Genomic DNA, 48195 nt, shown 5'->3' with positions numbered 1-48195 from the left:
CCATAATGGTATATTTAACGGGCGTTTCTTCTATTATTAAAACCGCCCAAGTTTAACAATTTGTTTTTAGTCTTTTTTTGTTTAATATTATAACTTCATTTTCACAAATCCGTCAGCATCCACATATAAGTCTCCAACTTCTAAGTTCGAGAGCGGTATAATACCGGGAATCTTTGGAATCCCTTTTAAATTTGCTTGCAGGGAAATAGCATACGGAATTTGAGGATTACCGGTTCGTAGCATGCCAACTCCGAAACTTGCCATATAGGATTGGTTTCCCAAAAGATAACCTAAAATGCGAAAACTGCCGTCAGAGATGGAAATTCCGCTGCTTTCCCCCGTAGAATTAATTTCAGCTCTATTGGCTATAATTTTACCTTGCAGGAAATCAAGTAATAAATTCGGTGTAAAATCAGCCGTACCAAATCCCCGGTAATCAGACGTTGGATTACCATCCGCATCAACACCCTGCTGGGAAAACATGAATTCATCCTTGAACACCGCCGAACCCATCAAAGCAAATTTAGCAAGCAATACCTGTGTGGCAAGCAATGCATACTCCTGGTAAGGCGTCCAAAGCCCACTATTCGGATTGTTCTGTATCCATGTTTTTGGATCAGTCGGTGTGTTGCCGGGAACACGGCTGCTCCACATATATACTACATTGTCAAGCAGAAAGAACTCGCCATTCTTATAGATATTACCCGTGCTCCAAGCGTCCGGTCTGGGAAACGGTATAGGATTGGCAACCACAATGTTCACCTGCTTGCCGTCAATTTCCTTGCTCCGGGCTGCATCCCCGTAAGCGTGGATACTGATGCGGTTAGCTGTCGGATACTTATCCGATGGTATCGTGTAGCTATACGAACTCACCACTCCGGACGAATTGTAGGTATATAGCGTCGTGACACTGCTACCTACCACGCTCTCCACTTTCAGTGTGAGATAAGCCGTCAGTGACGTTTTTCCGCTACCCTCGCCCGACCAGAACCGGATGTCCAGCGGAGCCGCCTGGATGTTATTGGCATCCAGGGACACCGTCTCCGGATTCACGCCAATCCAAAGGCGCTCACTCTCACTTGTCAAGTAAATTGTTCCTGTCAGTACCATACCATACAATTTACGCAGTTCCGCTGATAGAGCCTGATATACCCATCTTAGCGCGTACCATATCCTCATAAGTCACCTTCGCGTTAGTTCCCGTGAATGTAGCGGCGCTCTTACCGGTAAGGATAAACGCGGCGCCGGCATTATCCTTGAAAGAGAATGTCCAGCTTGTAATGAGTGACGGCACTTCCTCACCTGTGCTCCGCTTGGCGGCAACAGGCGTAATAGTCGCTGTCTCTCCCTTCCTGACCGTATTGCCGGTTATCCCGGTTATCTTCAGGATAAGATAATAGGGATCGGAAAAGTCGGTCACTTCGTCATAGCCGGAAGCCACCAGGGAACCGTTCAGTTTCACATCACAGCGCAGCTTCAGTACATTGTCCACATCGTTCGTAGTGACCGCCTGTGTACGCGCAGTACCCATGTTGGTATCACCGGCGCCGAGCATCTTCACCCATTGGAATGTAAATCCCGTGTAGTCGGTGATTTCGACGCCATCCTTGAAGATGCGCGCCGTCTCGGTCAGGGATTCACCTGCGGCAAGAAGCTGCGAACCCTTGTTGTTGGATACCAGCACGTCATACTGGTTACCGGTACTCTCCTGGATAACGACTTCCTTTGACAAGCCCTTGAACGCAATGGAAGAGCCGGCAATCTCAACCGTTCCGGAAACAGTGATCCGGTCATTGTCATATCCGGAGATTGGTACAAGGTTCTTCATCACACGCAACGCCGATACCTGGTAAGTGGTACCGCCGATAGTCGTGCTATAAGCGTCTATCTTCTTGAAAAAGCCGACCATGCCGGCATTCGTAGACAGCCCGTTGCTGCCGAATGTCAGCAACAAGTCATTGTACCGGTACTCAATGGTGTTAGGGATAAGGATATCACCGTCGGAGATATCACGCAGGATAACCGCAACCGTGGGCCGGCTGTTCTCAGCCAACGCTTCAAAGTCAGGGATAAAGACGGCTGTGCCCTTGTTGTACCGCTGCACAAGCGGAGTACCTTCCACGCGTAACATCCCGTTGATGGTGGTACCATCCATTAAGGCTATGAGGGTAAACCCTCCTTCTATTTTCATGGTTCGCCTCCTTCCTCCATGACGGGACTTTCAGTAGAAGCCGGTTCTTCCGTAGCAATGTCTTCGCCCGGAGAGTCACCATTGTTGCCACTTCTACCGGTTCCCGGTTCTTCACCCTGCGTCCCGTCCGCCAACCCGTCTTCGGGAGGATTGTACAGACCGCTTTCCTTTTGTTCTTTGATCAGGGCTTTCAACTTGTCGTCAGAGAGTATCTCAGGCGTAAAATTGGAAAGCACCCTCAAGGCGCTGGGCGGCAGGATTACGCGACCGTCCGGGATGCGCTCCGCATACCGGTAGTCATAACCCTGACCGTCCAGCTCTTCCGGTTTAACTAACAGATAATTCATAAGTCTATTTACTCATATTTAGAAATTATTACTAATTTGCCATCACTCATGGACAATACCTTGTTTTCGGCGTTGGTTACCAATGCGGTAACCGCGTACATCCTTATTGACGCGTACACCGAGATTGGATACAGGGGATCGAACGAATAGTTCGAGGGGATAAACTCCACAGTCCTGCCGCGTCCGACGTTTACGGCGTCACTGCCCGGCTTGGCGGACTTCGCGTGCCAGTCGATGATAAACAAATCGTCCTTATTGGTACCGATAAGCTGCTTGTTGTACGACAGGATACATTCGTAGCCTACGGGCGTATTCATCCGGGATGTGAGTTTCACTCCCTTTGTCTGCCGGATATCGGCGCGCAGCGTGCCGGGCATCTCCACCTTGATGGAGGTGGTTGCCTGCATCTCGTCTGAGGTAGGGGAAGACGGGCGTGCGCCGGTGTAATATGCGCCGCGGACACGTACGGAGATGTTACGGAAGAACCGGGCATCCAGCGTAAGGGTTCTCCCCCAGGTACCGTTCGCATTCTTGCCGGAGACACATATTTCCAGTTCATCATCCGTGAAGTCACGCCATGCGGTGCCGTCAAGAACCTGCCACCAGTAGGCGGCGTTGGTGTCCGCTACCTTATCCTCCCCGGAATACACCTGGGCGGTGATATCAAACAGCCACTCGCCCTTACTGTTCGGTGTTACCTCAAGCGGGTTGATTGTCCACCCCTTCGGACGGTTAATCTTCAGGGAATAGTTGTTTGAGTCGAAGAGGGTTGTCCGGAACGGGATGCTGCGTTCAAACTTCTCCTGCGTATTCTTGCGCTTGTCCGTGATGGAGAAGATACAGTATATCTCCACCGGGGAATTGTAGTCAATATTCTTTCTCACGGTTAGCGAGTACGCGGGCTTGCCGGTAGCGGATATGGCGTAGTCGTCATTGTTGACTATGCGGTTACTGCCGTTTGCTTTCGGGGCGCCTTCGTACCATTCTGCACCGGTGATTGCCTGGCTGCCGTTCATCAAACCTTCCGGATCCATGACGGAGATATAAGGCATGAGTACGCAGGGAATGAGCGAGCGGTCAGGTTCGTACTCATTCGTATCCTTGTTGTAGTTCTGCACAGGGTTGCCGGATAACACTTGTATCTCGGCAAGGAACGAATATGGGTCAATATGTACCTGTGTAACTTGGGGTTGGGTTTGTATAGGCATAATCTTTAAATTTTAAATCCAACATAATTTTCTACTTTCTCCATTTCTCCGCCTACCGGGATGAACACCCGGCAGATGAATTTCACCGTGCGTACCGATAACCCCCACTCGCTGCCCATATCACCGGGTACCAGGTGGATGACATGTTTCTGTCCATCCACGTAGGTAGGTTTCCAACTATTATCGGCAGGGACATTGCCGGTATCACGCAACCACTCTATCTCTATGCCTGTGGAAGCCATTAATACATTGGTGATATCACGGTTGCCATAAGTCACCACAGCTGCTATATCGGTATTCACATTGCTCTTGAAAAACTGCCATCCGGAGGTGGAAGTAAAGTCAAGATGGTAGTTCTTGTCGCCTTCAAGCAATACCCATCCGGCAGAGTTCCATTCCGGTTCTTCAGTAGTCTTATCAATCAGGCAGCCCCATTTGCAGCCAAAGTGGTAGACGGTGTGCTGCTCCAACAGCGTATAAGTGGCACCTGCTTCGGTTAACCGTTCATGGGCGACATTGCGGTAGGGTGACACTCCCTGAGCTATTTCTAAAGACCATTCACCGCGGTCAACCTTGGATGGTACCACGTCTCCGTTATGGTCAATTTGATAGAAGTTCTCCGCGACGATATTCTTTGCGTATATACCGGTATCGCTGTCTGACAATGGCAGGCTCTCAAGGGCTTTCAGTTTCGGGAACCTGCCGATAGTCAGGGCATAGTTGTAATCCTCCAGGATGGGCTTGTAGACGTTTTGCAGAAACATGATCCGCCCCTCACGGGACGAGAGCAGCCAGCTTTGCGCACGTTCGTTCGGAAGTTCACCGGCATCAGGCATCACGGCATTGCCCTTGCGGGTGATGTTATACCCTTCCACCGGTGGGTAGTTCTTGCCTCCCGGTACTTCGGTGTCCGGATAGAGGACTACCGTCAGGGTATTGTCATTTACATTCTTGGATACACAACGGAACCAGGATGAATAATAATCGGTGCCGCCGGTAAGCAATGTATTGATGATGGATAACATCACATCATTTACATCAAGGTTCGTCCAGTCGGTGTCCGTGCGTTTCTCTATCCATAGTTTATAAGTGGAGTCATCCAGTTGCTCCACCTTTTCGATGGTGCCACAATCCGAAAAACTGAAGTCTCCGGACATGGCTTGGATTTCGTTGATGATTAGGCGTAAAACGATTAGCGAGTCCCGGATCTCTATCCGGGACGCCTGTATCCTCCCCAATATATCCGCGATTATGCCCTTGCCCGCGATTAGTGAGTCTATGGCTTCGCCAACCTGTAAACCGCCTAACAATTCCAAGAGGAAATTGGTACTGTCAGGGGTGTCTTTCCGAATGTACTTATCCCCCTCTATATCCCCTGCTACATCCGCATAACCGGCTTTAATTTTCTTTCCGCCAACTAACAAGTATTCTGCCACATAACTAAGCAAATTCAGCAAGTCCATATTTTCATGCTGATGACCAACCCCGCCACCGGAACCGACAAGTGAAGAAAGCCTTTGCCCTACAAAATCAGCAAATGCTTCCGCCGTCGTAATACCCCATTTCTCAGAATACGGATTTTGAACCGGAAAGAGTACCCCCTCAGATAACGGAAGCCGTGGTACTTCAGCTAACCGAGGGGGTAACGTAAAAGACCCGGCATCAGGTATTGTAATATTGAGCATGTCCGCCGGAACATCCTTACGTGGAAGATTTAACAACGGCCGGGCATCCGCAAATTTATAAGTAAAAGAATAGTTGGAAGGCAATGTACGAAGATTACCAGTTACATCACTCCCTACCACAACAATAGCACGCAAATAACTACCGGTGTAAATGTATTTTCTCTGTGACGGAAAGAAATCAAGCAACCAGCGGCTTTCTTCGCGATTCAAGTGACCGGTATTCTTTTGGTACTTGCGTTCCGTATCGATACGATATTCGATACTCGTTTCGTCAATCTCAACGATGTTATGTACATGTTCAGCCTTAAGCTGTAGCTTGCCGTAAGCCCGAAACGTATCAAGCCCGCCAAGGGAATTCTCGAATAAAACCCAGTCCTCTTCAATGGACTTGGCGATATCGGCATAATACCGTTGAATGTATGTAAGACGTTGACCGGAGGCATTTTCCACCCACACATCATAATATGCCGGCTTCCTGTCATTAAGCAATCCTACAGCGATACTATACTGTAAAGGTATGGTATATGCTTTACCGGCAGTCAATTCAGCCAAGGTTAATTCTGTTTGAGATACAGCGGTTCCGGAATCATCCGTGAAGTACGCACGAAGCTTCACGCAACCGGCGACTACAGCATAATAGGTCAAGAACTCCGGAGAGTAATAAGTAACCGCCTTAGTCGATGGCTGCCAGGTTAGAAAATTCTGGGTAAGGAAATTTGCGGCAGAGTCCGCCAACCGGTCAACGCCCGCGCGTATAACGCGAAACGTAACTTCCGTACCATCCACCACAGCCGTAAAATCAGCGGCGAGCATCGTTTGCTCATAAACCGATATTGCTTCCTGCAGGTGATATGATAAACGTCCATGAACGATGTCACGGATATCAATCTCAACCTGATTGTTTTCGTCAGGATCATAAAGGTGCGATATGATTTCTTCCGTTCCTTGTTTGAGGACAAAAGAAACCTGCTGAGTAGAACTTATCAGGAATTTCCTGATATTCATACTCAGCGAAAGTGTATCCGGTTGTTGAAGTATAGCCATATCTTAAATGTTATGTCACAAAATTATGGAGTTGAAGTTTGAGACGAAAGGACAAATCAAGTGCTCTGTTTCTTTTGACAGGTAAGCCAGTACCGGTGTTTGTAATAAGCGAAACCTCCCGAAAATCCTGCTTCCTGAATACAGGTGATTCGCTCATAATAGATTTTCCCGGAAGCGGCCAACTCTGCCGATGGACGCTGTGACGGATAAATCGGATCGAAGGTCAGGTCTTTATATGGGGATGAACTATATTCGGATACTGTGATAGCGGTATTTTCCGAATGGGCAATCCATTCGTAATCCTGTGACGTAACAATATCACTGAAGACAGGAGCCTTATTTACCGGTTCATAAAGCTTCATCGTTAACAGTTCGGATTCTAAAGGTTCGTTTTCACCGCCAATCTGATAGTTCAGGCTATTGATCAGTAGCCTTTGATTGCCAAGTAGTACGGGTAAATGAGACGGTATGGATAACTTCAAATTACTGGGAAGCAATAACGATACTCTAACATTATGCAACGAATTGCGCAGAAGATCATCATAAGAACGATAGAACTTCTCAAACAGACCTTCCGGCCCGTTGAAGCAGAGACTGTAATCCCATAACCGGATATCAGGAAGAGCGGTCAATATACTTTCAGGTGCACCATAATTCGTTATGGTTCCGCGAGGGTAGCCAGCCAATGTATAGGCAAAAGCAAGCATCGGTTTTAATTCTTCATTGGAAGATGTATCACTGATCTCCGTCGTATCCGGTGTTGTTGCCCCGGCTTCAATGATGGCGGAGTTCAGATAACGGGGTTCGCCCACGAACAAAAAATGCAAGGCGGAATATGAACCACTCCATGTAGAATAACCACGAAACTCAGGCTGCAAATCCGGAACCGATATCTCTTTTTCCGGTAGATCTCCACCGGCATAGTAACGCATTGATGATGCCGATACTTTGCCTTCCACAGGTATGCACCTTGGCCCAACAAGCCATCCGAAATTTAGATACCAAAAACCTCTCCGGAAGAAATACCCATATTTTTGATTGTACTCTACAGACGGGTATTTGGCGACAAGGTCAGCAAGTGAGTTTGCAGACTCAGTATCCTCATTATCAGAAAGAATTTCTTCCGATGACAACGAAAGCTGCTGGTAACTCTCAGGGTAAGAAATGAGAGGATGAGAGGTCAGATAAGGGGATAAATCGCATGATGCCTCTTGTACCGGTATATCCTTAAAAAACTCTATCTGTACGGTTCTTGTTATCTCATTTGGAATGAATTCACAGAAGAAGCGTTTCCTGAACACATCAAGAAGAGTGTTACACATACAATCCGGTATCAGGTTAACCATACGTATTGTACCGTTTACAAGCGCATCGGCACAGGTGTTGATAAACACCATATTGGTAAAAGGCAATGTTTGCGTAAAGAAGTTGTCAAGCAAGGTATAACCGAAATATTGAAAAATGCGTTTTAACAGATAATTGGCTTTGATAAACGGAGACATGTAAAAACCTGCCGTGATTTTCACTGTCTTATCATCCACGGTTTCTTCCCGCTCCACAGCATTATAAAAATCAAGCGTGCTTCCAAGACCGCTTGCCGAATCTATAAAGCTGCCTTCATAAGTAGTTCCGAAGCGGTTGATTTGTTTGTAGGCAGGTTTCCCGTTATCAAAGGTATCTCCCGTATCGATAAGCACTGGGAAGATGGCAAACTCCGGATGACTCCCATTGACTAACGAGCGGCAAAAGTTAATTCCTTCAGCTACCGATGTCACACCCGGTATCGTTTCATCACCAAAAATTTCCTGTAAACTGACATCGGCTATTTTGGCGAAGAATGAACCCTCATTCATATAGAATGCCGTGGATATCTTTTCGTGGCGTTGTGCTTCAAGAATGGCCTGCCGTGCCGGCATGAAGTAATCTCCATCCTGGATAGTACAATCTATATCTGCAGAAACCTTGCTGCGGTTCTCTATCATGTCAGGGTAACCGGTTAGCTGACGGTTCAAATCGGTGTCCGGAAGTTCGGTAGGTAATGACTGTTCGCCCCATTCATTTAAGAAAGGGTTTGTGCGTTCTATTTCCAGTTGAGTACCGGGCTTAAGTTGATATGCTTTCCCGGAAGCTGTATTCACTATTTTCATACGATTAATGTTTAGAACCTATTTGGCGTGAACGGTTACGTAATACCTGTTTTTTCTCCAAATCGGAGAGTACGACGAAAGACCTGGCACCTTGCTCATCCAGGCGTATGATAGCGTTGGCCAACCGTTCCAGGAGTTCCGGCGATAACCCACCATTTGTATTGCTGTTACTCTCTTGACTTGGTGCCTTGTCAATGGGATAGCTACCCTCCGCATGTTGCGGTACCGGTTTTGTACTTCCCTGGCGGCTCTCATTGATGGCTTGCAGAACAAGCGGGTAATTGACATGCCGCTGAAGCCGTCGAAGATCCTCGGCATTGACAATGAGTTCCGCACCGTTTTCGGATATCAATGCCGGACTACGCACTATGCCGGTAGGAGAAGTACCGATATAGGGTACTCCGCTGTAATACTTGTTATCATCGACGCCGATGACGTCGTAACGACCTTCGGCGTGCTGCGGAACTGCGACACGTTTGTGTGAGGTGCCACCTAATGAAGAACCTCCATCGAGTGTTTGACTTTTCACTTTTTGGCGTTCGGCATTGGCAGATGCTAACTGGATGGCGCCGGTGGCGGCCATGACGCCTGCCATAATTGGTCCTGCAATCGGGCCAAGTTGAGCAAGACATTGCATAATAGCCATAGCTGTGTTAGCTATAATCTGAGAAGCCTTGATGGCAAATTGAACATCGGCATATTTTTTTTCTATATCTAACTTCTTTTGTGCTTTTTCCCTTTCCAATTGTTCGATCTTCTCAGAATTCCCGGCGGCAGCTTCTATTTCAGCATTATACTTAGCTTCGATGTTATCTATTTCTATTTGCTGAAAAGTATTAAATGCATTGGAGAGACCGTTTGTAACAGAGTTTACTAGTTTCCCAATAGTCTGTGCTAACTTTTCTTTAAATTCCTCTTCGGTGTAGTCGGAGAAGTTATTCATCAGTTCTTTCAGTTCCTCAATTGCCGTATAGGCTTTGAAAACTTCTTGCTGAAAGGGATCAACAAGAGTCTTAGCTACTTCTCCTCTTCTTATTTCCTCAATATTTTTTCTATACTCCTTTTCTGCATTCTCTATAGCGGCATCATATAACATCTTAATCTCTAAAGTATCTTTTCCTGTAATCTCGGCATATTTAATACTTGCTTGGTAGATAGCTTCCAACTGCACAAGTTTTGCTTCGTAAGCGGCGGTTTCTTTATCAATGGGAGAGGTAGATGCGTGAGAAGCCATGTCTCGGAGAATACCTAAGTTTTTCATATAGGTTTCTTCAGCAGCCAAACGATCTTTAGTAGATTGCAAAGTCGCTTTCGTGATACGCTCATGGGATTGTTCCACCAAGTCAGCAATGGTTTCTTCACCCTGTTTCACCAGTTCTTTGGCTTTATCATAATACTCTTTTTCAATCTTAAGTACTTTCTCGCTATGATTGCTGGTAGTAGCTGCTATGAATATGTCATATTGCTGCTTGGTAAGTTTCTTTTCAAGTAGCTGTATTTCATAGGCTTTCTTTTGTTGGTCGAAGAATTGTTGTTCGTCAGCTAATTCCTTGTCACGTGCTTTTGATAACGAATCGGCGGTAGCTTTACGTTCTTGTAACTGAATATCCGCCAACTGATTTTCTGCGTTAACAGCTTCCGAACTTCCCTTGCCGGCAATATCAATGATACGGTTAAGATGCTCTTTTTTAAGTTCCAGCATCCTATCATCATATTGCTGTTGGGTTTTCAAAGTTTCATCATTGCCGGCGGCATATAACTTCTTGATGTCAGCCTGTTGTTGCGTATAGAGAGCCTTTTCTCTATTAAGAGCTATTTTGATTCTTTGTTCTGCTTCCTCTCTTTCTTTCTGTTCTTTTGCAAGTCTGGCTGTTTTTTCCTCTTCGGTCTCACCACCGGTAGTATTATTAGTTTTTTTGGCAGTAATGACTATCTCGGGAATCTCGTTCTCTGGTGTTTGCTGCATCCAATGGCTATATTTCTTTTCCACGCGGTCGATTTCCTTTTTCATCTTATACACATTTTTAATGTATTTCTCCATGTTGGAGGAAACAATATCATTACCCAAAGATTTTCCACCGAAATATTTTGCCTTGATAGTATCATAAGCTTGGCCGAATGCCTTTTCCCATTTCATGCCGGCTTTGTTGTATTCTTCTGTAGTCCTTTTGATATCGTTGATGGCCATGTTCGCTAATTTACCACTGCCTAACCTTTTTTCTAATTCCGAACGAATACCTTCAATGGCTTCTATTTGCGTTTTGGCAAATCCATCTTTACCAAACCAACCTTCCTCTCCTTCCATGAAAGTTCGTATTTCTTCATTTTTATATTTTAAAGCAATCTGTTCAACAAGAGAACGATTAATGCGTTTATAGGCGTCATTGATTTCATCCAGATTGCTTTTTTCTGTTAGCAGATTGGGTAGGTATGTACCATATTTCTCATTGATTTCTTGGATAATATCGCGACGGTCCTGACTGCCTTCAGTTGTTTTATTTAATGCGGAAAACAAACTGTCAAGCGAATGCTGTTCGGTGAGTATTTCGCCATTCATGCGTTTCATTGCATCTGTTACGGAATTAGTACGATTGAAAAGCAAATAAAGACCTACACCTAATGTTGCAATTGCTGAGACTAAAATACCGATCGGACTCATTTTTGTAATGATACCAAATAGGCGCATAGCGGCAGTGGCTCTATTTATATTACCGGTCAAAGCAAATTTTGCAGCGGAAAGCAACAAAATAGAAGCTTGTAAAGTCTTGTTCCATGTCACTTCCAATTTAGTAAGGGCGAGATTGACTAAGTTTACTTTTCTCAAAGTAACATTATGGACAGTAGCTATTTTAACGGCCGTATAGTAACTGACAATAGCTGTAGTTAGGGTGATGATAGTTCCTATATTTCGGGTGATGAAATCTACCAGGTCAACAATCTTACGTCCCCAGTTTACAACTCCGTTAATAGATGATACGATTGCAGGATTTAGCTTATCCATCAGGGCAATCCCCATTTCATTCATTTTATTTTTTGCCTGGTCAAGTTTGGCGGCTGCCGTAGTTGACTTGATGGCGGCTTGTTCAACGGCAACAGTGGTACCAGTGACAGCTTCGGTATAATACTGTACCTTCTCTGCTTCGTTGATCAAGACACTGGCGACATTATAACCCTCTTCACCGAACATCTTTTTCACTTGAGCGGCAGATAGCTGTTGTTGTTGCAGGTTGTTAAGAGCAGCTTCTAACCCTACAATTTTGGGATTGGTTTCGTCAGCCCCTGTTTGTAAGGTCAGAAAGAATTTTTTCAATCCGGTACCGGCAATTTCGTCTTTAATACCTTTTTCGGCCAAAGTCTCAATACTACCCACAAGCTGTTCAATAGGGATATTGGCGGAAGAAGCGGCAACACCGGATTTCTTTACTGCAGCAGTCACAGCTTCTACGGCGGCAGAACCGAATTTAGAACCGGCAGCCATAATATTGGCGTACCTTGCTGCCTGATCGGCGCCATCCCCGTACTGATTGAGGGATAAGGTTACGGCGTCGACAGCATCCTTTAGTGTCATGCCGGAGGCGGAAGCCAGAATAAGAGTTTGCTTCGTTACTTCCGCTAACGCTTCTTTGTCATTCAGCAGTTCAGGTTTAGCAGAACCTACTAATTTATAAGCATCCAAGATCTCGGTTGCGGACTGTCGAATCCTGATACCGGCTTCGTCCATGGAAGTGGATAATCTCTTAGCTTCCTGTTCCAACCAGTTGATGCTGTCATCATCCAACCCGGTCAAAGCCTTTACGTCAGCTTTCGCTTCTTCGCGCTGATTACGTTTTTCCCGGAGTTGGTTTAGTTTGAGGGTTACACCGGTGATGGCGGCAACACCGGCGGTAACAACAGCGGCATACTTATTGAATAGCCCTACGGCTTTGCCCAAGGTTGTTCCCTGGCATCCGACCTCCACACGCATTGCCTGTTGGGCGCGTGTTACGGCTTCGGTAACCCGCCGGTTTTGATCCAGGGCAGCGTTATATTGCTCTGTATCCGGTGTTGCATCGCGTAGCTGCTTGCGTACCAAAGCTTGTACGGCTATCAATTTATTATAAGAAGAACCGGACAGGTTGTTAAGAACAGTCTCGGTCTCTTGCACTTTGGTTTTGTAATTCTGAAGTGTCTTATATTTAGTTTCTAACTCTTTTTTAAGTTTCCGGCTTTTGGTTTCGTAGTTTGCTTCACTGGTACTGAGTGCAGAGAGTTTTGTTTCCAGCTTCTGGATAGCGGCTTCGACAGTGGCGACTCCTTGCGCTGCAGGCGTGCCGTCAATGTAGATTTTAATGCTGCGGTTTAAATCATTTGCCATAATTCAGGTTTTAGTTATCAATGTAGATTTTAGTTGCATCAATCAGCATAGTATCGAAATATTTTAATACGATATCGGATAATTCAGGGAGACGTTTTTTTATTATCGGATCGAACCACTCGAAGGTTTCACGGGGTGATTCTCCTTGTTTGCCTAAAGAATTAGGATTAGTGTGTCTGACTATCGCTGTCATCACGTCTGTTCCGTTAATTCGTTTGATTTGGTACCATTTAGAACCGGTATAACCTCCTTGCCCTTTACCGGCGCCTTTATGTATATAGATACCTTGGCGAAGAAATGAAAAGCCTAAGCGTTCAACCATACCGTATTTGTCGGTATATGTATTGGGCCTTAAACTGATGGCTACCTTCCGGCTTCTTGATGCGATTTCACGGCGTAGTTGTGCCGCTACCGAATGTTGCCATGCGATAATGGCATTGTTGTATTCAGTCATGCGGTCGGCATCTTGAACCATGGTATAGCGTTCAGTCTCTGACATGCTCTCAAGCCGGATTAGCCTCGGAACATATTCATCCGAGAGCTTATCTTGCTTGCGCTTAGCGGCGTTATACCTCCTTGCGGCGCTACGTGCATCCCTGGAGTTTTTGTAGTATCCCATAGCTGCTATTGATTCCAAAAAGTTTCATCAATGAAAAAGTCTTCACCTTCCTGGATGGAGAAGGTAATCATACATCCGTAGAAGTTGTCACCAATAGGTCCGATACCGTTGATTTGGGTACTTCGGTTGATGATTGACAAAAGTTTCGGGTCATGAAACAGCTTGTTCCGGATTTGCTTGCAGACAATGCGGCATTCTTTAAACGCGGCGGTGATGGTTTGAGGTCGGTCGGATATCGTGTTCCTGGCCACGATGAAAGTAAATTGAAGGGTGTCATTTAAGCTGTCGGCGCCGTTATCCTGAGAGTCGGATTCGTATCCGTCCACAGCAACTAAGATCATACCGGTTACACTGGATAACTTGTCATCCAGGTTAAACAGGTCTTCCAGTCCGAACGCTTCGAAAAAACGGGGTTTTGCTTCTGTGTGGCTGATTGGCTTTAGTTGGATGGCAAGCTGCTTGCCATATTCGAAATGATTGTATATGCCCATAACGATACAATATTTTGGTTATGGACACAAAAATAGCCCGCAGGGAGCGGGCTATAAAGGACAAGTATTTAGAGGTATTACTATGGCATTAACATAATCAGGAAGAAGAATATGACTACAACAGTCCATATCATCTTCCAAAAAAACGATTTGGTTGTTTTAATCACACAAATACCGATAGTGACAATCCCGGATAAAGCTAATATAGTCATCATCATTCTTCCTCCTTATTTTCTTCGGGCAGCAAGATACGAATTAATTCGGATAATCTTGCAGCCGCCAATTGTTTTTCTTCCATGGGAGTGATGGGATCCAGCAGGGAGTTAACAAGCTGGAGTGCTTCATGTCTGTTCATACTGTTTTGATTTTAAAGTGATTAAATGCGTAACGGATGGAAACGAGGTGCCAGATGGACTGCATTTCTGCAAGCCGGGCGCGCCTGGTGCGGCGGCTCATGATTGACCTCCTGTCTCTTTTTCCGGTAACAAGCGTAGCAAACAATCTTTCATTTTCCGAAGCTTATATATAAGTTTAAGCATGTTATCTCCATCCATGTTATTGGCATAACCTAACGCTTCAGAAGATTCAAAAAGGTAGTCGATTGTAGTATCCAAGGTTTGGGCATCAATTTTGGCGCCATCTTCCTGATAGTCTTTTAAGGCGTCTAAAACTTGGTTGTCTATTACTACGTTATTGATGTTAATCGTGTCCATTCTTGCCCCCTTTCTTGACTTTATAGGCGCAATATATGGCTACTAAGAAGCACGGCGGGAAGATAAAGCCGGCACAGATGGAGAAGATTTCCGCTACATACCAGCGGTCGGTATCGGTTTTCACTTCGCAGTCGGTCATACTGCGATAATAACGCTCTTGGAGCAGGTTTATGTCCTGCGTGGAACGGGACGAGGGCACGAAAGAGTTGGTGCCGGTGGGTTGTTTTTTCATTTTGGATAATCTGTTTAGCGTTTAGGCAGAAAAAAAACGGCTGCCATTTCCCGTGTCGCTAAACAGATTATCCTTAACTCCGGGGAGCAAAAATAAATAGGGAAAGGCAACCGCCTATATCATAACGTAGGGCATAAAAAAAGCCCAAAAGATTGAGCAATGACCGATGCTCGTTCCGGGATTATTAAATAATAATCTGTTTAGCAATGCAAAGATGGTGATTATATTTGAACTGACAAAAAGAAAGCGGATTTTTTTGCTCCGCTTTGAACTTAATAATGTTGATATGATCAATTTTGAATAGTAGTCAATATCCCATCTTCAAAATACAGATAGCTATCATTAGGATAGATCCATTGTTCATGAACATTCGACGAAGTAGTCGTTGTATTAACCTTTTCGGGTTTTCCCCATGATAAGATACATTCTTCTGTTGTCATTCCAATTTTTACTTTCTCGGATTTTATTTCAGCCCAGTGATTAATGATAGGGTATGAGTTGTTGATGCAGTGGTTAGACAACTTCATTATAAGGTCGTTGATACCTTTAGTAAATTCTTGTTTTACAAGAGTATTCTTTGTTTGAAGTGATTTCTCATTTGGGAAGATTTTTTCAAATGTTTCTTCTTTAGTATTACTGAGAAGTAATCCTGATTGTTTAACATACTTTATTTCATCCACTTTATATACTATACTGTTATCAGTTGTCATTATCCCTATTCTAAAATTATATCGACCTCCATTCTTTGAAAAATTAGATTCAGATATAATATTCATAACTATAACAAAGAAGTTTCCTTGTTCATCTATCTTTTTAATTACGTTTCTAGACGGGATGTTTTCAGCAAAAAACATAATACTACTGATAAAGGATTGTTGGGCTGATTTCCCTTGAGTCAAAATAGAACCACTAACACCAATTTTACCATCATGATAAATCAATTGGTTGTCAATACTTGCTACGTCTGTGCCCTTCATATACTTTTCTATATCTGCACTTTGTGCAATCATGTTAGTACAAGTGAACAAAGCCATCAATACAAGTGAAATTTTAGTCTTCATAATATTAAATTGTTACTGATTACGATAATCAACTATTGTTATAGCGGTTAATTTATTGAATTCTTTTTCATATTCTTCTTATGAAGATTATCAGAGGTACTATCTTATTTCTCTTTTTTTTCCTTCAATTCTTTGTACCTACCCAACAAAGTTATTCCATCCATAATAGACTGATCTGAATCCAATTCTTTTGTGAGGATGTATCGGTAAGTCTCTGCACCTCCTAATCCTTTTACTGTGGCAGAATATGCAGTGTGAAGTTTCCAACCATGTTTAGCCATGTAATTTAGGGCAGAAATCATTGAAGAGAACCCTATAACTTTGCCTTGTTCATCAACTAATTGATTATCATCCGATGCTCTGTAATAATGCCCTTGTTCACCAAAATCAAAGGATATTTTAATACTTTTGCCTGAGAAACCACTAGTGCCTGTCAATTCACAATAAACAGTTTCTGCTGACTTTCTGGGCACCTGAATAACTTCTTCTTGTTCGTTTTGTGCAGTCATACTAACACTTATGATAAAAGTCATCAATACAAATAAAATAATTTTCTTCATAATATTAATTTGTTTATAATTCGACCGCAATATCAGAATAATATTTGACCTGTGCAAATATTGATGTGTTTTGAGAGGATAAAGAGAAGGAGTATGCGTACTTTTTTGTACTTTAGCGGAAAATAAATTGTTATGGTTCGTGAAGAAGAGTTAGAATTAGTCCGTAAACAGTTGAGTGAGCTGGAATATGATTATTATAGTTTCCGGATTTCAATGATTTATAAATCATTATTTATTATAGTATGTTTTGTATTCGGTCTGATAGCAGGATTCCTGCTATAAATGAAAGAATACTGAGAATGATAGTTATTATAGAACATACATATTTCAATTTTAGATATTTTTGCTGCATTTTTTGGCTTTCTCTACTTAATAAAGCGTCGTTCTTCTGGACTTTTATGTAGTTCATGTAACTGCCATATAGCTGTATTGCTTTATATCCTTTAGAAGTAACTTCAATGGGAGAATCATCTTCATCTGGATTCTCTTCCCTAATAAGTCCCTCGGCAACTAATTGTTTTCGATAAGAAATGAGCTGAGTAGGGTGTAACGGTATGTTCAGAATATCGAATATATCCTGCTGAATACGCTTCTTCTGTGGTGACTTGTAGAGGTCTAATAAAATTGTATTTTTGAAGTTGTTGGCAAAATCATCCATTTCAATTTGCAGGGAGAATCCCTCATTATAGCGCGCCAACAGGCTAACAACACCTGAACCGGATTTGACCGATTACGCTATAATAAGGAATTCATGTTTTTATTATTTGTTTGGCAGGAGCTAAAGTAAGAATAAGTAGTTTGAGATGCAATAAAAAAGCGGATTTTTTTGCTCCGCTTTTCTAATAACAGAGGATAAAATTTAGTGCTTTTTAAACTTTTCTTCCATCTCTTCTTGGCGTCTGACTGATTCATCCATGGTGTAGAGCGCATCCACGAGAAGACCTTTCCGGACTGCATCCTTTTTGGTCATGTCGGAGTTGGCAAGGGTATCCAGCAGTCTCAGTTGGGAATCGAATACATTGTGCTTGACTGTGCCCTTACCTCCGGAGAAGACACGCGGAAAACTACCGGTCAGGTTGATCATACAGCCAGTGATAAACCAATACATAACCATTTTCTTTGCTTCCGGCAGATGGCGGATGAATGCGGCGTCATCATCCAGCCGGTTGATATCGAATGTTTTTCCACGGTGCCACAGACAGGCTAACAGATGATTTATCTTTAGGGGTTCCTGTTGCATGGCATCAAGGTAGGTCTGCATGTACATGAATTGTTCAAAGGTGATATCAAATAACCCGTCATCGGGACCGGTGAACTTACGCATCCGGATGCGGATTGCCGGGTACGGATTGACGAAGCGTAACGGTTTGATGTAGTGGCGTATGGCATTGCCGTATCTGTCATTCTCACGTTCAAACAAGAAATGAAATAGGTCCGTCAGGCTACATACTTCTTCCGGGCTGAGCAGGTATTTTTTTCTTCGCACGCAAAAGCATACATTCTCGCTTTCTTTTCCGACAGATATCCGGTATTTATCACCGTATATCTTCCGGTGGCGGGTAACATGCGCCTTCAAAGAATAAAGCAACATGTGCACTTTTACGGTTTCGATCGGGATATCGGTTTGGGTGAGCTTTACTAAGTAGAGTAACTCGGCGGGTGTCAAATCATCCCAATCGGCAGGCAATTGATAGATGTCATCGTAAATCTGTACTTTATGCATAACTATGATATGGAGGTGAATAACTTCTTTTCCTTAGAGTTGAAGTTCATGCCTGCAGATGGCTTGCTGATACCTAAATGGTCAGCATTCGCATTCACAAAGGCATGAATCTTGCCGGAGTAATAATCGGCTTGTTGGGCAAAGAAATTGCCCGTTTCGGCGCTGTCCTGATAGATAGGGCGGAGAACCGGTTGATACTCCGGAGTTCCGGAGCCGGTTCGCTCCTGGCGTGAAGTCTGCGAGGTGTACAGTTCCGCCGACTTATTGGCCAAGTACCTGATTACATTTTCCTGCAGTATCCTGAACTTTGCATCCGGTTCTGTCAGGGTTAACAGCCGGTTGTATAAATCATCGGTCAGCATTTCCCGGACATGGCGCTCCTGGATTTGCCGGAGGGTTGGCAACATGGTTCGGTAAGTCAGGGTTGAATAGTCTATATTCACCAGACCGATATCCTGGTATTCCTGAGCGGAACGGATAAAGCAAGGCACCTGGTTGGTAATGCCGATATGATCCGCATAATTCGGATACTTCGGTTTATTGCGTTCAAGATAATCCAGCAAACGGTCAAGGGCTTGCATACCACGGTAGAACAGGTTTGTTTTTGCGGCGGCAATCTTCGCTTCATTGGCGGGTGAGCGCTTGCCCTGATCATTCTGAACGGTTATTCCGCTGTCTCCGAACTGAATACCGAGTTCGTCGGTGGCGAGTGCAAGGGTTAACGGTCCCAGGCAACGCAATACCTTATCTTTAAGTGTTGTGTCGCCGCCGGTTCCGGCAATCTCTACAATTACATTACCTACCTGCGGCTCAATATAGATATCAAGCGCATCATTAATATACGGCAATAAAGACTCATAAGGTATCGCTGCATTGATTTTGACAACCGTCTTTAAGGTTTCGGCGTCTGGGATGATTGCGTTCATTTTTCTTCTGTTTCTGGGGTTAAACCTGTATTCTTTTGGGCGCCGGTTCCTTTGTCCAATGTGGTTAACTGGCAGTTAGTGACTGAAAAATAGATATCCTTCGGCCAATCGTTAACGGCTTTGGCGAAGTATAACGGTTCCAGCGTGGCTTCTTGATACATTTTCATAAGCGCCTGTTCAATGATAAACAGTTCCCGGGCTTCAGTACCGTTGATGCTTTTGCCTTTGCCCGGTGATGCGCCGATGATAGACGGGTGCACGCCCATGGCGTAACAGAGAATGTTGCTTACTTCTTCGCTATCCTCAATATATTCACCGCCGATTTTTTCGTTTTTCAATGGTTCGATGATGATATCTTTGTCCTCAAAGCCTTTGATTTTATCATACCGGAATTCAGTGACAAAGGCTTTGCCGGCATTTTCTTCACCTGCCAGGAAGTCATTCATTTCCTTTAGAAACGCTTCCCGGCACTCTGCTTTCTTTTTATCGTCAGTGATATCCTGGGATTTGTACAGTTTCTCCCAAAAGAGATCTTTTATGTAGATGATATACCGCAGTGTCATCTGATTTTTGATCAGCGCCTTTTTATAGACCGGTATGGCGGAACTGAAGTCATACCATCCGGATGCGAAGACAGACCACCAGTATGGGCGGCTGTAGTAGAAGCGACCGGGTGTATTGATACGGATGTTATGGATAAAGTTCCGGTCTTTAACTATTTCCTGTTTACCGGCTTTATTCGGCAGTTTACCCATGCGTACTTTCAGGTCGCGCAATGGGATTTGCCTGTCAAGCAGCTTGGTAGCAATAACATCTTCCGGCATTCCTTTATGCCATTCGGCGGAATAGCCGTGCCACTCGCTCTTTCCGGTTGTATCGTCTATTTCGCTGATACGTGAACAGGTGGCTTCTTTTGATTTGATTTGTACGAGCCTGGGCGGGTTGTTATTGTCAAACAGGTATTCGACATAAGAGTCTAAGAAGATAGCCAGGTCATTGGCAATCTCATGCCTGATGTGCGAGTAGTTGTTATTCTCAATGAATTCAAAGATATCAGGCTCTTCTTCCGGGAGAACTTCTTCTTTGATGATTTCCCTTGTATCCTTATCCCGGTATTTGCGATAGACCATTATGCCATCACCGAAGATGACTTTATTCTTAAACTCAATGTTACTGCCTACAGTGACGTTATGCCCTATCTTTTTCATGATGTCATACATCATGTTGTTATTACGCCCCCGGGGCACAAACATGATTTCCTGCGTTTTCCCTTTGGGCACCACTGGCATGGCTTTACTTTCCTTGTCAGTGACGATATCGCTGTTATCGCTGAACTTTATGATTTCCTTGCCGCCATTCAGAACCGCATAGGTTGAATAACCGGGCTTATTTACTTCTATCTTATTCATCAGAAATATACTTTGAGATTATTAATCCGGGTAATCAGGCAGCGGCGTATCTTGCGTGGGTTGCTCTCACCGGCAGGCAGCACGTTGATGGTACTGCCGGCGCTGTGAACTGATGTAAGCACGGCACATTCGTAGGTGACGAGTTCACCGGTACTGCGCTTGCAAAACTCAAGAGAGAACTCAACCGGTCTTCCGTCCTTACGTCTCTCCATGATTTCAACTATCTTGCTTTGATGGATGCGGTCTAACATAGCTTCTTTTTGATGCAAAGGTATCGCCCATGGGCGCGTATGTAAAGGACAGCAATGCTGTGTGAGGTGTTATGGAGGTATCACGTGCGAGATGCGTTCTGAGGGGGGGGACGTTGCAGCATATAAGAGAAAAAAAAACTTTCGGTCGGAAACTCCTTCTTAGGGCGCTGCGAGGTCTTCCGACAGAAAAAGGGGAAAATTTTCCCCTTTTGAACTCCTTTTTCGCTGAGGTACAGTTACTTAGATTTTTTTTCATGGGAATACCATGAGAAGCAAAAAAAATCGCCCGAAAAATGCACCGGAATAAACCTTGTCCCGATCGCAAGCTGGGACGACAGTTTATTCCGGTACATTTTTCGGGGTATCACCTCACATTCACACCTTCGGCATGAAAGAGAGGTAGAGCGGTAAGCGTAAACGCTTCTGCAGTCTCCGTTTCTTTTTCCGGAACTCTCTTTACCTTTCCTTATGGCGGGCAGTACGCCTTTTATCCCGCAAATGTAGGTCACCGGTCTGAAATGCAAGATTAAACGCTGTTTCGGGCAAAAAATCTCCACCTTGCAGGTAGTATTCCGGCGTTCCGTTTTCCCGAAAATCTTGCTGTCATTCATCCTCGGCACCTCAATTATTGCGGTATCAAAAGGCGAAACATACCGCGCGCGACAGGCGACGGAATAAAAAAAAGTCGTTCCGGGAAACGGAGAAAATCAAAAAAAGGCTCACACCCGACGGCTCAAGGTTCAAGAATAAATTTAAAAATAAAGAGTATGACAGCAAAAAGAAACATCCCCGAAGCGTGGAAACAACAATGGTCTAAGTTTATGTTCAACTTCTTTGATTACTTGCCGACGAAGTACGAGGCAAATAAACGTGAGTGGGCGATACGCAGAATGATTTGGGACTTTAAGGACGGCAAACGCAGTGTGTCGGTTGCGGAAACAGTAGCAAAGAAGATGCGGGAACAGTTCGGGGCGGATTGCGGGAACGTGACTTTCGTTTGTATTCCTGCAAGTTCGGGAGAAAAGAATGAAATCCGCTACAAGGTGTTTGCCGAAGAAGTGGCACGGTTGACGGGGTGCAGGAACGCATACAAGGCGATAACGATTGAGGGCGGACGTTTGGCAGTCCATGAGACAAAGAGCGGTAAGACGGTGCAGGACGTGGAAGTTATCAGGTTTGATGAACGTTTTTTCAGGGGCAAAAGGGTACTTCTGTTTGATGATATACTGACACAGGGATACTCTTATGCCCGTTTTGCTTGTGCGCTTGAAAAGTTGGGCGCAGAAGTATTGGGAGGCTATTTTTTAGGTAAAACAATTCTTTCTTAATAACTCAATAACTTATGAATACTTTATTTGATAATGATTGCCGCTACATGAGTGACAGCGAATTAATCTATGAGATAACCAATAACAGGCAGATTGTTTCCGATATTGAGCGGAGCAATGAAGAGATAGACCTTGACAAGCTGTTTGCATCCTTGACGCCTGGACGCAGGAAAGTAGCCATTGCCGCCGTAGAGATGTACAAGAGGCAGCAGTCCCAACAGGTGGAGCGCAGAAAGGTATTGGCAAGCAGAGATTTTTATGAGTTGATGTTTCCGTTGATAGGTGATTTGCCGAATGAAGAATTTTGGGTAGTGGCTGTAAACCAAGCTGCACGGGTAATAAAGAAAGTGCAGATATCGGTAGGCGGTATTGACCAGACTTCGGCAGATATCAGGCTGATAATGCGGGTGTTGATAGATGCGGGAGCGGTACAGTTTGCGGCGGTACATAACCATCCGAGCGGGAACCCAAAACCGAGCAACGAGGACATAAGGTTAACGGAACGATTGAAAAGGGCGGCGGCAATATTCGATATTCGGATGATGGACCATGTGATAGTAGGGGGCAAGGAACATTATAGTTTTTGCGAGGAAGGGATGTTATAGGCGGGCGCCATTGGCAACTGCCTTTATCATACAGGAAGTTGATGTTATAGGTAGGCGGGCGTGGGTGGCGCCCGTCCCGTTTTGCTCGCAGGCTCGCAAAACGGGACGGGCTTTAAAACGGTATTGTGCATGATGTTTTCCGTTCCTTCGACCACGGAGGGGAATTTTAAATATTAAAAAGTAGCAATAATTCTACTGTTTATTTGCAGATGATAGAATTATTGCTACCTTTGTACCATTAAAAATATAAGGAATATGGTTAAATCCTCCGAATTTCATAGACAGATACCAAAGAAAGGTAAAAAAAGAGGTTGGAAATGGACAGGAGTTTCAGAAGGCAGCCATCGGATTTACGAAGATAAAAAAGGTATCAGATACCCGGTTCCATTTCATGGTTCTAAAGAGATTGGCGAAGGGTTAAGAAAGAAGGTTATTAAGGATATGGAGCTTGAATAAAGCTCTTATCCGCCTATATTAATAAATTATAATACTGAATGTCATGGGAAAAATTACTGTAACTATTGAAAAAGGAGCAGATTTGTTTAGCGCATGGGCTGACAATGTTCCGGGAATTTATGGAGAAGGTGAGACTGTAAAGGAAGCCAAAGAGAATATACTTGCAGCAGTAGAGTTATACAAAAAGTATAATGATGAAATACCTGTGGAATTACAGGGGGATATGGATATAGAATGGCACTTTGATGTGCAATCTTTCTTGCAGTATTATAGTGGCATTTTTACAAAAGCTGCTTTGGAGAGAATGACAGGTATTAATCAAAAACAATTAGGGCATTATGCTTCTGGACTTAAAAAACCACGACATGCGCAGGTAGCAAAGATAGATAATGCGCTACGGGGATTTATTGATGATATGAGTTTAGTGCATTTAGTATAGATTACTTTCTGTACCAAAAAATAACGAGGCTTCCACAGGTTGGAAGCCTTTTTTTGTGCTTGTTTGGGAATTGATGTGGCTTTTAAGAAAGAAATCCTGTTGCCTGTATGGTAAAGGCAACCTATGCTTTTTTCTTTAAGAAGTACACACCACCCGATCCGCTGTTTGGTTCGCGGTAGAAGAAATTCATACCCAGCCAAAGCGTATCAAATGCATCGGTAACATGTGTTTTGAACTGATCCGGAGCGTCCGGAGTATCCGGAGTACCTTCAGGTGTTTTGTCCTTTTCAAAACCGTTCTTTCCCTGGCGAACACCGGTTTGCTCCATGGCAATTTTAAGGAACTCGTTTTGATGCAGGTTGAATTGTATCCAAAGAAATTCCGGTTCTCCTTTCAGTGTACGGTCAATATTCAAGTGTTTCCAGTCATGCCTGGCGGGTTGACCGACAAACTCCATGGTTACTTCATATTTGTTTTCTTTAAATACACGTTCGATTACATCGGCATAGCTTTCGTTGCTGGTACCGGTTTCCCAGGTAAATGTCTGGTCGTAGTACACGACAATTTCGTGATTGAGTTTCGGACGGTAGTAATCGGCTACCTGCTTGACTAAATCCTGCAGCTTGCTTGGTGTCTTGACATAAAAAGATTTCAGCACACGCATGGTATTGCCGTCTTTTTGGGCGACAACCGCGGTAGATATTGAAGCGTTGGAGTCAAAAGCAATATGCAGTTCCCGGGAGAAGTCGAGGTCGCCATCTCCCAGACAGCCGCAGGTGGTGAGTTTACCCCAATTGCTGCCAAGGTTGCGCAGGCGTCCGCTGTCGGATGGTACATAGAAATGTATGTTATCGTCCAGGGCGGAATAAAATCCGTTCGGAACCCGGAACAGGCGTTCATTCAGAAAGGCGGTACGCCATATCAGCGGTGATACGGTACGTTGCATTTGCCAGATATAGTCTTCCCCAAGTACTTCAAGATTGTCAAAGACATCATATTCCCCGTAGAATACGGTGTATTCCCTTTTCTTTCCGGGCTGTGGCTTGACTACCGGCTGAAACTTCCGTGCGGTATCAAGATCCCGGGATAGTTCCTTGATCATCCGCAAGGTGTGGTCGGTCACAGGCTTACGCTTATATGCCTGAAGGTCTTTGTACAGGTTACGGATAAGGTTGATGTGTGACGGTGACATTTCGTCTACTTTGTCTAATATCCACTTCCCCATGGAAGCGGTAGGCATGTCGCTTGAATAGCATACGCTGTGATGATGCGGACAATGGCCGAAATATTGCCGGTTACCCCGGTTGGCAGGATCTACCTCACTTTTTATTTTTTCGTATGAAAGAAACTTTGCTTCGGGACCTATTACCCAATCCAACGACATGGAGTTTGCGGACATGGATTGATTGAATGACAGAATCACCATGACAGTGCCGTTCCAGAAATGGAATGCGTTGCTCCAACCTTCGCCGACAACCGGGCGCACGGGGTCTGCGAAGTTCATCCATGACGATGCTTTATGACCGACTACATAATGTATATCCTGGTAGTAGCCCCATTCTGCCAAGGCCTTACAAATAGCCGGAAGAGTGTTTCCCCATGCTTTGGCGTAGCTGGGCGATATCAGCGCACCCAAAGAACCGGGCATTTCCCACACGTTCCGGAGAATGAACCGGGCGTCAATACCTTCTGACTTTCCGGTACCGCGGGAGGCAATGATGTATTCATCATGTGCACCGATGGCCATTGCCTGGCGCTGCATCTTATTGAAGAACTTCTTCACGACTTCGGATCGCTTCATCCGGAGTTCGTAGACAGACATGGCGGGAGCGCTTTGCACAGGCATTATTCGTCCTCCTTTTCCTTGATGATTTCGGCGTCGACAGCTCCTCCTTTCACCATGCCGCGGGCAAGTTCGCGCAACTCCTTGCGGCGCTCTTCCAGGTTATCAATCGGTTCGATTCCTTCCAACAGGGTGATATCGTCCGAAGGTTCGAAAGATGGCGGAATCATCCGTTCAAAGTCGAGCCGGTTGTCTTCCTTGTCCGCCATGGTGTATTTACCTATTTTATCTAAGTTGGCGGCGGCGCCCTTGGCATCTCCGCTGTCAATGGCAAGCTGATAACCTTTCTTGGCGCCTTCGACAATCATGTAGCGGTACCAGTTCTTTGCGGCCAACTGGATATTGCCTACCAACCGATTAATCATACCGATATCCCGGTAGGCTTGTGATTGGGATACGGGCGTAGCGTTACCCCCGCATCCGTGCATGAGGAAGTTAACGAGGTCGGAATCTTCTATCAATGGACTGTCCATCTTCCTGGCGACACAAAGCATCATGCGCTCCCTGATTTCCTGTTCCCGAGGAGTCAGTGTTTGTTCTACTTCGTCCCGGTCTTTGTACAGGGCGCGTTCGATGCGTTCGTATGTAGTGTCCTTTTTAGGCATGGCTTATTCGTTTATAACCTGTTCACGCATGTATTTGTCAGCTAGCGGTTCGGCTGCCGGACTACCGGCTTTCGCCAGTTTAATGACGGTTTGGCGCAGCTCGTATTTGGTTTGCAGTCTGCCTTGGTGATAGGCGTTATAGATAGAACTTTGCCGGTGGTTTTTGCAGATATCGCAGAAGTAGTCGCGCTCATCAGCGGGGATATCCAACAAAATGGCTATTTCCGGCGGTGGCATCAATGCGGCTGACATGCTGCGTACACGCTCTATTTGTTCATCAGTTAACTGCATGATTTATAGCATTTTCAAAGGCTTGGTTAAATGTTTCGGAGAAGTAGTCGAAGTGGGAACCGGCAGTGAAATAGAAGCCGGCTTCCCAGCGGTGGTTCTGGTTCAGGTTGGCAGATCCGGCAATACCGAACTTGTATTGCTCGTTTTCGACTAATAAGACCTTGGCATGGCAGGAATCTATCCGTATCTCCGGAGAGATGTTTGCGGCAAATAAGAGCAAATCTATCTTGTGCCGCTTCACCGTGGTATCAAGCAACATCTGCAAACCGGTTATCTTGTTTTCTTCAGTCAGAAAGAATAACGGGCGTAAGCTGTCTTCCGAGATGCTGAATGTGGCAATCCGGACGCTTGCCGGCCCAATGGCAGATAAAAGAGTGGGCAACACTTCATGTATTGCCCATTCTCCCTTGTGCATGAACGGTTCGATGGAACCGGGGCACAGTGCAAGCGGAAAGTTATCCTGAAATCTTTTCACCTGCAATTTCCTTTTCTGTTTCTGTCAGGTCTTTCTCGTAAGCCGCAATACGCTTCATAGCGTTTTCATACACGGTTTGGCGTCCGTCTTTTTGGGCTTTTTCGGCTGACTTCCTACTATTGACAATGTTCTCTTTCAAACGCTTCACATGGCGTATCAATTCGATGCCGCGCACGACGGGATTATCGCTAAATACCGGACGTTGGGCGTCCAAGTCCAGTGTTCCTTTCCCTTCGGACCAATCGTCGATTCCTTTCCAAAGTTTACGGCGTTCATCATCCAGTTTGCAGAGTTCTTCGGCTAATGACTTCCGGACTTCGTCCGTGATACCGGGATTAGCGATATCGTTATGCAGGCTGGCATACAGAGGTACGATCTCTTTAATCCGGGTATATGCCTTACGGATGGATGGCGGCATGGATGCTTCGGTCACAATCTTAACACCGGGTGCATTGAGTATGTCCACTTCTTTGCGAAGCTGTTCCAATTCCGCGCGGTGTTTATCAATCTGTTCCTGCAGCTCTGCAATTTCACCGGCGTTGTCACTGTCTTCCAAATCTTCAATACGTTCCGTCAATTCTTCGATTTGTTGTTCATGCGCCATGATGGCGGTTGTCCGTTTAGTCAACTCTTCCGTACGCTGCTTTTCGTCCACTTCCTTGGTTTCGATAACAGGCTCGTTGGCTGCCGGATAAAGGCTTGGAGATTCACGGATTTCGCGGGATATACGGGTGAGACAGTTCACGAGTTGCGTAAAGTGTGGATCGAAAATATGGGGATTTGCCGGAGATGTGGCGAAATAAGCCGCATATTTCTCTTTTTGTACTTGCCTGGCAAGTGCGTTAAAGAGGGCTACACCGTCAGCATACTTGCGCTGACGGTCGCCTAACCAATTTGTTAATTGTTCGTTTCTGTTCATATACTTTCAGGTCTATCCCAAAGGGTTATCGTCAATATCGCTGGAATTGCCGGGGGCAGGTTTATATTCTCCGGTTGCTTCCATGTCAATGGGAGTTTTCAGGAAGACAGCAGAATAATTAGAATCCGCCGTAGCGGTATACGTAGTACCGCGACGGTCAGCACGAGCTTTACCGCCGGCAAATGACGGCGACGTACTTGCCGGCAATCCCGGCTGTCCGAGCATCATTTGACGACCGTCCACGTCCTCAAAGACATAATACCCCTGGGTGTTTTTCACCAGGGCATTGAAAGCATGCATTTCAGGGGTGTTGCCGGGAAAGAAGAATGTGAGCGTTGGCTTAAAGCTGATTCCGTCCGCTTCACCCTGTGGTTCCGCCTTGTAATCGACTTCTCCATCCGTACTGTACAGATATATAGGTTGTGCTACTCCGGAGCCTTCTATGAAAGTGAATGTACCGTCCGCTGTGACCAATCCGGTATTATCTGCCGCATCTTTAGGTAAAGGTACAGTCGGAACCGTGCTGACCGATCTCGCCGGAATAAACAGTACACACGGTTTAAAACCGCCCATATTGTTTTGTCCCATTTTATACATCAGTGGGGCAAAGGCGGGACCGGCCGCCTGAACGGTGTTCGGATCACTCAAATCCAATGACAACAGGTGTTGTACTTCCGGTAACATAATTGCTGCCAGGATGAACAAAAATCCAAGGATAAATAAATGTTTCTTTTTCATTGTGATGTAATATTTGAATTAAACAGGGAGGGGAAAGTCCCCTCCGTTAATTAGGTGTACTGTGCATCAATGGCGACAACTTTACCTGCGGCGACGGTAACCTCTTGATTATTCGGTTTCGTCTTTCCATCCACGTCCTTGAATACAATGGTATGATTCCCCGGTGTAAGACCAATGAAGTACTGACCGTTGGAACGGGTAGACGTTTTGCCGTCAATAGTCCAGGTTCCCGCATCCGTTCCGGTGATATTCACCTGTACAGCGCCTGTCAGACAATAGTCGCCAGCCAGGTCATTGCTTTCGTTCTTCTGCTCGTTCGTACGGAACACTTTCTCGTGCCAGTCGTTGATACGGGTGTCGTAACCGGCTTGCAGCCAGAACTGCCATTCGTTGGGATCCGGATAGATATCGCGGATTTGACAGAACTTTGCAGCAGCTTGTGTGTTGAACGCGAGGTCCATGTTACCGGCTTTCTGCATAATGAGGCGGGAACCTCTACCCAGTGCCTCATGTGTCACAACTTCCAGCGAAGAACAGAAAGCATCTTCGCGTAAAAGTTCAACCATGCGGGCTACACTGGGATATTCCTGCATTTTCAACTTGTTACGCAAAGCTGCACGGGCCGCCTTGATAACAGTTTCCGCACACATCAACTGCGGAATGCCTCCCTGTGAATTGCGTAACGAGTTATGGGCGCCACCGATCCAGTCAACCAGGTTTTCATAAGCGCTGTAGTCATTCTCATTAACCGGCATGGCAAATTCTCCGGAGATCGCCAAGTTGCCGCGTGCGGCATTTACGGCGCCTGAAACGATTAATTTGTCAGCCTTCGTAAAGTAACCGTCAAATGCGCCGCTGGGCGACTTGGAGTCTTCGTCACGCTCCGCATGAAACAAACTGTACACAACGTCTTCGGCATGTGAGGTTGTCAATCCGAATACAATTTTCGTTTCCATCGGGTGTTTCTTCGTGATATTGTTCACGGGTGTTCCGCCGATGATCAACAGTTCGTTATCATCATACTTCTGCGAATTCTCGCGTGTGATGAATACAACATCTTTCGGTTCAATCAGCGAAGGTTCATAGCCGAAGATTTGCTCGAATTCCTTGAATTCCTTGCCAATCTTATAAGACTGGGTGCCACCGGCACGGCGACGTTCATTGATAAGTGAATGCTTGCCTTGCAAGTCCCTTACGTTCAGTTTGAGTATTGCCGCTACTTCTTTCAATGTTGCATAAGGCAACGTACGGAGAGCCTTGTCATAGATAACAAGGCTTTCCTGGAGTTTTGATACATCTACTAATTTCATAAATTAAGGTTTAGATTAATCCCTCTTTTTTAATTCTCTCAGCCATGGTATCGTAATCGTTACCATTCTTTTCGCAGAAAGCTGCCAGGTCTTCTTTCTCGTCGTCACCTTCCGGTTCGGTTTTGGGTTTCAGACCTCGACCTTCATCGGCAGGATTGCTTTTCAGGTTCTTCACTTGCTCTTTAAGCTGGGCGATTTCATTGTCTTTGCTCTCAACACTGCTTTTCAAAGTGCCGATTTCGGTGTCCTTGGTTCCGATGTCCGTTTTCAATTGGGAGACCTCTCCGGCAGAAGCGGTTAGCTTTTCTTCAATGTCTTTTTTCGCCTGTACAAGCGACTCGTTTTCATCTTTCAGACGTTTCATTTCCGCGTCAAGCGACTCTATATGCTCCAGGGAGAGTTCGGTCGTGTCCGCTTTATCGCCTGCAATCTTCAAGAAAGCACAAACTGCTTTCCAGCTTGATTTTAAATTCATAACGTTTAAATTGGATTTGGGTAATTCCGGCACTGATAACGTATCCTTGCCTGCCGCCAGGATAGCAGACGAAGTACGGTCGTACAAGCGTACGGCATTGGAGTTTGCAGGTATGTCAACGATGGAAGCTTCCATCAATTCGCTTTCCGTGATAGTTTCGCGTGTCTGTCCAGGGAGAAGCAAGTCTTTGTTGGCACTTGTGGCAATGATACGGATACCTATGCTTGCGGCGGAGAAAGTCCCGGCTTCGTATTTTGCGGCCACCTCTTTGGAGAGATCATCGACCTTATCGAAAACAGGAATGGCAGAGAGTTCGTCACCGTTAATTTGAATATCCTCCCAATGACCGATAGCTTTGCAGTTTCCCCAGATAGGGGAACCTTCGTCACGAAAATGCATATACAGCATGACCGGATTCTTTTTGAAGGCTTCAATATTGAGACCTGACGTAAGAACCCGGTAACCGTATCTATTAAGTGACGAATCGGAGAGAATGATGCGTTTTTGACTCATTGCATTATTTTTGATGCAATGATACGCAGTTATAGAAAGCTATGGAAGGACGTTAAATCTCTATATAAGGAAGCTGTGGAATGACTTCAGAAGCATTTAATTTCAATTCATACCCCGCCAAACCGGCGGCTGTCTGTTCCGGTACTTCGGCGAAAGTCCCTGTAAGCGGATAATCTTTCGTTCCGAGCATACGTTTATTTCCGTTGGCATCCGTATAACGCAGAATGCAGCCATTGATACAGAACAAACGGTAACGGCTGATATCCAACCGCGTTACCACGTTTGCCGGCAAAATGGTACTGAACTTGTGTTCATAAAGCGTTCCGGCATTGCCGGCGACAGGTGCCGCTGTCACCATCGTATTTCTCCGGTTGATAGGTAACGTGTGCCATTCGGCGGTTTCCTTTTTCCGGATTTCCGCTATTTGGTTGACTACGGAGAAGAGGATTACATCGTCAATACCAAGAATTTCACACTGAATTATACCTCCAATATTATTCATAACTACTTGATTATTAATGTTTGCGCATGTTTTATCACGCTTTTACTTCTGTTTTTACACTGTTTTTGCACGAAAATCGGACAATTAACTACACTTGCTCGGGTTAACTTTTTCGGGTATATTCCCGTTTTTTTTCTTTCGGTCGCATCTTCGTGCGCCACCGGTAGAAATTTTTAAGGAACGCATCTTCGGTAATGCTGGAAATTCCGTACTTGCTCATGAAGGCATGGATACCGACAATGAAGTTTACGCCATAGCGATGCTTTTGCTCATCTACCGTATCGTGCAACTCCGCCCACATAAGCAACTCCAGTTTACGGTTAATGATCATCTGGGAGCGAACCCCGAGAAAATTGTAAGTCTCAGGGCTTTTACCGATAGAACGTGCCGGGAGGAAGATTTCCAGGTTGCCTCTGTCAACCGGATGATCAGCCGGACGTTTCTCCAACAAATCGTAGATTATGTGGTAGATATCTGATGAATCCGGGAAACGAACTGCTGTATCCTGAAAGTTGCAGAACTTTCCGATCAAGTATTCCCGGATATGTGCAGGTACGGTTATCTTGGTAGTCATGTGTCCATTAAAAAATAGTGTGGAGCTAAAGTAGTAAAAATAAGTTGATTATCCTATTATCGGTCTACATTTTCTCTTTCCCACTCACTTACTACCACCCTTGGCGAAACAGTACTATTTTTTTGTGCAATTGTTCTTTTTGTGCGTCAGCGTTATGTAACACACCTGATTATCAACGTTTTACGTCCGTACAAAATGCGCACTTTTTCTGTACGGAATCTCGTTTTGCGTACAAAAAGGCATTTCGTGCGGAAAAGTACAAATCGTACGGTTTCGTACGAAAATCGTGCGGTGTCTAAATATCTGATTTACAACGTAATAAATAGCGAAAAACGGGCTTCCGTACGAAAGTACAGAAATATTTCTATTTTTTAGGTAGGGTGTTTTTATAAAGAAAAGAAATAATAAAAAGAATATATGTCCCCCTCTGCGCTGCGGCTTCGACGTCCGAAAGCACCTTTGTTCAAAACGTTTATATCCAATGAAAGGGGTGAGAGGGGAAACGGCGGACAAAAAAAAGCGGCGGCACTTATGTACCACCGCCAAAAGAATACTCCGCGTTGTGTCTTCTAAGAATACTCCGCCTCGTGTTACCGCAAATCACCCGGATAGAATGTCTGTGATATCAACTCGTACTCACGCGGTAGGCTCTTGACGCCCACTATCACGCAGATACCACGCGCTGCCAGTTCATAAAGCCTTTGTGTGGTGATTACCGACCCGCGAAAATTGTAGCTGCTGCAGAGCACGAAATAAGCCGTAGCGAGGTCGACAGAATAGAGGTCTTTCCGGATGATCTTGGCGGCGTCCGATGCGATCCGGGCGAACCCATGGTAGACGGCCAGGCGTGCGATCAGCTTTTCCCGTTCCTGGGCTGTAGGGGCGATAACTACCTGTATTTTATTCTCTTTTTTTATCATAATATTGTTGTGTATCTCATTTGTTATTCGTATCTTTACAGGGTAATAAATTGGAATACCACGTCCCTTTAAATAAAGGGTGTGATGGTACGATTTTACGCCGTCTGCCGATAGTTGTCGGACTGATATCGGCACAAACCTCCAACAAATCGTACCCATCTTCGTCTCTCCAGGACGGATCGAACAGCATGATAAAGATAGCCACTTTCATAAACAACGGTATAGTAGCCTCGCTGCAATGCTCTTCAGCGCGAAGTTTACCGCCTTCCGGCATTCTGTAAAGCAGCAGATATACCTTGTTATAGAATGCCCTGAAGCGTTCAGGGTTCTGCTCATACAACGGCATGAGTTCGTTTTCGAGTTCTCTTAGTGTTACTGCCATGGCTTAATAATCTATTAGTTTATTACTTGCTGCTGTAAATGGTAACTGCGGTTCGGAATCAGAAGAGGCGTCTTCGGTGATTTCAGGAATGGTTTTACAACCGATAGTGAAGTATTCCACGCCTCCGGACTTATCATCCAGGATAGGGGCGCCGTCTTTATCAAAATGGTGTGGCTTGCCGGTAACCGGGTCATACTTGTTCGGGTTAAAGACATAGCCTTTCCATTTGCAATATAGCTTGATTTTCTTTTTAAAATCCGTAGTGCTGATATATTTTTCCTGCCGGCGGTCATAATTCTTAAACGCATCATAAAGTTCAGGGCGCACCAATTTGGTATTAAGGTGTGCCGGGTCAGAGAAATATTCATCCGCCCAGGAGATAAGCGGTTCGGTGATTTCCTGCCGGAGTTTACGCATCTCCAGGCGTTCGCCCGGCGCCTGAACAACTCCAAAAGTTAGATACAGCTGGATGCAGTTGGCAAGCATGTTCCAGGTCAGGTTCCACTGCTCGTAATCCCATTCGGAGAAGAACAGGCAACCGAAGTCATCCAACGGCTTGTGTACGTCATTGTAGTAGTCGGAGAAGGCAATCAACCATTGGCGATCGGTGTAACTGGAACCGGTTCCCCGGATAGCATGGTTCGTAGGAATATAGATTTTGGCGGACTTGGCGAATGGAATAGTGATACGGCGGCCGCCCTTGTAGTTGATCGTCCAGTCGCCGGTGATGACCGGAAACAGGAACTCAAAGTTAAAACTTCGCAGCACGTCGTCGATGAACACCAACTTGGTGTTTTCCTGCACATCGTTCCAAATAAACTGGTCGGCGAAAATATCGTTTCGCTTTCCGGATATATACGCTGTTGGTGTCACATTGCGCATAAGTTCGCCGATGAGCGACTTTCCGGAACGCCCGTTAGACTCACCGACTTCCGACTGTTTACCGTCCATGCCGATTACGGCACGGGCGACATTGTTGTCTTTCGCCTCCATGGCCATGTAACCGATAGCGCATAGTTTGCTAAGCAAGTGGATGCGGTTTTCGTTCTCTTCCGCTTCTTCGATTTCTTCCGGCTGTTTGCGCCAGGTGAAATTGCTGGCGTTCTCCAGGAACCGAAGGAAGTGGCAGGATTTACCTTCCCGGGTGATATCATAGCTGCATTGCCCGTCTTTCATCTGAAACCGGATCAGCGGCTTGCCTAAGTATTTAGCCGGCACGCCCTTCTTCTGTTCTTCCCAGATGTGATGTGAGATACTTTCGTATCCCATTTCTTTAACCGTGTCCCTTGTGATGTGCCAGCAGTTTTTATCGAAGTAAAGGTATTGGCTTTCCCGGTTCGGCCTGATGAAATTAGGCTCAATGAACCCGAGCAGGGAAAGTTTGTCAGGGCCCACATATTGCGAAACCCCTTTGATCAACATCTCGTTTACCTCTTTTTTGCAGTAATGCTTGGCAAATTGGAACAGGTAGTCCCGGGCATCACTCGCCTCGATGGGGCGAACCACCGGCGGATCCAGGTGAATGAACTGGTAGCTTTTATCCAACCGTCGAAGGCGGCCAAAGCCCCGGTTCTGTAGGAAGTTCTGCGAATTGACATAGCAGAAATCAATTTCCGTGCGTGCATTCCCGGAACGATCGAATTTGGTTTCTTCGTTCCAAAACTTCTCATCATCATCAAAAGGTTGCGCCAGGACAACCTTTCCGGAGTCGTCGAATTTCCACCGGTAGCGGCCGAAAACAAACTCCGGAAGATTTATCAAGACATCCTTATGACGTTCCGCGAACGCTTCATGTGAATGCAAACACCAAAGTTCCGCTATCTTGTGGTCGGTCAGGGTGGTAATCTTGAACATCTCTACGTATTTACCCAACCCTTTCTTATCATTACAAGCAAATTCAATATCTGCTGCCAATTCATCTTCATTGCCTGCAAGCGTATTAGCCAGGATATCATCAAGCCCTTTGTCACCGGCGGAGTTTTTCTGTATATGCCCGATGAATACCTCTACGTAGATATTGCGGTTTTTCAATTCCCGCATATACTCCTTGAAATTCTTTGCTGCATAGTAGAAGTTCCGGGGGCGCTTCTCCACCTGGTCATTGATTTTGATGTTCGCCGAGATGTCGTCCCAGTCCGAGTCAAAGATGAATGCCACTTCTTTAACCGCGCAATTGGTGATAATACGTACCACGTCTTCCGGAAGAGACTTATTCATACCCAGGTTCTGAATGCCTGATACCGCAATCGATGGAATACCGTGCTTGCAAGCCTTTTCCGCTTTCTTCTCTCCCTCTTGAATATACAGGCGCGGGATAGGTGTTTTCTCCTTATACATCCGGCGCAAACGTTCCGGGATATACACCGGCGTTCCGGAACCGGGAGGCGATTTGTATTTAAATGGCTTGCCCTCTTTATCCAAATGGGAGTCCGGGAACTGCCAGCGAACACGGAAGTATTCTTTCTTCTCGTCGATTACTCGCTTCTTGTTGTCCTTACGGTAGTAGGTAACCGGCATCCCGTCCAGGTCATAATATTCAATGATTACATCATCCCCTTGGATGATGGCGCCACGCTCGTCGATGGTGCCGGGGCGAAACGTCCTTGACTCGAAGATTGCCGATTTGTCATCGCTCTTGTAAACCTTGGCGGTGACATCTTCAACGGTCAATCCGGAGGCGGCCAGCATACGCGCGCAATAACTGTCGACATCCACCCCTTTGGCTGCCTTACTGCCTTTTTTGAGTTTCTTTGCCTTCGGTTTCTGAGTCCCCGGTTTCTCATCCAGCAAGACATTAAACTTATTGGCCAGGTATTCAAGCGCCGCGAGATACTCTTTGCCTTCTACTTTCATCAGGTAAGAGAGAGCGCCGCCTCCGTTCACCTCATGGCACGAAAAACACCCGAATACATCTTTCGCCGGATTGATGCTGAATTTCCGGGCTGCCCCGCAACGAGGGCAATCGCAGACATAACTTGTTCCGGATTTGCGGAACTCATGAAAGTCCTGGGCAACGTCAAGCAGCCGCCCTTTGGAGGCATCCGTTATCCGGGTAACATCGTTTTGTGTAAAGTACATAGTCTTTTATATTTCATTCTGCGAATGACGGGATTTTCCTGAAGCTGCAACAGGACTACCGGGTACAGCCGAAACAAACCGGTTCGCATACATTGTATTTCTTCTTATGGGAGCAACCTTTCTGCCAATGCATTTATCTCCGCATCCCACCTTATCTTTTTTACCATCCGATAAAGCGGGTAGTTTGTTATAAAGAGACATAGCATTCTCATCCCTTTATTGTTCTACTTCAAAACTACATTCCACATACTACCCTCATGAACTATCAGATATATGTATAATATCCGATAGTTCATTATCTTCAGTATCTAAATCAAAGACTACGTCGTAATCTTTATCATACTTATTCAATTCTGCAATTAATTCACCTACAGTCATAAATACTCCTTTCTATCTTGTTTTGAGCCATACGGCAGACATCTAACCGCCGTATGGCAATGTGACTATTCAATTATTATCCAGTCATTGGAAAACATGTCCTGCCAGTCAGGTACATAGTTTGTAGCCATACACCCACATTTAGCGTCCGGGTACACAACCAAACATTGTTCCCGATAATGAATTGAGCCATCCGCATGCTTACTGATTTCTTTCTTAGCTGCATCTGGTAGTGATTGCATCTTCGGAACGATATCCGATGCTATATCAGAGTTAATCTGCTTTACTATAAAGCATTTGCCGCCCCATTCTTTACGAGCAATATTAAAACCTCGTTGAAGCGAAACAATCGCTTGCCCAAACGTACCACATTCGTCACTGGTCAATTCTTGATTTTCTGTTGCACCTGTTACATAAGCCGTTTCCAACTCTCCTTTTGAGTAGACACCACTCTGATTTGCTATTCTATCAGAGAACAATACTGCTTTTTCATCTAATGTTTTCATTTTTATCTATGGGTTTTACAAAGCCGCCCAAGGCTATTACTTTTTCGTTTTACGTTAATCTTCATCATACACACAAAGTACTTCCACTTTTCCAATAGAATAGCCTTCCGGATGATACGTGCTCACTATCTTATTCTCAATATCAGTATGTGTAAAACCTATAGGTAAGTTCAGTATCATATCTATAGGATTTTTAAAACTGGTGCGGGAAACATAATTCCCAGTGACTCTTACTTTTGCTTTCTTCATATCTATCCGTTGTAATGTTTTAAAAACTGTTTTACTTTTGGACAATTTTCAGCCCGTTCATACGCTCGGCATAAATCTACCTTGCCGGGGCATGTTGTTTCGCATAAAGATTTTATTGCCCTATCCCGTGAAGCTTTCAATGCCTCATTGATCGCTTCAATAGCTATATCAGTATCTGTTTTCATAATTTTATTCCTTTCTTTATTGTTTTTAATTGATTGGTTTCTCCGCCACTCTCATTACAAGTCTGTCCTTTTCTCCTTTGATATTCAGATGCCATATCCACACCTTGTTCTGTTCAAATTCAACAGTATACAACTGCCATATTTTGATATGGTTATTTGTTCGGACTTGTGACATAATACTTTTAGCACTGATGAAAAACGTCCAAATCGTTTCATCATATTTTAGTGCAGTCTTCAATCGGCTTTTAAACGTTGATTCCACATAAGCTGGGCGATAAGTTTCCTCTTCAATAATTAGTTTCATATCTTTATTGTTATTCTACTAAATCAAAAGTCAAATTTATAGCCCGGCATAGGGCTTCATTTACAATGTCGGTATCTCTGTAATCATACTCAAACAATACATCAACCGATGCGCTGCCGTCATAATCCTTATGGCTGTCGCCGGTAGTCACATTCACTGGAATATTATCTTCAACGATTATTTCTAAAAGTATAGCCAGTACCTTCGAGTTCATTTCAAAATGGTTCTTTATCATAATTCATATTTTTAGTTATGGAAATTGCTTTCTCGCCTTTTCAAATTTTGCCCGCAGCTTCTCGGCATGTTGCGGCGTACAAAGTTCAGGGTCAACCATCACAATGGTATATGCATTAATCCGGAGCGGTACTTTACCAATATCCCTATTTCTCTTCTCCTGTCTGATAGCTTCCAGGGCTTCCGGGTTTTCATTCTCGGATAAATCTGGCTTGATCCGCTTATCCCTGTCTAGGCAAGGGGATAGTGAAGTGACTCTTCTCATAGGTAGAAATATTGTTTGTTGATTAACTATTTGAAATATCAATTTCCCGAGTGCGCGCCAGAACCCGAATTTCGATGCGTGCACGCCTATTGCAGCGAGTATATATCGGATCAGACTTGAAGTCTATTCCTGTAAAAAGGAAAAACACGAGCATAACGGTTGCTAATCTCATTCTTATCAATGGAGAAAGATCGAATGATATATCGAAATGAGTACAGAACCAATAAGCGGAAAGTTCAGCCGCTTTCTGCATACCGGTTTTCAACTTAATTTTCCGAACTGTATTGTCAACGGTACGAGGCGCTATACCAAGAAAACTGGCCGTTTCTTTTTGAGAAGCTCCCCATGCTATGCATTCGAGGACTTCACATTCACGTGAACCGAGTTTAACGTTTGATTTCATATCAGTCAATTTAGAGAGGAAATATCCCATACATCAAGGATGTTATACTCCAAGAACACAGCATTTATCTTTTCATATTTAGTCATGCTGATGTCTACGATACCTCCGTTAAGAAGACTACTAAAATAAGTCAGACGAGAGATTTTGAGAGCGGACATAAGTTTGTCTCTCACTTCTCTTTTTTGTGAGAGAGTAACTTGTAAATAGCCTTTTTTGAACGAATAGCGTTTTTTCGCTATTGCATTTGTTTCGTTTTTATCGTACATTTGTTTCATTGATTTTGAAATATGGTGCAAATATGAGTGAAATTTATCTCATTTCAAAATATTATGAGATAAATTTTAGCCATCAAGTAAGGAATATAATATGGAAAGTTTTAGCCAGGTAAAACAACGGTTAATAGAGTTATGCGATGCATTAGAGCTAACACCAAATGCATTTTCCCTTAAAATAGGGAAAAGTAGGAGTTTTATCAAAGGAATAACTAAAGAAATAGGTTCAGACGCTCTGAGAGAAATTTATCTCACATTCCCCGAAGTTAATATCCTTTGGATAATAACTGGAGAGGGAGAAAAATTTCTCTCATCCGATAAAAATATATCAAATAATAACAATTTAACAAATTATTTGAGAGAAGAAAATAAGAATTTAAAAGAAGAAAACAAACGTCTTATACAAGAAAATGCAGTTCTATCTGCTAGATTGGACTTGTATCACGGGACCATCGCCGAGGTTGCCGGATGACAGTTATAAAAGGCGGGAAATGGAATGAATTTAAAAACAAAGAAACAGATTAAATATTAATTTGAGGTATTAATGAAATAAGAACCCCGAATCACCGAAGTTAGAGTCTGTGACCAAAGCTGTTTCAGAGTATAGTGCAAGATGAAGTTTCCTACAGTAATGTAGTCCGGATGTAGACCGATACTTATGTAATTAGCTGATTATAAGTATTAGAGATACTCCGCCAGGAACCTCAAAGAAACCTTGTAACTAACTGGATTTCAGTATATGGTTACAAGGTTTTTTGTTTTTAGGATTAAAAAGAGGATTAAAACCAACGATTCTCCAATGATTTAAGGGGTTAATAACCCCATCAAATACGCTAAGGTATGAAACCTATATTCAACGAAGAGCAACAAAAGAAGGCTTCTTTTATTTTGGAGAATCCTCTATCCAGGTTATCTGAACTTTATTACAATGAAATAAAGGACTTGGCAGTCATTTGGTGCTACTATTCGGGCAAGATAGAAGGCAATACGTATACCTACGTTGAGACCGAAGCATTACTCAAAGATGGCATTACTTCGGAGAAACGGTACGAAGATGCCAAGATGCTTAAAAACCTCTACAACACGTTCATCTCTGAATTAGAATATATCCATAAAGAAAAAAATCAAGAGATTATAGACGAACGCACTCTTTTTAGAGTACATCAATCTATCTCTACAGAATTAGTATCTAACGAAGAATCGGGGTCACTACGGGCACGAGCAGTTCGTATCAGCGGAACGGATTATATTCCTCCCAAGAATCAGCAAGAAATAGAAAGCAAGCTGAATGAAATTCTTTTTCAGCAAGAAGGATACACCAACCCTTTAGAGAAGGCAGTGTATTTGCATTGCAATCTTGCCCGTCTACAACCTTTCATTGACGGAAACAAACGTACTGCACGAATGATAGAAAGCATTGTTTTAATGAACGCAGGCATAATTCCCGTATATTCTACCAAAGATTCCGATATTCTGAACTACAGAAAGGACTTGATAGCTTTTTATGAAACAGAGGATTACAGCAAATATGCCGAATATTTTCTGAATAGGCAGATAGATCGGATTAAAGAGATACTGTAAATAGCATTTTTTAGTTTACAGCACTTATAAGATGAATTCTGATGTATGCCTATATCATTACTTCTTCATCCTCAATACCCGAATCCCTGTCCAGTTATCGTTGCTTTTCAACATCTGGCCAAGTGCTACTTTAGATACAACCACTTTCTTGTCCTTAGAAGAAGCATGCAACAAGCATAACTTATCATCTACATAGAAAGCAATACCCATGTGAGTTACATCCAAACCCGGAGTATTGGTAGTAATAGCAATGATGTCACCATTCTTAATCCAGGGCAAACCATTGAATTTCACCAGTTCTTCGGGAACAAAGTGAAATTCCTGACCGGACAAAGAACTCTCAATCTCTTTTATTTTAGCCACATTCTCAGGAGAATTGCTTAGATGTTTATACTGTTCGGGATGAGAAGACATATAAGAAAGAGATACTCTCCGAGTGTACGGACTATAAGTAGCTGCCACATCTTCAAGGAATCCTTGGCGTATACCATTGTTTGCCCAGTCTGTATTATAATGTAAGCGGGAAATATATCCGTTTATTTTGCCGTCACGATAACGTATCTTTTGAAGGTTATCAGCAAATTCACCTTCAGCCACCTGACCGTCTTCGGTAGACGAAAGGGACATGGCGAGAGCATATTCAACAAAAGTAGTACAGTCTACTTCGTCACAGTTGATGATAAGTTCCTCCGTACCATCATTTACTTCCAACGTATGCGCCACATAAGGAATATTTAAAAAACTTATTCCATTGTTCAACATAACGTTGCTTTTATCTTCTGTCTGGGCATTGACAGTAGCTACGCAGAGTGCGCTAAGTAAGAGTGTAGTCATTGTTTTCATTATTCTTCGATTTTAAAATAAAAATAAAAAGGATGCAGCAAATGTACTACATCCTTTCCATTAATTAAATAATTATCTGATTTATTTTGTAAATTATTAGCCTGAATAATTCATGCTTTAGGATTTAGAGGAGTTATCAGTCAACAAGTTGGCTTAGGAGTTAAAACCGATAGCCTTGTTATATGCTTCACGGAGTATCGGCTTTAACTCCTTAACTACTAACGAAGTGATAACTACTTTAACTACAGTATGAATAATGCAGATTAGAATGATATTACCCGTTTAGTACTGATAAATTAAATCCTTAAAATCCGTCTTCCTGTCGAATGGTACGATAGAGAAACCATATTCAATAACATTCTCCATACCGGGACGAATCAAATACGGTTCGTGTGCCGTAGCTCCCCAACTATTATCGCCGCCGACACCCATCATGCGATAGTCAATAAACATATCTACCAACTTTTGCGGTAATGGGTCAGTAAGGTGACGATGAACAGTCGCATCGGTACGGGGAGCACCGTTGTCAATGGTTTCGCCGCTATCCAGAGTTTCGAGTAAATAGTTGGAAGCATTGAACTCGAACGTGTGGTCGGCAATAAAAAGTAAACCACCTTTTTGCCTGTTGGTAACGGCACACCAATAGATATCCGTACGGTGTTCATTCTCTTGCGGGCGCATATATGGCTCATACATATCCTTTATTGGAGTCGTATATTCTCCGATGAACTGAGAAGTACGGCGGTCGCAATAGTTTTCTTCCGGTCCACGTCCATAATAGGTGAGTTTGGTAAATACATCCGTCAATTGCATACGCAAACCAACGCGAGGTATCATTGGAATTTCTGTTCCTGTGGCAACAAACCGGTTATCAACCTTAATAATACCGCTGGCAAATACTTTATACGTAATTTCCCAACGGGCATCCGTTTGCGGAAAACGGTAACTTACCTTCACCACAGAATTGCCATCCTGCTTGGAAACGTTGAATGATTCGGCTTTGAGGTCTTGGTAACTTGCTTCTTTCCATGCATTCAGGCGAGTTGGAAGTTTTGCCCCGTAATCATTGTCGGTTGGAGCGCGCCAAAAGAAAGGACGGGGTCCCTGATTATTATTGATATACTCTTGCTTTTTATAGATATAAGATACCAACATTCCACTCTGTTTATCGAAAACAGCTTTAAAGTCACTGCCCGAGAATACAACCTGCGCAGAAACTTCATCCGCTTTAGCAAGATTTTGTTGCAAGGCTTTCTCTTTATGGAAAGGATGGACAGTAATTTGTTCGCAGGCAATTACCGTTTCCACCGGCAGGAATGGTTCTGCATTACGTATAGTTGCGTAGAATTCGACGCAGACATCCCCTGTAGTATTCTTATCTTTAGGAATACCTTGCAGAAACGAACTGGTAACCGTTTTACCCGGGGCGGCACTGATATTATCCATTTTACCTTTATAGATTTCTTTTCCATGTTCGCGGACAATATAATGGAAATCATATTTATTAAGGTTAGTAAATGAAAAATCATTGCGCATCTGTACCGTACAGGTTTGCGGGTCGAACTTAATGAATTTGATATTCTGGTAGACTTTGCCCATCTCGATAGTTTGAGGTTTCACACTACGGTCAGGATATACTATACCATTGATACAGAAATTGCCGTCGGAAGGAGTACCGGTTTCTCCATAATCTCCACCATATGCCCAATATTTACGCCCATCACTTGTTTGGGCGGCAAACCCCTGGTCTACCCAATCCCAGATGCATCCGCCTTGCAGTATCGGGTATTTTTCGATAATGTCCCAATAATCCTGAAAGTTGCCAAGACTATTACCCATGGCATGAGCGTATTCACACAAGATAAGCGGACGTGTCATTTCTTCATTTTGTGCATATCTCTCAATGCTTTGAGGGGATGCATACATTGGACAGTAAATATCCGTATTCCACTCCAACAAGGCACGCTCATACTGTATCGGACGGTTATCGACTGTTTTCAATGTATTATAAGTGACGTAGAAATTCAATCCGTTACCGGCTTCATTACCCAATGACCAGATAATTACGGATGGATGATTCTTGTCGCGTTCGTACATATTCATGGTGCGGTCAATATGGGCATCCATAAACAGTGGATTATTACCCAAAGTACCCCCTACATGTAAGCCGTAACCCATACCGTGGCTTTCGATATTGGCTTCGTCAATAACATAGATACCATACATATCGCAAAGTTCATAGAAACGTTCCTGTTGCGGATAGTGGCAAGTACGTACAGTATTCACATTATACTTCTTCCAAAGTTCAAAATCTTTCAGCATAAGCTCTTCCGGTACATAGTGTCCGGTGTACTCATTATGTTCGTGGACATTTACCCCTTTTACAAGAATGGGCACACCATTTACCATGAGTTGCTTGTCTTTGATTTCTATCGTACGGAAACCTACTTTGCAGCTTGTTGCTTCTATCACTTCACCGTTGGTACGTTTCAGGCTGATGACAAGCGTATATAAATAAGGTGTTTCCGCTGTCCATTGTTTCGGACTCTTTATTGTTTTCGGAGTAAACTCCGCTTCAGTCTGATTATTTTCTACGCGTGTGGAAGATTGTGCTATTTGTTGGTCGTCATTATCCAGCAGACGATAAGAAACCATATATGGAGTCTTGATGTCACTCTCATTGGCGAGCTTCACTTTCAGCTTTAGAATACCATCTTTATAATATGTATCCAGCGGAGTCTCCACTTTGAAATCGGCGATATGAATTTTGGGTGTAGCATAGAGATAAATATCTCGTTCGATACCACTGATGCGCCAGAAGTCCTGACACTCTAAATAATTAGCATCCGAGAAACGATGCACCTGAATGGCAATAATGTTTTTGCCCTTCTTTGCCATAGCAGTGACGTTAAAGCGGGCGGGAGTCTTGGCATCCTTACTCATTCCAACAAATTTGCCGTTGATATAATAGAAGGCTGCACCACGCACACCATCGGCGCTGAGAAAGATTTCTTTTCCGTCCCAGTCATTTCCCAGAGTAAATTCACGACGGTAAGTACCGGTTGGATTCCATTCTTTGGGCACATAAGGCGGATTAGGTTTATCCCAATAAGGCTCGTATCCCCTGGAACAGAATTCATAAGGGTGATTTACGTAGATCGGGGTACCGAAGCCTTGCAACTCCCAGTTGCCCGGCACGTTAATGTTCGGCCAGCTACTGACGTCGGTACGCTCGTTCATAAAGTCCGTTGGACGATCTGCGAAGTTTTCCACGTAGTTGAACTTCCATTTCCCATTGAGAGAGAAACGGTATGTCCCGTTTATACGGTCATTGATGATGGCGTCTTCTTCACTGCTGTATGAAGTGAATGTACTCCGGGGTGCTTCCTTGTTGATGTCTGTCAGTTGGGGGTTCGTCAACTGTTCATAACGATTCTCTTGTGCCTGAAGGGCAAAAGGAAGTAATGCGAGATAAGTGATAAAGGTTAGTTTTTTCATATACTTTTATAGTTTTACTGTTTTTCAAATTTCAATCCGTCACGCAACCATTTTTCCAGTTCGCCGGTCCACTGACGTTTGTAGGTGAAGTTATCACGAAAGCCCCATCCATGTCCGCCAATAGGATAGATATGCATGGAAACCGGAACGTTCTGACCGTTAAGAGCCATGAAGTAGCCGATGCTGTTCATGGGAGGCACTGCGCCGTCATCAGCGGATAGTACAATGAAAGCCTGCGGCGAACGAGGTGATACACGTCGTTCGAGCGAATATGCTTCTTCCAGTTCTTTCATCGGATTATCTCCAAGAAGATTCTGACGGGAGCCTCCGTGAGTGATACCCGGTACCATAGAGATTACGGGATATAGCAGAATCTGGAAATCCGGACGGGTTTCTTCGCTACTGTAAAGAGTAGAGAGTGAAGCTGCCAAATGTCCACCTGCCGATGCTCCCATAACACCTACGCGATTGGGATTGACGCCCCATTCTGCTGCGTTCCGGCGTATCAGGCGAATTGCTTGTTCGGCATCAGAGAGAGGAACTTCCCGATGGCCATTCGGCATTCGATACTTCAAAACAACATAAGTAATTCCTTGTGCATTGAACCAGGATGCCATGTCGTGGCCTTCGTGGTTCATTGCTAAGCGGGCATATCCGCCACCCGGACACATAAGGATAGCCATACCGTTGGGGTTTGCCGGACAATAAACCGTGATAGTGGGCTTGACGACATTGGCCACACGCCCTCCGTTCAAGTCTTCCTGGTCACCTGTCAGCCCATTTGTATTAGGGATTCCATTAGGCCATAAGGGAATTTCAACAGGTTCCTGCGCGGAAAGCAGCGTAGTCATAAACAGTGCTGTAATTAATAAAATTGTTTTCATATTAGAGTTTATAAGATTCATTTTTGTACTACTGCAAATAATGCAGATTAACGGTTTACTTTCATAGAAGCTTTGATAAAGTAGATTATCAGCAGTGCGTAAGCGCCCAATGCCAGTACTTCAGACCATGTATTATTCACCCACGCATAGTTCATCAGGTCGGTACCGCCAAAGCGTATTGCAGCACTGACTACACCCATCAGAGCACCACCTGCAATAAAACCGGATGCCAGCAATGTTCCCTTTTCGCCGCGTTCTGCATTGAGGGCAGCATTCTTACTGCGGCTTGTTACATACCAGTTAACGGCACCACCCACTACAAGCGGAACGTTCAATCCTAATGGAAGGAACATACCTAAGGAAAATGCCAAAGCGGGAATTTTGAATGCGTTCAGTATAATGGCAAATATTGCACCGATACCATAAAGTAGCCATGGAGCACCTCCGCCGTTCATTAACGGTTCAATTACTGCTGCCATTGCCTTGGCCTGCGGAGCATCCAATTTACCACTTGTAAACCCATAAGCATCGTTCAATATAATCATTACACCTCCCACTGTGGCAGCCGAAACGATTGTTCCGAGGAACTTCCATGTTTGTTGTTTGGCAGGTGTACTTCCCAACCAGTAACCAATCTTCAGGTCAGTGATAAAGCCACCCGCCATAGATAGTGCCGTACAAACAACACTACCCATAATCAATGCTGCCACCATACCTTCGGGACCTTTCAAACCTACAGCTACCATCACAACGGATGCCAAAATCAGCGTCATCAGTGTCATACCGGATACCGGATTTGTTCCTACAATTGCAATGGCGTTAGCGGCTACAGTCGTAAACAGGAAAGTTATACCTGCTACCAATACGATAGCTACAATTGTATGCAACAGATTGCCTTGCATTACATCAAAGTAGAAGAATAATGTCACAAGTACCAGAGTCAATATAGATCCGATAGCGATAATCTTCATGGAAATATCGCGTTGCGTGCGTTTTATGATAATTTCCGCATTCGACTTTCTACCCATTTCTTTGGCAGCCAGTCCTACGGCGCTTTTAATAATGCCCCATGACTTGATTATACCGATGATACCTGCCATAGCGATACCGCCAATACCTATGCTCTTTGCGTAGTGATTAAAGATCGCTTCGGGAGTCATACTACCTATGGTAGCTGTGATGTCCGGATTCCATTGATTCAGTACGCTGTCTCCCCAAATCATGGACATGCCCGGAATAATAATCCACCAGACCGTCAATGAACCGATACAGATGATAGAAGCATATTTCAATCCGATAATATAACCCATACCGAGTATGGCAGCACCCGTATTTATTTTAAATATTAATTTGGCTTTTTCCGCCAGCATTTCACCAAAACCAACTACACGTGTGGTAAAGTTCTCGTTCCACCAGCCGAATGTAGCCACAACAAAATCATATAAACCTCCGATGATACCTGCCATTAGCAGTGGCTTTGCCTGATTACCGCCTTTCTCGCCCGATATAAGGACTTGTGTGGTTGCTGTAGCTTCGGGGAAAGGATATTTGCCGTGCATGTCACTAACGAAATATTTACGGAACGGAATGAGGAAGAGGATACCCAGCACACCTCCCAGCAATGAACTGATGAATACTTGTGTAAAAGTAACGGTGATTTCTTCAGGATAGGCTTCTTGCAAGATGTACAAAGCGGGCAGAGTAAAGATGGCGCCTGCCACGATGACGCCTGAACTGGCGCCGATGGATTGGATAATTACGTTTTCACCCAGTGCATTTTTACGTTTGGCAGCATTTGACACACCGACAGCGATGATTGCGATAGGGATAGCCGCCTCAAATACTTGTCCTATTTTTAGACCCAGATAAGCCGCTGCGGCGGAAAAAAGGATAGCCATTGCGATACCCCATAATATGGACCAGAGATTTACTTCCGGATACTTCTTGTCGGGACTCATCAGTGGGTTGTAGACTTCGCCCGATTTGAGTTCACGAAACGCATTCTCCGGCAAGCCGGCCAGTTTCTCTTCTTCTTGTTTCATAGATTTTAAATTACTTTGTTATGTTTATTGCTATTATATCGACTATTATATCCAAATCAGCTTCAAAGAAAGCAAAAAAAAAGGAGAATCAAAAAAATTCTCCTTTATTCTTAAAAGCTGTTTTGAATTTATTCAGT

General features: G+C 44.3%; 50 protein-coding genes. 6 read left to right on the top strand and 44 right to left on the bottom strand.

Going from position 1 to position 48195, the window contains the following annotated elements; genetic code table 11:
* Positions 1-87 precede the first annotated feature (87 nt).
* The 19 genes from B2Z67_RS04420 to B2Z67_RS04330 form a co-directional block, all read right to left on the bottom strand.
* Positions 88-1179, bottom strand: coding sequence for a hypothetical protein (locus B2Z67_RS04420; RefSeq protein ID WP_291528612.1), 1092 nt, complete (start codon positions 1177-1179; stop codon positions 88-90).
* On the bottom strand, positions 1121-2191 hold the full coding sequence (locus B2Z67_RS04415; protein WP_291528611.1) for a hypothetical protein: 1071 nt from the start codon (positions 2189-2191) through the stop codon (positions 1121-1123). The genes B2Z67_RS04420 and B2Z67_RS04415 overlap by 59 nt, the downstream gene beginning before the upstream one ends.
* Positions 2188-2538, bottom strand: coding sequence for a hypothetical protein (locus B2Z67_RS04410; RefSeq protein WP_291528610.1), 351 nt, complete (start codon positions 2536-2538; stop codon positions 2188-2190). The genes B2Z67_RS04415 and B2Z67_RS04410 overlap by 4 nt, the downstream gene beginning before the upstream one ends.
* 8 nt (positions 2539-2546) lie before the next feature.
* Complete coding sequence (locus tag B2Z67_RS04405) at positions 2547-3746, bottom strand: hypothetical protein (protein ID WP_291528609.1); 1200 nt, start codon at positions 3744-3746, stop codon at positions 2547-2549.
* A gap of 5 nt (positions 3747-3751) precedes the next feature.
* Complete coding sequence (locus B2Z67_RS04400; protein ID WP_291528608.1) at positions 3752-6475, bottom strand: hypothetical protein; 2724 nt, start codon at positions 6473-6475, stop codon at positions 3752-3754.
* A 56-nt stretch (positions 6476-6531) separates the two neighbouring features.
* The gene (locus tag B2Z67_RS04395) at positions 6532-8622 is read right to left on the bottom strand and encodes a hypothetical protein (RefSeq protein WP_291528607.1); all 2091 of its coding nucleotides are present in this window, start codon (positions 8620-8622) and stop codon (positions 6532-6534) included.
* Positions 8623-8626: 4 nt separating this feature from the next.
* Complete coding sequence (locus B2Z67_RS04390; protein WP_291528606.1) at positions 8627-12976, bottom strand: phage tail tape measure protein; 4350 nt, start codon at positions 12974-12976, stop codon at positions 8627-8629.
* Between the two features lie 10 nt (positions 12977-12986).
* Complete coding sequence (locus tag B2Z67_RS04385) at positions 12987-13595, bottom strand: hypothetical protein (RefSeq protein ID WP_291528605.1); 609 nt, start codon at positions 13593-13595, stop codon at positions 12987-12989.
* A gap of 5 nt (positions 13596-13600) precedes the next feature.
* A complete protein-coding gene (locus B2Z67_RS04380) occupies positions 13601-14086 on the bottom strand; it encodes a hypothetical protein (RefSeq protein WP_291528604.1) in 486 nt (161 codons plus the stop codon).
* A 214-nt stretch (positions 14087-14300) separates the two neighbouring features.
* Entirely contained in the window at positions 14301-14441 is a 141-nt protein-coding gene (locus B2Z67_RS04375) for a hypothetical protein (RefSeq protein WP_291528603.1), read from the bottom strand.
* A 97-nt stretch (positions 14442-14538) separates the two neighbouring features.
* Positions 14539-14799, bottom strand: a complete 261-nt coding sequence (locus B2Z67_RS04370; RefSeq protein ID WP_291528602.1) for a hypothetical protein — start codon at positions 14797-14799, stop codon at positions 14539-14541.
* Complete coding sequence (locus tag B2Z67_RS04365) at positions 14786-15031, bottom strand: hypothetical protein (RefSeq protein ID WP_291528601.1); 246 nt, start codon at positions 15029-15031, stop codon at positions 14786-14788. The genes B2Z67_RS04370 and B2Z67_RS04365 overlap by 14 nt, the downstream gene beginning before the upstream one ends.
* Before the next feature lie 290 nt (positions 15032-15321).
* Complete coding sequence (locus B2Z67_RS04360) at positions 15322-16092, bottom strand: hypothetical protein (protein WP_291528600.1); 771 nt, start codon at positions 16090-16092, stop codon at positions 15322-15324.
* A 104-nt stretch (positions 16093-16196) separates the two neighbouring features.
* Positions 16197-16652, bottom strand: a complete 456-nt coding sequence (locus tag B2Z67_RS04355; protein WP_291528599.1) for a hypothetical protein — start codon at positions 16650-16652, stop codon at positions 16197-16199.
* 235 nt (positions 16653-16887) lie between these two features.
* Complete coding sequence (locus B2Z67_RS04350) at positions 16888-17310, bottom strand: hypothetical protein (RefSeq protein ID WP_291528598.1); 423 nt, start codon at positions 17308-17310, stop codon at positions 16888-16890.
* A gap of 201 nt (positions 17311-17511) precedes the next feature.
* Entirely contained in the window at positions 17512-18375 is an 864-nt protein-coding gene (locus tag B2Z67_RS04345) for a hypothetical protein (RefSeq protein WP_291528597.1), read from the bottom strand.
* A 2-nt stretch (positions 18376-18377) separates the two neighbouring features.
* Complete coding sequence (locus B2Z67_RS04340; protein WP_291528596.1) at positions 18378-19301, bottom strand: DUF6712 family protein; 924 nt, start codon at positions 19299-19301, stop codon at positions 18378-18380.
* The gene (locus tag B2Z67_RS04335) at positions 19298-20710 is read right to left on the bottom strand and encodes a hypothetical protein (protein ID WP_291528595.1); all 1413 of its coding nucleotides are present in this window, start codon (positions 20708-20710) and stop codon (positions 19298-19300) included. Before B2Z67_RS04335 ends, B2Z67_RS04340 begins: the two co-directional genes overlap by 4 nt.
* Positions 20710-20961, bottom strand: a complete 252-nt coding sequence (locus B2Z67_RS04330) for a hypothetical protein (protein WP_291528594.1) — start codon at positions 20959-20961, stop codon at positions 20710-20712. Before B2Z67_RS04330 ends, B2Z67_RS04335 begins: the two co-directional genes overlap by 1 nt.
* Before the next feature lie 767 nt (positions 20962-21728).
* Between B2Z67_RS04330 and B2Z67_RS04325 the strand changes: the two genes are divergently transcribed.
* From B2Z67_RS04325 to B2Z67_RS04310, 4 genes are all read left to right on the top strand, one after another.
* Positions 21729-22289, top strand: a complete 561-nt coding sequence (locus B2Z67_RS04325) for a ribose-phosphate pyrophosphokinase (RefSeq protein WP_291528593.1) — start codon at positions 21729-21731, stop codon at positions 22287-22289.
* Positions 22290-22303: 14 nt separating this feature from the next.
* Entirely contained in the window at positions 22304-22894 is a 591-nt protein-coding gene (locus B2Z67_RS04320; protein ID WP_291528592.1) for a JAB domain-containing protein, read from the top strand.
* A 255-nt stretch (positions 22895-23149) separates the two neighbouring features.
* Positions 23150-23350 carry a type II toxin-antitoxin system HicA family toxin gene (locus B2Z67_RS04315; protein ID WP_291528591.1) on the top strand — a complete coding sequence of 67 codons (201 nt, stop codon included), beginning with the start codon at positions 23150-23152 and terminating at the stop codon, positions 23348-23350.
* Between the two features lie 43 nt (positions 23351-23393).
* A complete protein-coding gene (locus B2Z67_RS04310) occupies positions 23394-23789 on the top strand; it encodes a type II toxin-antitoxin system HicB family antitoxin (RefSeq protein ID WP_291528590.1) in 396 nt (131 codons plus the stop codon).
* A gap of 121 nt (positions 23790-23910) precedes the next feature.
* On the opposite strand, the gene B2Z67_RS04305 is transcribed toward B2Z67_RS04310, so the two are convergent.
* The 21 genes from B2Z67_RS04305 to B2Z67_RS04205 form a co-directional block, all read right to left on the bottom strand.
* Positions 23911-25635 carry a hypothetical protein gene (locus B2Z67_RS04305; protein ID WP_291528589.1) on the bottom strand — a complete coding sequence of 575 codons (1725 nt, stop codon included), beginning with the start codon at positions 25633-25635 and terminating at the stop codon, positions 23911-23913.
* Positions 25635-26237, bottom strand: a complete 603-nt coding sequence (locus B2Z67_RS04300; RefSeq protein ID WP_291528588.1) for a hypothetical protein — start codon at positions 26235-26237, stop codon at positions 25635-25637. The genes B2Z67_RS04305 and B2Z67_RS04300 overlap by 1 nt, the downstream gene beginning before the upstream one ends.
* Positions 26238-26240: 3 nt before the next feature.
* A complete protein-coding gene (locus B2Z67_RS04295) occupies positions 26241-26528 on the bottom strand; it encodes a hypothetical protein (protein WP_291528587.1) in 288 nt (95 codons plus the stop codon).
* Complete coding sequence (locus B2Z67_RS04290) at positions 26515-27003, bottom strand: hypothetical protein (RefSeq protein WP_291528586.1); 489 nt, start codon at positions 27001-27003, stop codon at positions 26515-26517. Before B2Z67_RS04290 ends, B2Z67_RS04295 begins: the two co-directional genes overlap by 14 nt.
* The gene (locus B2Z67_RS04285) at positions 26984-27922 is read right to left on the bottom strand and encodes a hypothetical protein (protein ID WP_291528585.1); all 939 of its coding nucleotides are present in this window, start codon (positions 27920-27922) and stop codon (positions 26984-26986) included. Before B2Z67_RS04285 ends, B2Z67_RS04290 begins: the two co-directional genes overlap by 20 nt.
* Positions 27923-27934: 12 nt before the next feature.
* A complete protein-coding gene (locus B2Z67_RS04280) occupies positions 27935-28660 on the bottom strand; it encodes a hypothetical protein (protein ID WP_291528584.1) in 726 nt (241 codons plus the stop codon).
* A gap of 50 nt (positions 28661-28710) precedes the next feature.
* On the bottom strand, positions 28711-29970 hold the full coding sequence (locus B2Z67_RS04275) for a carboxypeptidase regulatory-like domain-containing protein (protein WP_291528583.1): 1260 nt from the start codon (positions 29968-29970) through the stop codon (positions 28711-28713).
* 10 nt (positions 29971-29980) lie between these two features.
* Complete coding sequence (locus B2Z67_RS04270) at positions 29981-30958, bottom strand: hypothetical protein (RefSeq protein WP_291528582.1); 978 nt, start codon at positions 30956-30958, stop codon at positions 29981-29983.
* 52 nt (positions 30959-31010) lie between these two features.
* Entirely contained in the window at positions 31011-31460 is a 450-nt protein-coding gene (locus tag B2Z67_RS04265) for a hypothetical protein (RefSeq protein WP_291528581.1), read from the bottom strand.
* 103 nt (positions 31461-31563) lie between these two features.
* Positions 31564-32034, bottom strand: a complete 471-nt coding sequence (locus B2Z67_RS04260) for a hypothetical protein (RefSeq protein ID WP_291528580.1) — start codon at positions 32032-32034, stop codon at positions 31564-31566.
* Between the two features lie 590 nt (positions 32035-32624).
* Positions 32625-32954: a hypothetical protein gene (locus B2Z67_RS04255; RefSeq protein ID WP_291528579.1), complete on the bottom strand. Its 330-nt coding sequence runs from the start codon at positions 32952-32954 to the stop codon at positions 32625-32627.
* Between the two features lie 16 nt (positions 32955-32970).
* Positions 32971-33336, bottom strand: coding sequence for a hypothetical protein (locus B2Z67_RS04250; protein WP_291528578.1), 366 nt, complete (start codon positions 33334-33336; stop codon positions 32971-32973).
* Between the two features lie 3 nt (positions 33337-33339).
* Positions 33340-36414 carry a primase-helicase family protein gene (locus B2Z67_RS04245; protein ID WP_291528577.1) on the bottom strand — a complete coding sequence of 1025 codons (3075 nt, stop codon included), beginning with the start codon at positions 36412-36414 and terminating at the stop codon, positions 33340-33342.
* Between the two features lie 443 nt (positions 36415-36857).
* Positions 36858-37298, bottom strand: a complete 441-nt coding sequence (locus B2Z67_RS04240) for a Thoeris anti-defense Tad2 family protein (RefSeq protein ID WP_291528576.1) — start codon at positions 37296-37298, stop codon at positions 36858-36860.
* 54 nt (positions 37299-37352) lie between these two features.
* Entirely contained in the window at positions 37353-37478 is a 126-nt protein-coding gene (locus tag B2Z67_RS04235; protein ID WP_291528575.1) for a hypothetical protein, read from the bottom strand.
* Positions 37479-37549: 71 nt separating this feature from the next.
* Positions 37550-37732, bottom strand: coding sequence for a hypothetical protein (locus B2Z67_RS04230; RefSeq protein ID WP_291528574.1), 183 nt, complete (start codon positions 37730-37732; stop codon positions 37550-37552).
* A gap of 25 nt (positions 37733-37757) precedes the next feature.
* On the bottom strand, positions 37758-38036 hold the full coding sequence (locus B2Z67_RS04225) for a hypothetical protein (RefSeq protein WP_291528573.1): 279 nt from the start codon (positions 38034-38036) through the stop codon (positions 37758-37760).
* 10 nt (positions 38037-38046) lie between these two features.
* Positions 38047-38271, bottom strand: a complete 225-nt coding sequence (locus B2Z67_RS04220) for a hypothetical protein (protein ID WP_291528572.1) — start codon at positions 38269-38271, stop codon at positions 38047-38049.
* Positions 38272-38286: 15 nt separating this feature from the next.
* Positions 38287-38535, bottom strand: a complete 249-nt coding sequence (locus B2Z67_RS04215; RefSeq protein ID WP_291528571.1) for a hypothetical protein — start codon at positions 38533-38535, stop codon at positions 38287-38289.
* 22 nt (positions 38536-38557) lie between these two features.
* On the bottom strand, positions 38558-38938 hold the full coding sequence (locus B2Z67_RS04210; protein ID WP_291528570.1) for a LuxR C-terminal-related transcriptional regulator: 381 nt from the start codon (positions 38936-38938) through the stop codon (positions 38558-38560).
* Positions 38939-38943: 5 nt separating this feature from the next.
* Positions 38944-39213, bottom strand: a complete 270-nt coding sequence (locus tag B2Z67_RS04205) for a hypothetical protein (RefSeq protein ID WP_291528569.1) — start codon at positions 39211-39213, stop codon at positions 38944-38946.
* A 91-nt stretch (positions 39214-39304) separates the two neighbouring features.
* On the opposite strand from B2Z67_RS04205, the gene B2Z67_RS04200 reads away from it, so the two are divergent.
* Together B2Z67_RS04200 and B2Z67_RS04195 are read left to right on the top strand one after the other, a co-directional pair.
* Positions 39305-39682 (top strand): hypothetical protein, encoded by a 378-nt coding sequence (locus B2Z67_RS04200; RefSeq protein ID WP_291528568.1) that lies wholly within the window; start codon positions 39305-39307, stop codon positions 39680-39682.
* Between the two features lie 368 nt (positions 39683-40050).
* On the top strand, positions 40051-40791 hold the full coding sequence (locus tag B2Z67_RS04195; protein WP_291528567.1) for a Fic family protein: 741 nt from the start codon (positions 40051-40053) through the stop codon (positions 40789-40791).
* Positions 40792-40848: 57 nt separating this feature from the next.
* On the opposite strand, the gene B2Z67_RS04190 is transcribed toward B2Z67_RS04195, so the two are convergent.
* From B2Z67_RS04190 to B2Z67_RS04175, 4 genes are all read right to left on the bottom strand, one after another.
* Positions 40849-41634 carry an N-acetylmuramoyl-L-alanine amidase-like domain-containing protein gene (locus tag B2Z67_RS04190; protein ID WP_291528566.1) on the bottom strand — a complete coding sequence of 262 codons (786 nt, stop codon included), beginning with the start codon at positions 41632-41634 and terminating at the stop codon, positions 40849-40851.
* Positions 41635-41916: 282 nt separating this feature from the next.
* Entirely contained in the window at positions 41917-45132 is a 3216-nt protein-coding gene (locus B2Z67_RS04185) for a glycoside hydrolase family 2 TIM barrel-domain containing protein (RefSeq protein ID WP_291528565.1), read from the bottom strand.
* Positions 45133-45146: 14 nt separating this feature from the next.
* A complete protein-coding gene (locus tag B2Z67_RS04180) occupies positions 45147-46016 on the bottom strand; it encodes an alpha/beta hydrolase (RefSeq protein ID WP_291528564.1) in 870 nt (289 codons plus the stop codon).
* Positions 46017-46063: 47 nt separating this feature from the next.
* Complete coding sequence (locus B2Z67_RS04175; protein WP_291528563.1) at positions 46064-48058, bottom strand: OPT family oligopeptide transporter; 1995 nt, start codon at positions 48056-48058, stop codon at positions 46064-46066.
* Positions 48059-48195: the final 137 nt, after the last annotated feature.

It is taken from the genome of Bacteroides sp. UBA939 (genome assembly GCF_002293435.1).
Classification (GTDB): domain Bacteria; phylum Bacteroidota; class Bacteroidia; order Bacteroidales; family Bacteroidaceae; genus Bacteroides.
The sequence above is the reverse complement of the archived record's forward strand: the minus strand, read 5'-3'. Positions and strand labels throughout refer to the sequence as shown.

Bases quoted from the DNA above. Each gene is read 5' to 3' on its own strand.
- B2Z67_RS04270 (WP_291528582.1), bottom strand. From the start codon at position 30,958: ATGAGTCAAAAACGCATCATTCTCTCCGATTCGTCACTTAATAGATAC.
- B2Z67_RS04210 (WP_291528570.1), bottom strand. From the start codon at position 38,938: ATGAAATCAAACGTTAAACTCGGTTCACGTGAATGTGAAGTCCTCGAA.
- B2Z67_RS04215 (WP_291528571.1), bottom strand. From the start codon at position 38,535: ATGAGAAGAGTCACTTCACTATCCCCTTGCCTAGACAGGGATAAGCGG.
- B2Z67_RS04360 (WP_291528600.1), bottom strand. From the start codon at position 16,092: ATGAAGACTAAAATTTCACTTGTATTGATGGCTTTGTTCACTTGTACT.
- B2Z67_RS04395 (WP_291528607.1), bottom strand. From the start codon at position 8,622: ATGAAAATAGTGAATACAGCTTCCGGGAAAGCATATCAACTTAAGCCC.
- B2Z67_RS04235 (WP_291528575.1), bottom strand. From the start codon at position 37,478: ATGATACTGAACTTACCTATAGGTTTTACACATACTGATATTGAGAAT.
- B2Z67_RS04340 (WP_291528596.1), bottom strand. From the start codon at position 19,301: ATGAACGCAATCATCCCAGACGCCGAAACCTTAAAGACGGTTGTCAAA.
- B2Z67_RS04345 (WP_291528597.1), bottom strand. From the start codon at position 18,375: ATGCATAAAGTACAGATTTACGATGACATCTATCAATTGCCTGCCGAT.
- B2Z67_RS04185 (WP_291528565.1), bottom strand. From the start codon at position 45,132: ATGAAAAAACTAACCTTTATCACTTATCTCGCATTACTTCCTTTTGCC.
- B2Z67_RS04415 (WP_291528611.1), bottom strand. From the start codon at position 2,191: ATGAAAATAGAAGGAGGGTTTACCCTCATAGCCTTAATGGATGGTACC.
- B2Z67_RS04365 (WP_291528601.1), bottom strand. From the start codon at position 15,031: ATGAAAAAACAACCCACCGGCACCAACTCTTTCGTGCCCTCGTCCCGT.
- B2Z67_RS04320 (WP_291528592.1), top strand. From the start codon at position 22,304: ATGAATACTTTATTTGATAATGATTGCCGCTACATGAGTGACAGCGAA.
- B2Z67_RS04295 (WP_291528587.1), bottom strand. From the start codon at position 26,528: ATGCAGTTAACTGATGAACAAATAGAGCGTGTACGCAGCATGTCAGCC.
- B2Z67_RS04405 (WP_291528609.1), bottom strand. From the start codon at position 3,746: ATGCCTATACAAACCCAACCCCAAGTTACACAGGTACATATTGACCCA.
- B2Z67_RS04315 (WP_291528591.1), top strand. From the start codon at position 23,150: ATGGTTAAATCCTCCGAATTTCATAGACAGATACCAAAGAAAGGTAAA.
- B2Z67_RS04255 (WP_291528579.1), bottom strand. From the start codon at position 32,954: ATGATAAAAAAAGAGAATAAAATACAGGTAGTTATCGCCCCTACAGCC.
- B2Z67_RS04300 (WP_291528588.1), bottom strand. From the start codon at position 26,237: ATGCCTAAAAAGGACACTACATACGAACGCATCGAACGCGCCCTGTAC.
- B2Z67_RS04380 (WP_291528604.1), bottom strand. From the start codon at position 14,086: ATGGGCATATACAATCATTTCGAATATGGCAAGCAGCTTGCCATCCAA.
- B2Z67_RS04375 (WP_291528603.1), bottom strand. From the start codon at position 14,441: ATGAACAGACATGAAGCACTCCAGCTTGTTAACTCCCTGCTGGATCCC.
- B2Z67_RS04285 (WP_291528585.1), bottom strand. From the start codon at position 27,922: ATGAACAGAAACGAACAATTAACAAATTGGTTAGGCGACCGTCAGCGC.
- B2Z67_RS04335 (WP_291528595.1), bottom strand. From the start codon at position 20,710: ATGAATAAGATAGAAGTAAATAAGCCCGGTTATTCAACCTATGCGGTT.
- B2Z67_RS04310 (WP_291528590.1), top strand. From the start codon at position 23,394: ATGGGAAAAATTACTGTAACTATTGAAAAAGGAGCAGATTTGTTTAGC.
- B2Z67_RS04275 (WP_291528583.1), bottom strand. From the start codon at position 29,970: ATGAAATTAGTAGATGTATCAAAACTCCAGGAAAGCCTTGTTATCTAT.
- B2Z67_RS04180 (WP_291528564.1), bottom strand. From the start codon at position 46,016: ATGAAAACAATTTTATTAATTACAGCACTGTTTATGACTACGCTGCTT.
- B2Z67_RS04265 (WP_291528581.1), bottom strand. From the start codon at position 31,460: ATGAATAATATTGGAGGTATAATTCAGTGTGAAATTCTTGGTATTGAC.
- B2Z67_RS04195 (WP_291528567.1), top strand. From the start codon at position 40,051: ATGAAACCTATATTCAACGAAGAGCAACAAAAGAAGGCTTCTTTTATT.
- B2Z67_RS04330 (WP_291528594.1), bottom strand. From the start codon at position 20,961: ATGTTAGACCGCATCCATCAAAGCAAGATAGTTGAAATCATGGAGAGA.
- B2Z67_RS04205 (WP_291528569.1), bottom strand. From the start codon at position 39,213: ATGAAACAAATGTACGATAAAAACGAAACAAATGCAATAGCGAAAAAA.
- B2Z67_RS04280 (WP_291528584.1), bottom strand. From the start codon at position 28,660: ATGAAAAAGAAACATTTATTTATCCTTGGATTTTTGTTCATCCTGGCA.
- B2Z67_RS04370 (WP_291528602.1), bottom strand. From the start codon at position 14,799: ATGGACACGATTAACATCAATAACGTAGTAATAGACAACCAAGTTTTA.
- B2Z67_RS04225 (WP_291528573.1), bottom strand. From the start codon at position 38,036: ATGAAACTAATTATTGAAGAGGAAACTTATCGCCCAGCTTATGTGGAA.
- B2Z67_RS04175 (WP_291528563.1), bottom strand. From the start codon at position 48,058: ATGAAACAAGAAGAAGAGAAACTGGCCGGCTTGCCGGAGAATGCGTTT.
- B2Z67_RS04260 (WP_291528580.1), bottom strand. From the start codon at position 32,034: ATGACTACCAAGATAACCGTACCTGCACATATCCGGGAATACTTGATC.
- B2Z67_RS04385 (WP_291528605.1), bottom strand. From the start codon at position 13,595: ATGGGATACTACAAAAACTCCAGGGATGCACGTAGCGCCGCAAGGAGG.
- B2Z67_RS04190 (WP_291528566.1), bottom strand. From the start codon at position 41,634: ATGAAAACAATGACTACACTCTTACTTAGCGCACTCTGCGTAGCTACT.
- B2Z67_RS04400 (WP_291528608.1), bottom strand. From the start codon at position 6,475: ATGGCTATACTTCAACAACCGGATACACTTTCGCTGAGTATGAATATC.
- B2Z67_RS04410 (WP_291528610.1), bottom strand. From the start codon at position 2,538: ATGAATTATCTGTTAGTTAAACCGGAAGAGCTGGACGGTCAGGGTTAT.
- B2Z67_RS04230 (WP_291528574.1), bottom strand. From the start codon at position 37,732: ATGAAAACAGATACTGATATAGCTATTGAAGCGATCAATGAGGCATTG.
- B2Z67_RS04420 (WP_291528612.1), bottom strand. From the start codon at position 1,179: ATGAGGATATGGTACGCGCTAAGATGGGTATATCAGGCTCTATCAGCG.
- B2Z67_RS04220 (WP_291528572.1), bottom strand. From the start codon at position 38,271: ATGATAAAGAACCATTTTGAAATGAACTCGAAGGTACTGGCTATACTT.
- B2Z67_RS04305 (WP_291528589.1), bottom strand. From the start codon at position 25,635: ATGCCTGTGCAAAGCGCTCCCGCCATGTCTGTCTACGAACTCCGGATG.
- B2Z67_RS04200 (WP_291528568.1), top strand. From the start codon at position 39,305: ATGGAAAGTTTTAGCCAGGTAAAACAACGGTTAATAGAGTTATGCGAT.
- B2Z67_RS04325 (WP_291528593.1), top strand. From the start codon at position 21,729: ATGACAGCAAAAAGAAACATCCCCGAAGCGTGGAAACAACAATGGTCT.
- B2Z67_RS04350 (WP_291528598.1), bottom strand. From the start codon at position 17,310: ATGGATGATTTTGCCAACAACTTCAAAAATACAATTTTATTAGACCTC.
- B2Z67_RS04355 (WP_291528599.1), bottom strand. From the start codon at position 16,652: ATGAAGAAAATTATTTTATTTGTATTGATGACTTTTATCATAAGTGTT.
- B2Z67_RS04245 (WP_291528577.1), bottom strand. From the start codon at position 36,414: ATGTACTTTACACAAAACGATGTTACCCGGATAACGGATGCCTCCAAA.
- B2Z67_RS04240 (WP_291528576.1), bottom strand. From the start codon at position 37,298: ATGAAAACATTAGATGAAAAAGCAGTATTGTTCTCTGATAGAATAGCA.
- B2Z67_RS04250 (WP_291528578.1), bottom strand. From the start codon at position 33,336: ATGGCAGTAACACTAAGAGAACTCGAAAACGAACTCATGCCGTTGTAT.
- B2Z67_RS04390 (WP_291528606.1), bottom strand. From the start codon at position 12,976: ATGGCAAATGATTTAAACCGCAGCATTAAAATCTACATTGACGGCACG.